Source organism: Lysinibacillus sp. NPDC048646, from assembly GCF_050272295.1.
Taxonomy (GTDB): Bacteria; Bacillota; Bacilli; order Bacillales_A; family Planococcaceae; genus Lysinibacillus.
This window is the reverse complement of record NZ_JBNNLZ010000019.1, coordinates 1-57,671: the sequence shown is the minus strand read 5'-3', so window position 1 is coordinate 57,671 and position 57,671 is coordinate 1. Positions and strand designations below refer to the sequence as shown.

The 57,671-nt window shown below is 39.5% G+C and carries 54 protein-coding genes, 1 other RNA gene and 2 pseudogenes (1 of these 57 running past the window's edge); 12 read left to right on the top strand and 45 right to left on the bottom strand.

Going from position 1 to position 57,671, the window contains the following annotated elements; all coding sequences use genetic code 11:
• Together ACQKII_RS17980 and ACQKII_RS17975 are read right to left on the bottom strand one after the other, a co-directional pair.
• Positions 1-348: the beginning of a sulfurtransferase gene (locus tag ACQKII_RS17980; RefSeq protein WP_427461555.1), read on the bottom strand. The gene continues 462 nt to the left of window position 1, outside the view; only the first 348 of its 810 coding nucleotides appear in the window; the start codon lies at positions 346-348; its stop codon lies beyond the left edge, outside the window.
• A gap of 10 nt (positions 349-358) precedes the next feature.
• Positions 359-3,970, bottom strand: a complete 3,612-nt coding sequence (locus tag ACQKII_RS17975) for a dynamin family protein (RefSeq protein ID WP_427461553.1) — start codon at positions 3,968-3,970, stop codon at positions 359-361.
• A gap of 359 nt (positions 3,971-4,329) precedes the next feature.
• On the opposite strand from ACQKII_RS17975, the gene ACQKII_RS17970 reads away from it, so the two are divergent.
• From ACQKII_RS17970 to ACQKII_RS17945, 6 genes are all read left to right on the top strand, one after another.
• A complete protein-coding gene (locus ACQKII_RS17970; RefSeq protein ID WP_427461551.1) occupies positions 4,330-4,767 on the top strand; it encodes a DUF4183 domain-containing protein in 438 nt (145 codons plus the stop codon).
• A gap of 33 nt (positions 4,768-4,800) precedes the next feature.
• A complete protein-coding gene (locus tag ACQKII_RS17965; protein WP_427461550.1) occupies positions 4,801-5,121 on the top strand; it encodes a DUF4183 domain-containing protein in 321 nt (106 codons plus the stop codon).
• A gap of 574 nt (positions 5,122-5,695) precedes the next feature.
• The gene (locus ACQKII_RS17960) at positions 5,696-6,154 is read left to right on the top strand and encodes a chemotaxis protein CheX (RefSeq protein ID WP_427461549.1); all 459 of its coding nucleotides are present in this window, start codon (positions 5,696-5,698) and stop codon (positions 6,152-6,154) included.
• A 436-nt stretch (positions 6,155-6,590) separates the two neighbouring features.
• Positions 6,591-6,713 (top strand): hypothetical protein, encoded by a 123-nt coding sequence (locus ACQKII_RS17955; protein WP_369435959.1) that lies wholly within the window; start codon positions 6,591-6,593, stop codon positions 6,711-6,713.
• Between the two features lie 87 nt (positions 6,714-6,800).
• Positions 6,801-7,292, top strand: coding sequence for a cytochrome B5 (locus ACQKII_RS17950; protein WP_427461547.1), 492 nt, complete (start codon positions 6,801-6,803; stop codon positions 7,290-7,292).
• Positions 7,279-8,940, top strand: a complete 1,662-nt coding sequence (locus tag ACQKII_RS17945; protein ID WP_427461545.1) for a b(o/a)3-type cytochrome-c oxidase subunit 1 — start codon at positions 7,279-7,281, stop codon at positions 8,938-8,940. Before ACQKII_RS17950 ends, ACQKII_RS17945 begins: the two co-directional genes overlap by 14 nt.
• A 328-nt stretch (positions 8,941-9,268) precedes the next feature.
• On the opposite strand, the gene ACQKII_RS17940 is transcribed toward ACQKII_RS17945, so the two are convergent.
• Positions 9,269-10,765, bottom strand: a complete 1,497-nt coding sequence (locus ACQKII_RS17940; protein WP_427461543.1) for a carboxypeptidase M32 — start codon at positions 10,763-10,765, stop codon at positions 9,269-9,271.
• Positions 10,766-10,879: 114 nt separating this feature from the next.
• Positions 10,880-11,245 (bottom strand): hypothetical protein, encoded by a 366-nt coding sequence (locus ACQKII_RS17935; protein WP_427461541.1) that lies wholly within the window; start codon positions 11,243-11,245, stop codon positions 10,880-10,882.
• Between the two features lie 163 nt (positions 11,246-11,408).
• On the opposite strand from ACQKII_RS17935, the gene ACQKII_RS17930 reads away from it, so the two are divergent.
• The gene (locus tag ACQKII_RS17930) at positions 11,409-12,179 is read left to right on the top strand and encodes an ANT(4')-I family aminoglycoside nucleotidyltransferase (RefSeq protein WP_427461539.1); all 771 of its coding nucleotides are present in this window, start codon (positions 11,409-11,411) and stop codon (positions 12,177-12,179) included.
• 172 nt (positions 12,180-12,351) lie between these two features.
• Here ACQKII_RS17930 and ACQKII_RS17925 read toward each other — a convergent pair whose 3' ends face one another.
• The 26 genes and pseudogenes from ACQKII_RS17925 to ACQKII_RS17800 form a co-directional block, all read right to left on the bottom strand.
• Complete coding sequence (locus ACQKII_RS17925) at positions 12,352-13,479, bottom strand: NAD(P)/FAD-dependent oxidoreductase (RefSeq protein ID WP_427461537.1); 1,128 nt, start codon at positions 13,477-13,479, stop codon at positions 12,352-12,354.
• Between the two features lie 148 nt (positions 13,480-13,627).
• Complete coding sequence (locus ACQKII_RS17920) at positions 13,628-14,650, bottom strand: serine hydrolase domain-containing protein (protein ID WP_427461535.1); 1,023 nt, start codon at positions 14,648-14,650, stop codon at positions 13,628-13,630.
• A gap of 43 nt (positions 14,651-14,693) precedes the next feature.
• Positions 14,694-15,528 (bottom strand): annotated as a pseudogene (locus tag ACQKII_RS17915) (MerR family transcriptional regulator).
• A 512-nt stretch (positions 15,529-16,040) separates the two neighbouring features.
• On the bottom strand, positions 16,041-16,985 hold the full coding sequence (gene mdh / locus ACQKII_RS17910; RefSeq protein ID WP_427461533.1) for a malate dehydrogenase: 945 nt from the start codon (positions 16,983-16,985) through the stop codon (positions 16,041-16,043).
• Positions 16,982-17,338: a BMC domain-containing protein gene (locus ACQKII_RS17905; protein WP_427461531.1), complete on the bottom strand. Its 357-nt coding sequence runs from the start codon at positions 17,336-17,338 to the stop codon at positions 16,982-16,984. Before ACQKII_RS17905 ends, mdh begins: the two co-directional genes overlap by 4 nt.
• On the bottom strand, positions 17,331-17,615 hold the full coding sequence (locus tag ACQKII_RS17900; protein WP_054767543.1) for a EutN/CcmL family microcompartment protein: 285 nt from the start codon (positions 17,613-17,615) through the stop codon (positions 17,331-17,333). The genes ACQKII_RS17905 and ACQKII_RS17900 overlap by 8 nt, the downstream gene beginning before the upstream one ends.
• A gap of 32 nt (positions 17,616-17,647) precedes the next feature.
• Positions 17,648-18,514, bottom strand: coding sequence for a phosphate propanoyltransferase (locus ACQKII_RS17895; RefSeq protein WP_427461529.1), 867 nt, complete (start codon positions 18,512-18,514; stop codon positions 17,648-17,650).
• 12 nt (positions 18,515-18,526) lie between these two features.
• Positions 18,527-19,117 (bottom strand): phosphate propanoyltransferase, encoded by a 591-nt coding sequence (pduL, locus tag ACQKII_RS17890; protein ID WP_427461527.1) that lies wholly within the window; start codon positions 19,115-19,117, stop codon positions 18,527-18,529.
• Between the two features lie 39 nt (positions 19,118-19,156).
• Positions 19,157-19,435: a BMC domain-containing protein gene (locus tag ACQKII_RS17885; RefSeq protein WP_427461525.1), complete on the bottom strand. Its 279-nt coding sequence runs from the start codon at positions 19,433-19,435 to the stop codon at positions 19,157-19,159.
• Between the two features lie 20 nt (positions 19,436-19,455).
• Positions 19,456-20,946: an aldehyde dehydrogenase family protein gene (locus ACQKII_RS17880; protein WP_427461523.1), complete on the bottom strand. Its 1,491-nt coding sequence runs from the start codon at positions 20,944-20,946 to the stop codon at positions 19,456-19,458.
• 15 nt (positions 20,947-20,961) lie between these two features.
• Positions 20,962-21,612, bottom strand: a complete 651-nt coding sequence (gene eutL, locus ACQKII_RS17875; protein ID WP_427461521.1) for an ethanolamine utilization microcompartment protein EutL — start codon at positions 21,610-21,612, stop codon at positions 20,962-20,964.
• Between the two features lie 12 nt (positions 21,613-21,624).
• Positions 21,625-22,644: an ethanolamine ammonia-lyase subunit EutC gene (gene eutC / locus ACQKII_RS17870; protein ID WP_427461519.1), complete on the bottom strand. Its 1,020-nt coding sequence runs from the start codon at positions 22,642-22,644 to the stop codon at positions 21,625-21,627.
• Positions 22,645-22,653: 9 nt separating this feature from the next.
• On the bottom strand, positions 22,654-24,024 hold the full coding sequence (locus tag ACQKII_RS17865) for an ethanolamine ammonia-lyase subunit EutB (protein ID WP_427461517.1): 1,371 nt from the start codon (positions 24,022-24,024) through the stop codon (positions 22,654-22,656).
• Positions 24,025-24,030: 6 nt separating this feature from the next.
• Complete coding sequence (locus ACQKII_RS17860; RefSeq protein WP_427461515.1) at positions 24,031-25,455, bottom strand: ethanolamine ammonia-lyase reactivating factor EutA; 1,425 nt, start codon at positions 25,453-25,455, stop codon at positions 24,031-24,033.
• Positions 25,456-25,478: 23 nt separating this feature from the next.
• Entirely contained in the window at positions 25,479-25,976 is a 498-nt protein-coding gene (locus tag ACQKII_RS17855) for a EutP/PduV family microcompartment system protein (protein WP_427461514.1), read from the bottom strand.
• Positions 25,977-25,986: 10 nt separating this feature from the next.
• Positions 25,987-26,328, bottom strand: a complete 342-nt coding sequence (eutS, locus tag ACQKII_RS17850) for an ethanolamine utilization microcompartment protein EutS (RefSeq protein WP_010858940.1) — start codon at positions 26,326-26,328, stop codon at positions 25,987-25,989.
• 30 nt (positions 26,329-26,358) lie between these two features.
• Positions 26,359-27,606, bottom strand: coding sequence for an ethanolamine utilization protein EutH (gene eutH, locus ACQKII_RS17845; RefSeq protein WP_427461512.1), 1,248 nt, complete (start codon positions 27,604-27,606; stop codon positions 26,359-26,361).
• A gap of 78 nt (positions 27,607-27,684) precedes the next feature.
• Positions 27,685-28,263 carry an ANTAR domain-containing response regulator gene (locus tag ACQKII_RS17840; protein ID WP_427461510.1) on the bottom strand — a complete coding sequence of 193 codons (579 nt, stop codon included), beginning with the start codon at positions 28,261-28,263 and terminating at the stop codon, positions 27,685-27,687.
• Positions 28,256-29,611, bottom strand: coding sequence for a histidine kinase N-terminal domain-containing protein (locus tag ACQKII_RS17835; RefSeq protein WP_427461508.1), 1,356 nt, complete (start codon positions 29,609-29,611; stop codon positions 28,256-28,258). Before ACQKII_RS17835 ends, ACQKII_RS17840 begins: the two co-directional genes overlap by 8 nt.
• Positions 29,612-29,946: 335 nt before the next feature.
• The gene (locus tag ACQKII_RS17830; RefSeq protein ID WP_427461506.1) at positions 29,947-31,854 is read right to left on the bottom strand and encodes an ATP-dependent DNA helicase; all 1,908 of its coding nucleotides are present in this window, start codon (positions 31,852-31,854) and stop codon (positions 29,947-29,949) included.
• Between the two features lie 87 nt (positions 31,855-31,941).
• The gene (locus ACQKII_RS17825) at positions 31,942-33,078 is read right to left on the bottom strand and encodes a THUMP domain-containing class I SAM-dependent RNA methyltransferase (RefSeq protein WP_427461504.1); all 1,137 of its coding nucleotides are present in this window, start codon (positions 33,076-33,078) and stop codon (positions 31,942-31,944) included.
• Positions 33,079-33,081: 3 nt separating this feature from the next.
• Positions 33,082-34,827 carry an EAL domain-containing protein gene (locus ACQKII_RS17820; RefSeq protein WP_427461502.1) on the bottom strand — a complete coding sequence of 582 codons (1,746 nt, stop codon included), beginning with the start codon at positions 34,825-34,827 and terminating at the stop codon, positions 33,082-33,084.
• Between the two features lie 326 nt (positions 34,828-35,153).
• Positions 35,154-35,532, bottom strand: an RNA gene (gene rnpB, locus ACQKII_RS17815) — RNase P RNA component class B.
• 60 nt (positions 35,533-35,592) lie between these two features.
• The gene (gpsB, locus tag ACQKII_RS17810; RefSeq protein WP_427461500.1) at positions 35,593-35,892 is read right to left on the bottom strand and encodes a cell division regulator GpsB; all 300 of its coding nucleotides are present in this window, start codon (positions 35,890-35,892) and stop codon (positions 35,593-35,595) included.
• A 121-nt stretch (positions 35,893-36,013) separates the two neighbouring features.
• Entirely contained in the window at positions 36,014-37,264 is a 1,251-nt protein-coding gene (locus tag ACQKII_RS17805) for a ribonuclease H-like domain-containing protein (RefSeq protein ID WP_427461498.1), read from the bottom strand.
• Positions 37,265-38,401: 1,137 nt separating this feature from the next.
• Complete coding sequence (locus tag ACQKII_RS17800; RefSeq protein WP_427461497.1) at positions 38,402-38,920, bottom strand: hypothetical protein; 519 nt, start codon at positions 38,918-38,920, stop codon at positions 38,402-38,404.
• Positions 38,921-39,126: 206 nt separating this feature from the next.
• Between ACQKII_RS17800 and ACQKII_RS17795 the strand changes: the two genes are divergently transcribed.
• Complete coding sequence (locus ACQKII_RS17795) at positions 39,127-40,557, top strand: PLP-dependent aminotransferase family protein (protein WP_427461495.1); 1,431 nt, start codon at positions 39,127-39,129, stop codon at positions 40,555-40,557.
• 318 nt (positions 40,558-40,875) lie between these two features.
• Here ACQKII_RS17795 and ACQKII_RS17790 read toward each other — a convergent pair whose 3' ends face one another.
• From ACQKII_RS17790 to ACQKII_RS17775, 4 genes are all read right to left on the bottom strand, one after another.
• Positions 40,876-42,099 carry a benzoate/H(+) symporter BenE family transporter gene (locus tag ACQKII_RS17790; protein ID WP_427461493.1) on the bottom strand — a complete coding sequence of 408 codons (1,224 nt, stop codon included), beginning with the start codon at positions 42,097-42,099 and terminating at the stop codon, positions 40,876-40,878.
• A 20-nt stretch (positions 42,100-42,119) separates the two neighbouring features.
• Complete coding sequence (locus tag ACQKII_RS17785) at positions 42,120-42,863, bottom strand: YggS family pyridoxal phosphate-dependent enzyme (protein WP_427461491.1); 744 nt, start codon at positions 42,861-42,863, stop codon at positions 42,120-42,122.
• Between the two features lie 347 nt (positions 42,864-43,210).
• On the bottom strand, positions 43,211-43,516 hold the full coding sequence (locus ACQKII_RS17780; protein WP_427461489.1) for a MazG nucleotide pyrophosphohydrolase domain-containing protein: 306 nt from the start codon (positions 43,514-43,516) through the stop codon (positions 43,211-43,213).
• Positions 43,517-43,864: 348 nt separating this feature from the next.
• Positions 43,865-44,398, bottom strand: a complete 534-nt coding sequence (locus tag ACQKII_RS17775; protein ID WP_427461487.1) for a pyridoxamine 5'-phosphate oxidase family protein — start codon at positions 44,396-44,398, stop codon at positions 43,865-43,867.
• Between the two features lie 271 nt (positions 44,399-44,669).
• On the opposite strand from ACQKII_RS17775, the gene ACQKII_RS17770 reads away from it, so the two are divergent.
• The 4 genes from ACQKII_RS17770 to ACQKII_RS17755 all read left to right on the top strand — a co-directional run bounded on the left by ACQKII_RS17770 (position 44,670) and on the right by ACQKII_RS17755 (position 47,664).
• Positions 44,670-45,110: a PH domain-containing protein gene (locus ACQKII_RS17770; RefSeq protein ID WP_427461485.1), complete on the top strand. Its 441-nt coding sequence runs from the start codon at positions 44,670-44,672 to the stop codon at positions 45,108-45,110.
• Positions 45,111-45,546: 436 nt separating this feature from the next.
• On the top strand, positions 45,547-46,500 hold the full coding sequence (locus tag ACQKII_RS17765; RefSeq protein ID WP_427461483.1) for a helix-turn-helix transcriptional regulator: 954 nt from the start codon (positions 45,547-45,549) through the stop codon (positions 46,498-46,500).
• Between the two features lie 64 nt (positions 46,501-46,564).
• Positions 46,565-47,128, top strand: a complete 564-nt coding sequence (locus ACQKII_RS17760) for a GyrI-like domain-containing protein (RefSeq protein ID WP_427461481.1) — start codon at positions 46,565-46,567, stop codon at positions 47,126-47,128.
• A 116-nt stretch (positions 47,129-47,244) separates the two neighbouring features.
• The gene (locus tag ACQKII_RS17755) at positions 47,245-47,664 is read left to right on the top strand and encodes a DUF1801 domain-containing protein (protein WP_427461479.1); all 420 of its coding nucleotides are present in this window, start codon (positions 47,245-47,247) and stop codon (positions 47,662-47,664) included.
• A 210-nt stretch (positions 47,665-47,874) separates the two neighbouring features.
• Here the strand turns inward: ACQKII_RS17755 and tnpA are convergent, their stop codons facing one another.
• The 11 genes and pseudogenes from tnpA to ACQKII_RS17700 form a co-directional block, all read right to left on the bottom strand.
• Positions 47,875-48,348, bottom strand: coding sequence for an IS200/IS605 family transposase (tnpA, locus tag ACQKII_RS17750; protein ID WP_427461477.1), 474 nt, complete (start codon positions 48,346-48,348; stop codon positions 47,875-47,877).
• Between the two features lie 399 nt (positions 48,349-48,747).
• Positions 48,748-49,146: a cytidine deaminase family protein gene (locus ACQKII_RS17745; RefSeq protein WP_427461475.1), complete on the bottom strand. Its 399-nt coding sequence runs from the start codon at positions 49,144-49,146 to the stop codon at positions 48,748-48,750.
• Between the two features lie 111 nt (positions 49,147-49,257).
• Positions 49,258-50,502, bottom strand: coding sequence for a serine hydrolase domain-containing protein (locus ACQKII_RS17740; RefSeq protein WP_427461473.1), 1,245 nt, complete (start codon positions 50,500-50,502; stop codon positions 49,258-49,260).
• Between the two features lie 297 nt (positions 50,503-50,799).
• The gene (gene pdxH, locus ACQKII_RS17735) at positions 50,800-51,378 is read right to left on the bottom strand and encodes a pyridoxamine 5'-phosphate oxidase (protein ID WP_427461471.1); all 579 of its coding nucleotides are present in this window, start codon (positions 51,376-51,378) and stop codon (positions 50,800-50,802) included.
• 92 nt (positions 51,379-51,470) lie between these two features.
• Positions 51,471-51,662 carry a hypothetical protein gene (locus tag ACQKII_RS17730; protein WP_427461469.1) on the bottom strand — a complete coding sequence of 64 codons (192 nt, stop codon included), beginning with the start codon at positions 51,660-51,662 and terminating at the stop codon, positions 51,471-51,473.
• Between the two features lie 288 nt (positions 51,663-51,950).
• Positions 51,951-52,895, bottom strand: coding sequence for a DMT family transporter (locus tag ACQKII_RS17725; protein ID WP_427461467.1), 945 nt, complete (start codon positions 52,893-52,895; stop codon positions 51,951-51,953).
• Positions 52,896-53,046: 151 nt separating this feature from the next.
• Positions 53,047-53,412: pseudogene (locus tag ACQKII_RS17720) on the bottom strand (Rrf2 family transcriptional regulator); the annotation flags it as partial.
• A 434-nt stretch (positions 53,413-53,846) separates the two neighbouring features.
• Positions 53,847-54,236: a spore coat protein gene (locus ACQKII_RS17715; protein ID WP_427461465.1), complete on the bottom strand. Its 390-nt coding sequence runs from the start codon at positions 54,234-54,236 to the stop codon at positions 53,847-53,849.
• Between the two features lie 479 nt (positions 54,237-54,715).
• Entirely contained in the window at positions 54,716-54,871 is a 156-nt protein-coding gene (locus ACQKII_RS17710; RefSeq protein ID WP_427461463.1) for a hypothetical protein, read from the bottom strand.
• 537 nt (positions 54,872-55,408) lie between these two features.
• On the bottom strand, positions 55,409-56,797 hold the full coding sequence (locus ACQKII_RS17705) for an MFS transporter (RefSeq protein ID WP_427461615.1): 1,389 nt from the start codon (positions 56,795-56,797) through the stop codon (positions 55,409-55,411).
• A 209-nt stretch (positions 56,798-57,006) separates the two neighbouring features.
• The gene (locus ACQKII_RS17700) at positions 57,007-57,432 is read right to left on the bottom strand and encodes a MarR family winged helix-turn-helix transcriptional regulator (RefSeq protein WP_427461461.1); all 426 of its coding nucleotides are present in this window, start codon (positions 57,430-57,432) and stop codon (positions 57,007-57,009) included.
• Positions 57,433-57,671: the final 239 nt, after the last annotated feature.

Here is a 57,671-nt window from a genome sequence, read left to right as displayed (position 1 = left end):
GCCGTTGACAATGACAACATTTGGGAAGCCCGCATACGTTAGCATCCACCAAGCGCGCGGTGCAAATGGCGATGCGCCTTGATCATAGACGACAATGTGGTCTTCATATTGTAAACCTAGCCCTTGAAAAACGGACGCTAGCTTGTCCTTACTTGGCATCGGATGACGACCATTACTACTCTCCATATCCGATAAATCCTGCTCTAAGTCCACAAAAATCGCACCAGGAGCATGCCCTTCTTCAAATAAAAGTTTGCCTGTTTCTTTGTTCTGCAAATCAAAGCGTGTATCCACAAAACGGACGCCATCAAGCTGAATTTCCTCAACTGTTTTGAATACTTTTCCCATTCGAATCACCTCATGCGTATTGTAATTGTGCGTAAATTGATTTCCATGATGCTAAACGGCTTTCCTCTTGGAGTACAAGTCGCTCTGTCGCAATTTGTTCTAATGCCTGATGGTAAATATGCAGTCGTAATCGCTCTGCTTCCTCACCAATATAAGTAATTGCCCATGTCATAAGCGAAACCTTTTGGCCATCTAAATAGTTTTGTGCATCTGGCTTTGTTAATGCTTCCAGCGCTTCACTAAGCTTCATTTTTTCATTCTTCTCAAAGAAAGCTTTTTGATTGCGGAAGTGCGACTTCACGCCTGTATATTTCGCTACTTCTGCAAAAGGTCCTTCAAAGTTGAGTAAATCGGGCTCAGAAGAATCAAAGGCTAAAAACGAGAAGCTACGGTTCATTTCTTTTAGCTCACGTACTTCATCTTTAAAACGTAATTGCATCTTCTTGCTGATAAACTGCGATAAACGGAAGTTCGTCACACGCATTTCCTGTGTAAAGTCAAAACGTAAACTTTGCAGTACTTCTTTTAAAGCATGCTCTAATGCTTGCTGTGCTGGCATCGCCGCAAAGGTTGACGGATTGTAGCCTTCCTTAAAGAATTCTGGGTAACGATAGAATACACGTTGTAAGACGTAATACAGTAATTCATCTAATTCCTGCTTCGTTTCACTTGCCATCATGCTTGTATTCAACGCACTAAATTTCGATTTGATGAGCTGTTCGAGTGTTGTCAACTCGGCTAATCGTTCATCCTTACGCTTTAAGTTATCTTCTGTTTGCGCAATTAAATCCCCTAGACGTTGCTCCGTTTTGTCGACTTCTTCTGCAAGTGCCTGCACGGCCAATGCACTCAGTTCATCATGTAAGAATGTATGGAAGTTCTCCTCAAATGGTGGCATGCCTGATGCAAAATCAGCGCCCTCAACCTTTTCCTTCAAGGCCATTAAGCTTGATACGCCATAGAGACGCGGGAAACGAATGCCAAAGCGTTGTAGCTCTGAACGTACATAGCCTTTTACATCTTCCTGTTCTTCTTCTGTTGTCGCCAAATCAATCGCATTGACGATAAAGAACATCTTATCGAGCTCAAAGGCATCTTTCACACGCCCTAACTGGATTAAAAATTCACGGTCAGCTTTCGCAAAGGCATGATTATAGTACGTAATAAATAGAATGGCATCTGCATTCCGAATATATTCAAAGGCAACGCCTGTATGACGTGCATTAATCGAATCTGCTCCTGGCGTATCGACTAATGTCACACCCATACGTGTTAATGGGCTATCATAATAGAAATCGATATTATCGACAAAGCAAGATTTGTTTTCTTGCGCAACAAATTTCTCAAATTCTTCTCGTTCAACACGTAAGACTTTGCCAAGTTCAGCTTTGAATATTGGATAGCCTTCCTTGTAGGCACGAATAAATGATTTATGCACATTTAGACGTTCATCTGACAGCTGCACGGCAAGTCCTTCATCTGCACGATTAAGCGCTTCATCTAATGAAGATATCGATAAACCAATTGCTGCATAAGAGCTCTGAATATCCTCTAACATTTGTTCGGCTGTTTTTAACTGGACATCTGCCGTTTCATGTGGATGCACTGGTGTCACTGGGCGAATTTTATTGATGGCTGCTGTTGTTGGATTTGGCGATACAGGTAAAACCTTTGCCCCCATCAATGCATTTGAGAACGATGATTTCCCCGCACTAAACGCACCGAATAACGCAATGGTGAAATCCTTTTTCTGTAATCGTTCCACTTTATTTTCTAAATAACTTGCCACTTCCGCAAAGCCCTGTACCTCTTTTACTGCATTCGCTGTATGAAGTGCACGTGTAATAACACCATCAATTGGTAGGCTAGTCGCGCTAACGACTTGCTGTATTTCTTCTTCCTGAACAATCGCATCTTTTGGTTTTAACATGGACTCGTCAAATAATCGAATTTCGGCTAATGCCTGTTCAAAAGCTTTTTCCCAGAAAGCAAGCTGGTTATTCGCTTCCTTACGAATTTCATTGCTTGCCTGATGCATGACGCTCGCACTATATTGTTGGTAGCCTTCAATTTCTAACACCGCGTTGATGGCGTCTACTTTATCTTGCATACTAGCCATTTTTAATTTGGAAGGTGCGGCTGTTTCTGTTGCTTGCGTTTCTAAAGTTGTTGCTTGCGCATCTTTCCATTTATCTGTTTCCTGAATATAATAGCGTCTTGTTGCTTCTGCTACACGATTAGCAAAATTCAACACAGCATCTCCAGTTAAGAGAGCACCGATTTGCACTTGTTGTTCAATAAGCGAGAATGGCAAATCAAACACATAGGCATCTATAGCACCCGCGCGCTCTTCACTTAAGGCCCCAACATCCTTTAACGCCTTTTTCATCAGCCCTTTTAAATGGCCTGTTACTTGCGCTTGTACGACTGTTTGATAGCTGTTAAAGGCATCCTCTTTGCGACGATTACGCTCTTCCTCTGTTTTTTTCTTGGCAGAAAATAAGCCACCTACCTTAAAGCCTTCCTGCTTACTTTCTAGATAAAGGCGTAATTTGTCACGTAAATCAGCAGGCATAATGGCTGCATTCGCAAGTAACTCCTTGCGTGCTTCTTCAAACGTTTCATTCCATGCTTCGATTGAGAATAATTCAACCTGACGATTCAGCTTATTGTATTGCTCTAAAATATCCTGATGATTTGCCCAGTCATCGGCACTTAAAACGTCTTCATCTATTGCTACACGATCTTGTCTTTCTTCTATTAAATAATTGTCATGCTCGCTTTGCAATAAACGCAGCGTATTTGTAGCTGTTTGCACAAGCTGATCCTGCCAATCATTCATACTATCCATTACGATTTTCTTGACCGCTTTAAAATCATTATTTGGATGCTCGGGCTCTCGCAAAGACGTGAAAAATACGCCCTTTGGCTCAACGCCCCATGCAGAAAACGAATGATGGACAGTAGCCTTAAACTCCGCAAAGCTTAATTCATTTTCCTTATGCTTATCAATCATATTGACAATTAAATAAACGTTTGGATTGTATTTCATTAATTGTTTCGTAAACTGAAAGTTCAACTCTGATTGAACGTGATTGTAGTCCATTGTATAAAATACAATATCAGCAATATGAAGGGCTGATTCTGTAGACATACGGTGGGCATCATCTGTCGAGTCAACGCCTGGTGTATCCATCACTGTTACACCAACTGGTAATGTCGAAGTGCTATGGCCAATTTCAATCTGCGAAACCAAATCACCATTCTTACTTAGCTCTTTTACCGTTTTAAAATCATACCCTGCTTCAAATTTTATGGGTTTTTCATTGTGCATATAGACAATCGCAAAATCCTCATCCGATTTATGGACCTTTACGATATTAGCACTCGTTGGAATGGGACTTGAAGCCAGTAAATCTTCGCCGGATAATGCATTAATCATGCTCGATTTACCTGCTGAGAAATGGCCAGCAAAGCCAATCACATATTCCTTCTGCTGCAATTTCCGTGCAAAAAGCGAAGTCTTCTCCATACGTTCTGTATCACCGTTATGCTGATAGATTATGTATTGTAACGAAGCTTGCTTTAAAAGCCCCTCAAGTTGTTGATCAAATTCTTTCATAAAAACAGTAACTCCTTTACCCTTTAATTATTCATATTTAGTATTCTACCTTATTCGACATTTAAAGTATAACACTAATTTACTTTAAAAAGCATATATATCAAGGTTTCAGACGCAATATTCGTCTTTCCTTCCATACAAGATAATGCTTAGAAAAGTACAATTTGGCAGGTAAATCTTTAAAATTTGGATGCACAACCAATTAAAAAAGAGTTTCCAACATATTTTAAGTTAATGCATATTTTTGTTCGATAGATTTATTGGCGCATTCAAGACAGATGATCCCCGCCCTTTCAGGACATCACTTCAAGGAACCAATACTTTGTTGTGCTTTTATATAGAGGGAGGAAGTTCAACCTATGGAAAAACAAAAAAGACAGATGAAAATCGTGCGAGAGTTAGTAGAACATCATTGCGAAGATAGAATGCCATGCATGCAACGTATAAGGGTGAGTTCTACATGCGTGGGCCCCCCTCCTCCTTCGCCAGTGATTCCTGCTGAAGGTGGGATTATCCCAACGATCAATAGATATTTTTATATTCTAGGCGAAGATATTGATTTAACAAATGGCGTAACGATTCCTGCAAATTTATTTTTTGGCGATGATGGCAATCAAGTGACTGCATTTATGATTTTCAGCCCAAATGGATACGTTAACCTTTACATTAACGCCGTCATGCAAGAAGGAGGGATTTACACCGTAACGACAGATTCTTTAACATTAAATCCTTATGCTACAACAATTTTTGCTGGTACGCCGATTATAGTGGAGTCCCTTGGGTTCTCAACTGCATAACTTGCAGCCACTCGCATGAAAGGAGGTGAAAAAATGGCACTTTCCATCATCAATATTAATGTAAACGTGACTGGCTCTTCGACCAGATTTTTCAATATATTGCCAACAACTTTAACAGTCGCTGACGGTACTACGATCCCTGTAGCTGCCTTTCTAGATGACAGTGGGGTTGCTGCAGCTGCTTTTCCAATCGTAACGAATGGTTACTACAATTTTTATGTAAATGGTGTCTTACAAGAGGGGGATTCGTATACAATTTCTGCAACCGCGTTAACCTTTAACACAGTTACAGGCACTATTTCTGCTGGAACACCATTGGTTGTAGAGGCTGTAGAATTAGTGACAACAACTTAACGAAGCTACTTCCTAGAAGGTTAGGCTCGGCATAATGGTACGCACAATGAACAACTCTTTAAACACACCAGTCATTGCCTATGATGAAAAATGGACTTTCCATTCACTCGTCACTTGATATCCCGTCGCAAGCATGAATGAGAAAGTTCGTCCAGCCTTCTGTTTCGTCAGTCTTCCCCATAAATGATGACTACAGGGATACTAGACGATCTGAGTGGAAGATTGCCCTCTTTCACTGCCCTTCATAAAAAAAGGATGCCCTAAAAGTCCTAGGCATCCTTTTTTCTTATTTTATATGTGCAGTCGCTTGTTTCATAACATATTTCCCCACTCCAATATAGATAGCCACCGTTACTCCTATAAATACGAATGTCATTGCTGACCGCTCCTTTTCTTCTATATATTTTAGGTTAAAGCCTTATTTCACATAAATGCTTTCGCTCTATCTTATTGACTTTGAAAATCATTCTCACTAATATAATATAAATTTCATCCTATTTCGTCAAGACATACTTTCATCTTACCCTTTTAACATGGTAAGATGTAGAAAAGTCGGAAAAAGGATGCGGTAATGATGAGTAATTCGAAGTACTTTCAAACTATTTTAAACGGGACAATCCATGCGTTAAAATCAATCCTACCTATGGACATCCAGGTGAAATCACCAAGTATTATTTCTGAACCCTTTCAGCAGCAACAAATGGGCGTATTAATTGGGCTTATTGGCGATTTAAAGGGCCGTGTTATCATTGATTCCACTCCTGAGATCTTTAGTGGCATCGGTAACACTATGTTTGGTATGCCACTTGAAGGAGAAATGTTAGAATCCTTTACAGGTGAATTTGGGAACATGATCGCGGGTAATTTATGTACGGCTGTCGGACAAGAAAATGTCGAGATTGATATTACACCACCAACTGTGATGGTGGGAAACACGAAATTATATGGGTTTGAAAAAGCCTTTGTACTCCCAGTTATAATTCCAGACGTTGGTGCACTGACGGTTCTATTAACAATTGAAGAAGAACAATAAATAACTAGACGCTTGTGTAGCAAACGATACATCTTATGCCTTGGCATCAAGCGTTTATGAATAAACTTCGACATTCGCACAATTAGGAGGGCAGTCCCAAGTGATACATATCTCACTTGGGACTGTCCTCTTATGTTTGTACAAGCTACTGTTGAATAATCACAATGTTGAGCCTACACTATGAATCGTTGAGCTATGCATTGGGTCACATTACCTATAAAGACAACCTTAACTTTACATAGAAAAAATTTGACATGAATGACTACTAAACTGTCTTTCTACCTACTTTAGGAGCGTTTTCTTTTTATTCCCCCTACATTTCACATTTTTTTCACACATTACCCTAGAATGTGTGATTTTTTTCACATCAAAACGACATAAATTTCTATATGATGACATTAAGAAAGTCACTATGAAGGCGTAGGAGGGAGCAACAATGGCAAATAAAAAGAAGTCAGAAGATAATTTAAAAGGTTCACTCTATGCAGTATTTGGAGTCGGCATCGTTATTATTTTACTTTGGGTGTACTGCTTCAATTTATTTATCGACCGTTTTTAACTGAACGCAGTAAACGCTGTGAAGATTTACAAGTGTTTAGCTGCAACGGGATAAATATTTTATTATAGAAAGAAGGGACAGAGATATATGCACTTACATAAGTATGAGAAATATTGGCTAGTGTTTGGCGTCACTACTTTAGTGGCATTCCTCGTTATACTCGGCATTGGTGCATTCCATCAAGGCTCACATCCGAACAACGGTAAAAAAACATTGGATTACGAGAAAGCAAAAGAAATTGCGCCATTCGATAACCCCGGCGTCCATAAAGTAGAGGGCAAGGATTGGGATTATGAAGTTGTTGTTTTAGCTTCTGCGTTCTATTACAATCCCCCTGTAATCGAAGTTCCGCTTGGAGCAAAAGTGAAATTCATCGGTACAAGTGAAGATGTCATGCACGGCTTTGAGGTTGCAGGTACAAATATTAACATGATGCTTGAGCCTGGCTATATTTCCGAATATGTGACAGAAGTAAATAAAGTAGGCGAGTTTTTAATCGTATGTAATGAGTACTGTGGTACAGGGCATACGATGATGCACTCTATGTTAAAGGTGGTGGATCCAAATGAGTCTGAATAATAATTTGACAAAGGTGGATCGTCGTGATGCGAAGCTCGCGATGGCGCATATTTATGTCGCATTTATCGCATTATTATTAGGTGGTCTTGCAGGTTTATTGCAAGTGTTTGTCCGTTCTGGTCAATTCACGTTACCAGCAGGTATTGGTTATTATCAAGTTTTAACAGTACATGGTATCTTACTCGGTCTTATTTTAACAACGTACTTTATTTTCGGTTTCCAAATTGCCAGTGTAAGTCGTACTTCCGGTACATTCTCAGCTACTCAACGTCGCCTTGGTTGGATTGGTTTCTGGCTAATGACGATTGGTACAGCAGCTGCAGCAACAATGGTTTTACTGAATAAAGCAACCGTTCTATATACTTTCTATGCCCCACTCCAAGCACACTGGATTTTCTATTTAGGCTTAACTTTAGTCGTTGTAGGTTCTTGGGTTGGCGGTGCAGGACAAATTTTACGTTATGCACAATGGCGTAAAGAAAATAAAGGTAGCGGTCAACCGGGTCCACTTCTGTCCTTTATGGTGGTTGTCAACAATTTGATGTGGTTTGTTGCAACACTAGGGGTAGCCGTTTCTGTCCTATTCCAGTTACTACCTTGGTCATTAGGTTTCATCGAGCGTGTTGATGTTGCCTTATCTCGTACATTATTCTGGTATTTCGGGCATGCCCTTGTATACTTCTGGTTACTACCAGCTTATATGGTATGGTATACGATGATTCCAAAGATTATTGGCGGGAAAATTTTCTCTGATTCTCTAGCTAGACTTTCATTCATTCTTTTCTTATTATTCTCTGTACCAGTTGGAATTCATCACCAATTAACAGAACCAGGTATTGATGGTACATGGAAATTCATTCAAGTTGTTTTAACATTTGCGGTTATCGTCCCATCCTTAATGACAGCCTTCTCCATGTTCGCAATGTTTGAATTACGCGGTCGTGAATTAGGTGGTAAAGGTCTGTTCGGTTGGTTCAGAAAATTACCGTGGAAAGATGTACGTTTCTTTGTACCATTTATCGGTATGGTATCCTTTATTCCTGGCGGTGCTGGCGGGATCGTTAATGCTTCTTATCAAATGAACCAATTAATCCATAACACCATTTGGGTAACAGGACATTTCCATTTAACAATCGCTACGGCTGTCGTGTTAACTTACTTCGGTGCGGCTTTCTGGTTAATTCCGCATTTAACAGGTCGTACGCTCACAAAATCATTAAACAATCTAGGTAACTTTGCAGGGATATTATGGGCAGTTGGTATGACAATTATGTCTTCTGCTATGCATATCGCAGGTCTGATCGGTGCACCACGTCGTTCAGATTACTCCGAATACGGTGGCGCCCAACAAGCATATGATTGGATTCCTTATCAAATTGCGCAAGCAGTTGGTGGTACAATTCTGTTCATCGCCATTCTAGTAATCATGTATATCGTTGTAAAACTAGCTTGGTTCGCTCCAAAAGGTGAAGAAGAGTTCCCAGTGAGTGAAGTACATGAGCACAGTGGTCATACACCAGCCATTTTAGAAAACTTCAAACTATGGATCGTTATTTTAGTGGCATTAATTTTATTTGCATACACTATTCCACTAATAGATATTATTTCTAACGCACCACCTGGCTCAAAAGGCTATAAGCTTTGGTAACACATGCATCTTCATTTAAAGAAGCGGCTGGGACAATACTTTAAATTTTAAGAAAGAGGAGCATAGGCGTTATTAAATTTTTGCTATCTAAAATGAAGAAAAATTTAGACGTTCTTCCTTTTGGAATAAAAAAAATTTAGAAGAGAGCACTAGTTGATGGCAGCGAAGGCGACTCCTGTGGGATTAGCGTGACGCCTGAGACTACAGGATCAGGCCACGCCCCCGGAAAGCGTCCGCCGTAGCGGACATCAACGCTTACAGCAAAAAAGTGTTAGATCGACAGCAGTCAATCTAACACTTTTTCTCTTTTGTCAAGCCTCTTTTTCTTTTATAGCTGATACAGTTTCGTATACTTGTCTTGTAAATAGTTTGCAAGATAGTTGCCATTCAAGCCTTCCCCTGTCGCCGCTTGCAGTAGCTCGAAAGGCTTTTTCAGTGCGCCATATTGATGCACTTTATCCGTTAGCCATTCACGAATTGGTAGGAGCTCGCCTTTTGCTAGTAGGTCATCAAAGTTTGGCATATCCTTGTCCATTGCATGCTTCCACTGTGCTGCATAAATCAGACCTAAAGCATATGATGGGAAATAACCAAACATGCCACCTGACCAGTGCATATCTTGTAGGACCCCTTGTGCATCTGTCTCAGGTCGAATACCTAAGTATTCCTCGTATTTATCATTCCACACTTGCGGTAAATCTTTCGCTTGTAAGTCGCCATTGAACAAGTCACGCTCAATCTCATAACGAATCATTATATGCAGAGAATACGTTAACTCGTCCGCTTCAATACGTATAAATGATGGTTCCACCATATTAATGGCGCGCAGGAAATCCGCTAATGCTACATCGCCAAATTGTGTCGGAGAATACTTTTGCAGGCGCTCATAATTATGCGCCCAAAAATTTTCGTTTCGGCCGACAAAGTTTTCATAAAACAATGATTGGGATTCGTGTATACCCATTGATGTACCTTGCGCTAATGGTAAACCGTCTAGCTTTTCATCAATATTTTGTTCATACATGGCATGCCCACACTCATGAATTGTACCAAATATCGCCGAACGGAAATCCGCTTCATCATATTTCGTTGTAATACGGTTATCCCCAAGATTTAAACCAATCATAAATGGATGGACACTTTCGTCTAAGCGGCCAGCCTCAAAGTCATAGCCAAGTTGCGCTAAAATTTCGAGCGACAGTGCGCGCTGTTCCTCACGAGGGAAATGTTTAAATAATGCACTTGTATCTGGTTTGTTTGGTGATGCAGAAATCTTTTGTACAAGGGATACAATCGTTTCACGTAACGCCCCAAAAACACGATCTAAAATTTCTGTCGTCATCTCGGGCTCATATTGATCGAGTAATGTATTGTACGAAGAGCCGTTTTTTATGCCCCAATAACCAATAAATTTCTTTTGCCAAGTAATGATTTTTTCTAGATATGGTAGAAATAGCGCAAAATTATTTTGTGCTTTCGCCTCTTCCCATATCGCTTCCGCTTTTGATTGCAAAATAACGAATTCCTTGTACTCATGCGCTGGAATTTTTTTATTATTGTCGTAGTTTTTACGCACTTCCTCGACTAAACGAAGTGTGACATGATCGAGCTCTTCCTTTTGTGCTTCCAGTACTGAAAGAAGCTCCCCTAATTCTTCACTCGTTTGCATGTCAAATAGTGAGGCTGATAGCGTTCCAATCACTTCTGAACGTTGTGTTAGTCCCTTCTTAGGTGCCCCTGTGCGCATATCCCAATAAATCACACCTAGTGCTTCTTCATAGTGTTTCATTTTCTTCACATAGTCTGTAAATCGTTGAACGGCCATGCCATCATCCTCCTTTTCTCGCTACTAGTTTATCATATTTTCGAAAATTTTGGATATTATGGACTTTTTAAGTATTTAGCCGCCGTTACTGAGCTTCGGGGACCCATCCGAGCGTTAGTGAAGCCTACCTGAGCGTTTCTTCCTCTGACCCGAGCGTTGCTGAGGCTTACCTGAGCGTTTCTTCCCCTGACCCGAGCGTTGGTGGGGTCTACCTGAGCGTTTCTTCCCCTGACCCGAGCGTTGGTGGGGTCTACCTGAGCGTTTCTTCCTCTGACCCGAGCGTTGCTGAGGCTTACCTGAGCGTTTCTTCCCCTGACCCGAGCGATGGTGGGGTCTACCTGAGCGCTTCTTCCTCTGACCCGAGCGTTGCTGAGGCTTACCCGAGCGCTTCTTCCTCTGACCCGAGCGATGGTGGGGTCTACCTGAGTGATCCTTCAACCTACTCGAATGCTTGGATTTTTTTACAAAAAAAATTGCCATGTAGTAATGCTTTTGCTAAATTAAATAATAGTTAGGCGCCCTACTACAATGATATGAGGAGGGTTTTCATGCATCCTAAAACAGTCCCTCGTTAATCCCGAGGTCCTCCATTCATGTGTTTGTGAAAATTTACCTCAAAATTAACTAAGGGAGATGTACGCAAATGAACATGAATGGACCTGTAAAAATTTCTCGAAGTGAAAGACTTCAAACCGTCCAAGAAATTGCTGTAAGATTACAAGAGGTATACAAAGAAAGTATCCTGGCCATTGGCGTCTATGGATCTGTTTCTCGAGGTACAGATGGCCCATTTTCAGACATTGAGATGTTTTGTGTACTTGATGAATCAAGAGAAGATGTAGAATTTAGTTATGAATGGTCAGCGGGACCTTGGAAAGCTGAAGTGAATGTACTTAGTACAGACGTACTTTTGAAAACAGCAGCTACCGTGGAAGATGATTGGCCTTTGACACATGGTCCTTTCTTTTCCCCGCTTAGTTTGTATGATCCTAAGGGCTTTTTTCCAACGCTAAAAAAAGCGGCAGAAACACCAACAAAGGAAGATTTCACGCAGGCAATTAACGGAATTATTGTAGGTGAAATGTATGAATTTATTGGAAAACTGAGGAATGTAAGTTTAAACGGCCCTCATACTTATCTACCCTACTTGGCAATGCAGTTTGCCCAATATGGTGCCATGTTGATTGGCTTACACAATCAAAGGTTTTATTCGACGGGTGCCATGGTTTTGCCTGAATCCTTGAAGCTGCCGAATCGACCGGCAGGATTCGATAATGTAGCCAAATTGGTGATGTCTGGAGAGTTGTCAGAACCGTCAAAAATCGTTTTCGTCTGCGAAAATTTCTGGGATGGCCTTACAGCTTGGGCAGCTGAACATCATTACGTGATTCATTCAGAACGAATTCCTTTTTGATTCATGAAATAAAATGAGACCTCTTCTAGATGGGACTCAGATTTTTGAGAAAGCCCTGCTATTAAGCGGGCTTTCTTTGCTTTTTATTTCCTGTTTATCCTTGAAACTCAAAAAGCTATCAGTCTGTATATAATTTCATTTCAACCTCTCTTTTCAATTAAATTTTAAAAGTTCAACTTTCATCCATAGCTTTTCGAATATCATAATCATTTAGATTGATATCCGGAGCTATTCCTAGTGCCATCTTTGCTAGCTGGCTTCCAATATAGGGGCCCATCGTCAATCCGGACGCACCAAGTCCGTTCGCCGTTATTAGACCATCCCAGCTAGGAACAGCCCCTATCACCGGTAGAAAACCAGGTGTAAAAGGACGAAAACCAACTCTTACCTCCTGAAAAATGCTATTTGCTAAATCAGGTGCCAAATATAACCCTTTATTCAGAATTTCTTGTATTCCTCCTGCTGTGACTCTTGTATCGTAGCCTTCTATTTCATTTTCGTGAGTCGCTCCTATAACAATCTTCTGTTTATCAAAAGAAAGCAGATATTGATCAGATGGTGGCATGACTACAGGCCAAGTGGCTGTGTCTTGTCTATCAGGAACTTGTAGATGCATGATTTGTGCTTTTTGAAAGCTAACTTTAAAGTGAATGCCTAAAGGTTTCAGCAGTTGATTGGCCCATGCACCTGCACAAACAACCACCATGTCAGACGAGTAGCTTGTATCACCGACAATTACGCCTGTAATTCGGTTCGACTGATATTGAAGTCTTGCATCCCCGTTTATCAGGACGGCCCCGTTCCTTTGTGCTGATCGGATCAATGCATCGCGCAGCGCACGACCATCTACTCGGGCAGCACCGCTAATATGAACAGAATGATAATCTTCTGTTAACAAAGGAAAACGCTCATGGGTTTCTTTTTCATTAAGCTGGGTAATTTCACCGATTTCCGGTGCATCCACTTTTCGTAGTTGTGCCCGCTCCCCCATCTTTTTTATTTTCTCCAAATCATCATGAATACTAATTGCACCAACTTGAGCATAGCCTGTTTCTGCTTCGCCCTCGCTTTTTAGCTCTTTAATCAACCCCGGGTAAAAACGCGCGCCGGCCTTAGCCAGCTGGTACCAAGCCTGATTGCGTCGCTGTGATAGCCAAGGGCAAATAATGCCAGCAGCGGCATCCGTAGCCTGTCCTTTATCTTTACGATCTACAATTAGAACATCCGCACCCATCTTGGCTAACTGGTATGCTGTCGATGCCCCAAGAATTCCTGATCCAATAACGATGACTTTCTTCATGTTTACATCCCTTTCCTAAATCACTGTATCCATTATAACGAACACCGCTTCATATAAGAAAATGTTAGTTTTAGTTTGGAGGACTTTTTAAACAGGCATATTTTACTTTTTTCTACTCTCATCTTTGCCAAACATGGCGAACATATATTTACTCTAGTATTGCTGGCATAATCTGTTCCTTAATGAGCGTCCATCTATCGCGGGGATTCATGATGAATGTTGATGCAATTACTATCACTAAATCTTTTTCTGGCATGCAACAAATGACATTGCCGCCATCGCCTAACGCTAAATAAGCAGAAACACCGTCCTCTTCTTTTAACCACCATAGATAGCCGTAGTTATTGGGATTCATCGCAGTTGATTCGCTGATCCATGCTGTCGGAATAATTTGCTGATTATCCCACTGACCGCCGTTCAAATAGAGCAAGCCAAAGCGGGCCATATCACGGGCCGTTAGTGTTAGTCCCCATCCACCAGTGGAATTGCCCTTTGAATCTTCCACCCAACCTTTCACATTTTGCCCAAATAAATCTTCAAAGCCAAATGATTTCATGTCATAATCAGGGATTGTTCTCATGCCAATAGGACTGAATAAATGCTCGTTGGCAAACGCTCTGGCATTTTTGCCTGTACTACGAGTAAGGATGGCTGAAAGCAGATGCGCGCCTGAATTGGAATATTTAAACTCACCAATTTCGCCCTGTTCGCCCAACATGTCTAGGGTGTATTTTACCCAGTCTGCTTGTTGACACAATTTGTCTAATGGCTCATGCCAATCCTCAAATGGATAGGGAGCAGTCATCGTCAGAAGATGGCGTATGGTGATTTCTTGTTTCTGTTTGTCAGTAGCATCGGGAATATATTCGGGGAAAAAATCTAGCACCTTGTGATTTGCCCCACTGATATAGCCTGCATGGATGGCAATACCAATGAGCGCCGACACGAAACTTTTCGTTACAGAAGCCACATGGTACGTGTCATCCGGACCATGTCCATGAAAGTATCTTTCATAAGCAATACAGCCGTTTCTCACCACAATGATACCATTGATATTGCTATACTCAGATTTTATTCTCGCATCAAGTGTTGAAAGCTTTTCAGCGTCCATTTTCACATTTGCAGGGTCTACGGTTTGCCAAATTGTAGTTGGCCAGTAATTTTTTTGCATGATACAGTCCTCCTAAAAGTCATTTTTATTTTTGATAGATTCTTTATCTTGTTGCTGTTTTCTTTACAGGAAAGTACACCTCGGTAATCATATCCTCAGGAGTAGCGGCTTCACTGGGGTCGGTAATATATACTTCATATGGTGATTTCACCAACTCATAGCCTTCATTTTCTATCCATGCCATTAAGTTTGCGTATACCGATGTCAATTCTGGATAGGCCCCCTTGAAAATGGACTTCGCACAAAGGCATCCCGGCAAGTCTCTTGTTCCTTTGACAGCCTCTTTTACTGGAATAGCAAACTCTGTATCATTGCCAGTAGGATTGAACTCCACGTTGTGGTAAAAAGTCATTGGCATACCTAGCATGGTAAGGTTTTCGATGGCAATCTTTTCATAAAGCCTGCTGAAATATTTTCCATAGCCCAAATCAAAGTCATCACTACTCAAGATTTGACGCATGTAAAGGATCGTCATTAGCTGCGTTTCCACAAGCTGTACGTCAAACTTGTCAAGGTAAGACATTATAGGAATGCCCTTCTCTAAATTTTCAATATCCGTGCTCATTTTTTTGAGGGTGTATGCTAACGTATTTAGTTCTCTCTCCATTTCTCTTTTTTTGCGATTAAAGGCAGCGTAAATCTTCTCTTCTGCTAGATCAGCTTCCAATTCCACAAGGGCTTTAATTTCTTCCAGAGAAAAATGATAGGATTTCAAACGATTGATAAAGAGCATTTTTTTTGAGTTACTTGATGGAATAATATCGATATCCGTTTTCAGCATTAATGTCATCAGGCGTAATTAAACCAATTTCAGCATAATAGCGCAGCGTCTTAGTTGATACGCCGCATATCTTTGAGAATTCTCCAATCGATAGCAAGAAGCCACCTCCATGTCCCTATTTTTATAAAATCCTTGTTCCCTTCATTTATACACCTTTCCCTAAGGGCAAAGTCAACTTCAAAAATTTTGTTTAATGTAGGCTTGTATATAATTCCTAGATGCTGTATCCACCATACTATTAAGCGGCATTACATGATGGATTTGTGCAGTAACGACAGGCGAAACCTCGTACGAAACGTAAGCAAGAGAGGCTAGCGTTCGCCAACGCAAACGATATATAGTTTTTACTGACCTCTACGGGGATTCGAAGTTTTTGCGTAAATGCAAAAAGCAGTTCCCTTCAACGTTTTCACGCTAGAAGAGAACTGCTGATCTATATTAATTTTTTTGGGGTTTTCAAGCAAGATATTAAAATGGCTTTCAAGCGTAATTTCTATGGGTTTCGCAATCAAAATTACAGCAAAATCTTATATCAGGCTATATATTTGGGGATAAATATATAGCCAAGTGGCTGAGCAAGCGTGCTATTTATAGTGCCTTGCTCTGCGATTATATATTTTGGCAAATTTTCAATACTTGTTGGACCGCCTCTGCTGAATGATGCAAGGCTGCTTTTTCTTCAGTTGTAAGCTGTAATTCGATGACCGATTCGATGCCATTGCCACCTAGAATTGTCGGTACGCCTAAAAATAATTGGTGATAGCCGTACTCGCCTTCTAACAGGGCTATGGAAGGAATAATTTTCCGTTGGTCTTTCATGATGATTTCCACCATTTGGGCACAGGCCGCAGCTGGTGCATAGTAGGCACTTCCGTTGCCTAACAATCCAACAATTTCGCCGCCACCTTTTCGTGTGCGTTCCACTATTTGCTGTAGTCTTTCTTGAGGAATCAGTTTTTCTAATGGAATGCCACCTGCATAAGAATAGCGAATCAGCGGAACCATTTCATCTCCGTGTCCGCCTAATACGAAACCTGAGACATCCTCCGGTGCAATGTGTAACTCTTGTGCGACAAATGTGTTAAATCGTGCCGTATCCAATACACCGGATTGACCGATGATACGATTTTTCGCAAAACCAGTCTCCTTATAGCAAACATAAGTCATGGCATCTACAGGGTTGCTTAGTACGAGCACAATACTCTGTGGCGCATATCTTTTTATTTGAGCGGATACTTGTTTGATGATTTTCGCGTTCGTTGTCACTAAATCATCTCGACTCATGCCTGGTTTACGGGGAATGCCCGCTGTGATCACAACAATCTTGGCACCCGCTATATCCTCATAATTACTTGTTCCTGTGATCGAGACATTAAACTTTTCAATCGGTCCTGTTTGTAGTAAATCAAGTGCCTTTCCCTTAGTAGGATTTTCTACCTCAGGGATGTCCAATAGCACAACGTCGCCTAACTCTTTTTGTGCTAAAAATAAGCTTAACGTTGCTCCTGTATGACCAGCACCAATCACCGCAATTTTACTTTTTTGAAAAGTCATACCGACTCACCTCGACCTTCATCAGCCGCTGTTTCCGTTGTTTTTTTTGCACGTGCTGGTAACGGTTTTTTCTTTGGGCTCTGTGGTCCATTAATCATCTGAAAGACATCATCATCTGGTCTAGGGATGACATGTGCGCCTAGTAATTCACCGACACGCATGGCTGCCGCCTTACCAGCATCTACAGCTGCCTGTACAGAGCCAACATCTCCTTTAACAACGATTGTCACTATGCCACCATCAACAAATTCCTGTTTCACAATGGTCACATCGGAAGACTTTATCATGGCATCGGCTGCTTCTAACGAGCCGATTAATCCCTTTGTTTCAATCATTCCAATTGCGCTACTCATTTACCTCACCTCGCATAACTTCCGTAGAATCAATAATGCCGATAACGACTGCATCAATGGGCAATGGATTCTCTTTCATAATGTAACGTGATGACCCACCACTTGTTATGAGTACATCATCTCCAACACCAGCCCCTATACGGTCTGCTGCTACAATTTCAGTGCGAATCGGCTGTTGATTGGAATCGATAGGTTGAATGATTAATAATTTTAAGCCATTCAATCCTTCTTCCTTCCTCGTTGCCCATACACTGCCTATGACTCTTCCCATCTGCATGAACTCACCCTCTTTAGGCTAGACTTTTTGCTTTACCCTGTGCTAATCGTTATCGTTTTGTTTAACTCCCGTATCTTGTCATAGGCTAATGCTGTGACGATTGTCTTCTTGGAGACAATAATTTCTTGCGCTTCAATTGCAAGAACTTCTCCTTGCGAAAGTAACTTCTTGTCAAAATGATAGATGGATTTTTCCTCAGCTTGCTTAACGACTGGCTGTACTGCTAGAGGTGTCAAGCTTGCTGTAGATGGTGCGTTGACGATTTCAGCCTTGGCACCTTGTTGAATTAAACCGGCATTTGCTTCATCCGTATCAATATGCATTTCCAAGCGATAGCGCTCCGAAACACGAATGATGACATGCGATAAAATGATGGGTCTTATCCCCTCTACCTTGACCTGCACAGCCTGGCCATCCGTAACTTGAAATCGAGTACTATCCACAGGTGACATATGAATATGGGCCTGTGCAATGATGAGTCCCTCTGCTAGTAACACGCTGCCTTTAGGTCCAATCAGTGTAATGGGACTTGAACCTTTAATATCTCCTGAAGTTCGCAAAGGTGGCTTAACGCCTATTTTCATGGCGTCTGTCCAACTAATCTCTACTTGTGATAATGCACGAGCCGGGCCTAAAATACGCACTCTTTCAATAGAGCCCTTTGGACCTGCAATCACGACTGTTTCCTCTGCGGCAAATTGACCGGGCTGTGAAAGTTCAAATTTAGGTGTCAGTTGATAGTTTTCACCAAATAGTAGTTCCACCTCTGCTTGTGCTAGATGTACATGACGTGCTGACACGCCAATAGGGATTTTGCCATCATGTTGAAGGGAAGGTTGACTTTTTAACACTTGTTGCAACACTTCTTCAACTATTTTTTGCACTAAATTTTCTTGCATCAGACCTCCTCCTTACGTCCATGATTTCATAATTTTGCCTTGCGCATGCTGCTCAATAAAACCAGCATTTGCTTCATCCGTATCAATATGCATCTCTAAACTGAATTCCTCTGACACACGAACAACGACACCACGAAAAGTAACAGGGCGTTCACTAGCCACTTCAACAGCTACCAATTCATTATTTTCGACGTTTAATGCCAAAGCATCTTCTGGCGTCATATGAATATGAGCTTGTGCAATAATGACTCCTTGCATTAACGTAACTTCCTTATCTGCAAAATTGATGTGAATGCTAGCAGAGTTTTCAATATCACCAGATTGTCGTAAAGGGGCTGACAATCCTAATTTCACAGCATCTGTTCGACTTACTTCTACCTGTGTTGCTGCTCTTACTGGTCCTAATACACGTACGTTATGAAGAACACCTTTTGGCCCCACAATGGATACTCGTTCTTTTGCTGCAAATTGGCCTGGTTGCGAAAGATCAAAATCCCATGTTAACGTTGCCTCGGGACCAAAAAGTGCCTGTAAATCTTCTTCACTGACATGTATATGACGAGCTGAAACGGCCACAGGGAATGTCTTTACCTCTGTTATCAAGCTAGTCACCTCTATATCTATTAAACTTCTAACTATTTGTTACACTTCTGATTTTGGCAAGATTAACTCTATTTCGTTGTGTGGACGTGGAATTACATGAACGGATAATAATTCTCCTACCCGACCAGCTGCTGCTGCACCTGCATCAGTCGCTGCTTTCACTGCCCCAACATCACCACGTACTAATACTGTGACAATACCGCCACCAACATGTACCTTCCCTACTAAGTTCACGCTTGCAGCCTTTACCATTGCATCTGCCGCTTCAATTGCTCCTACTAATCCTTTTGTTTCTACCATTCCTAAAGCTGTACTCATTTGTCATTCCTCCAAGTAAATTATTTTTTTTGTAAGACAATTTGTTTTAATACTTCATCCACGATTTGCTGAACCACTGCGGTATCCAAAGATGGTTCTTGTGACAAGCTATTTTCTACTACTGCCGTTTTTTCGAATTCTGGTTTCGGTACTTCTACATCTTTAATGCCATATGCCATGCGCTTAATATTCATTAAATGTCTCGCTGTAATGTTATCGGACGTAATATTGCCTCCGAATGTCCCACAGCCTAATGTGAAGGATGGGGCAAGGCCAGTAGTCCCTCCAACAGCACCGATGGATGATAACGTATTGACGACAATTCGTGAAACAGGCAAATCAATGGCAAACTGCTCAGCTAAGGCTTCGTTTTCCGTATGAATGGCGCAAGAATGTCCACGTCCACCAATATTCAGTAAATCAATCATCACCTGTTTAGCCTCAGTACTTCCCTCTACCGTGTACAATGCAAATATTGGTGAGAGTTTTTCAAGTGAGAATGGAATATTTTTGCCAATCATCGTTTCCAGACCGACAAGTACTTTTGTCTCCTCTGGTACGATGATACCAACCGAATCTGCCAAACAAGCCGCCGATTTCCCGACGATTTGTGGGTTCACTTTCCCAGGAATTGGAGAAATCAACTTCTCCATTTTTAACTTCTCTTCATCACTCAAAATATAAGCATGGTTTTTCTTTAGCTCCATCATTACTTGTTGTGCAATACTGCTATCTACAATAATGGCCTGTTCTGTTGCACAAATCGTGCCATTATCAAATGACTTACTTTGAACAAGCTGACGCACGGCTTTTGGAATATTGGCAGATTTCTCGATGTAGGCTGGCACATTGCCTGGGCCTACGCCATATGCTGGCTTGCCCGAGCTATAGGCTGCTTTCACCAACGCACCGCCACCTGTCGCTAATATTAAATGAATGTTGGGATGCTTTAACAATTGCTGCGTTGCCTCCATGGAAGACATCGTTAAGCATTGCAGTAATCCTTCTGGAGCACCTGCCTTTTCAGCAGCTACTCTACAGACATCTAAAGCTTCCTTCGTACAATCAACGGCGTATGGGTGTGGGCTTAGCACAAGTCCATTTCTTGTTTTCAACGAAATCATCGTTTTAAAGATGGCTGTTGACGTCGGATTTGTCGTTGGAACAATGCCTGCAATAACCCCAAATGGACTAGCAATTTCCGTTACTTTTTTTAGGCGATCGACACCAATAACGCCCACCGTCTTTAAATCTTTTATATCTTCATAAACATCTCTAGAAGCAACTTCATTTTTCATTTTTTTATGATTAGGGATGCCCATTCCTGTTTCTTGAACAGCCATTTTCGCTAATCGATCTGCCTCTTTAAAGGCTGCGTCCGCAACCGCCTTGACAATACTATCTACTTGTTGCTGTGAAAATTGCATATAGGCTGCCTGTGCACGATTGGCACGAGTCACAGCGTCTCTCATTTCTTGAATAGCTAATAAATCTTTATCTAATGTGGCCATTACGCCACCTCCTTTCTAAATCACAGGGTTTCTCGCCAAGTTGTCAATCGCTTCCCTAAAAGCATCTGCTGCGGCTTGGCACGACGATTGACTACCACTTAATAAGCCGCCACCAAAATTGGTTTCAGAAGGTGGGCCGAAGAATACCTTAAGCTCTACATCTGCAGCCTTTAATGCTGCATCTAAGCCAACAACGGCTTCGAGTGGTGGTGCAATTAAATAAGCAATAGCTGTTCCAACTCTGACTTTTGCCTGTTCAGCTAGATACGTTCCGCAGCTCGCTACGGTATGAGCAAACAGGGCATGGTTGTCATTGTGGAGAATCGCTTCAAAATACGTATCAAACTGTATTTTTTGCTGAATTGCCTCTAAACCACTGCGTATTTCATCTGGCGAGCTTCCTGCAATAATGCCAATTACTTCGCCAGATAGCGGGCCCGATGCATGCGCGGCACCTGCATAAAAACTTTTTGCATAGACCACATCGACATCTGCTTTTTTCGTTGCTTCATCAAATGCTACATAGCCAACATCATCAATTGTCAGCGTTACGATGCCAACGCTAGTGTGATTTGCTTTTAAAGCTAATTGCTGTGCTAACTCGCTGTTTACTCTCGGGATTATTTGCATGGCTAATATGTCGGCCATTATTTTTTGAGGATTCATGTCGCAGTCCTCCTAACTTTCTTTTGCCACAAGGCCAACACCACTTGCCTTGTACTGCAATATTTTTTCAACAACCGTTCCTAAATAAGCACCTGCTTCTAATGGCGGAATACCACCTTTATGGATGTTCGATACAACCATACGATCTGCTTCCACTGTGCCAAATCTCGGTTGGTAACATATATAGGCACTCATCGACTCAGCCGAGACAAGACCAGGACGCTCGCCAATTAAATAAACGACAACTTCTGCTTGTAAAAGCTCCCCAATTTCATCCATTAGTGCCACGCGCCCTTTATCAATATAAAACGTAGTCCCTATGTCAATATTTAAATTACGTAAGCTTTGCTGTAGGGCTAAATAAACATCTTGGACGTTTGCTTCGATTGCACTGGCACTTAAGCCATTCGACATGATAATCTGGACTTGTGGATTTTTTCGGCATTTTTCTTGAATCAGTGCCTTTGATTCATCCGATAAACGGCGACCTAAATCGGGTCTTGTAATGTATTCCTCTTTGTCTGTTACGCGCGTTGTCACTTGGAAGACATTTAACTGATTCAATAGATCCTCCGTCACTTCTCCATACACCGCATCCACTGCCGCTGCATGATCGAGTCGAAACTTTAGCCATGTTTTCGTCTTCGGTCGGGTCCCTGCTCTTCCGACTCCAATTCTTGCCGGTGTATGTTTTCTTGCCGCCTGTACACTTTCAGAGATATTATCCTCTTCAAATTGAAATGTGGTGATAGCGGCCGTTCTGTCAGTCGGCTCATCATAGCTTGGCACATACGACGGTTGTTGCCTATGCGATGCATTGTTATAAAGTTTAATCAATGAATCGTTAGGTGCTTCTGGTGTGATTAGCGTTTCATCAGGGCGCCGAGTGTCTGCCGTCTCATAAAATTTAATCAGTGTTTCTTTTGGTTTTTCTATTGGAGTAGCTGTTTCTTTAGGAGAATCAGCTGCCGATTCCCCCTCCATCTTTTCCATGACGAGTTGTGTAATCATTGATACTAACTGTTCATTCAAGTTAATCACCTACCTTTCAAACAAAGATAAATCGCCCGCCCTCGCTGAAAGACGACCATTTTCATAGACACCCATTTTTTCTAGCCAGGCTAAATATGCAGGGGTTGGCTTTTTGCCAAACGTTTGCAGCAATGTGGCTACATCGTGGAAGCTCATCGACTGGTAGTTCAGCATGACATCGTCTCCCATTGCTGCGGCAATGATAAAGTTCACACCAGCCGCTGTCAGTAAAACGCTTAAATCCTCAATATCATTTTGGTCTGCTTTTATATGATTCGTATAACAAATATCGACCCCCATTGGAATGCCATGCATTTTGCCCATAAAATGGTCTTCAAGACCAGCACGAATGACTTGCTTATTGTTGTATAAATACTCAGGGCCGATAAAGCCAACAACCGTGTTGACGATAAACGGGTTAAAATGACGGGCAAATCCATAATTGCGGGATTCTAACGTGACTTGGTCAATGCCCATATGAGCCTCTGCAGAAAGTTCAGAACCTTGCCCCGTTTCAAAGTAAAATAAATTTGGCCCTGTTCCCGTTCCTTGCTTTTTCACAAGTTCCTCTGCTTCTCTTATCATGTCAGCGGAAATACCGAACGAGCGATTGGCTATTTCGGTCCCAGCAATACTTTGAAAAATCATATCTGCTGGTGCCCCCTGCTTAATGGCCTTCATCTGTGTTGTAATATGTGCCAATACACAGTTCTGGGTAGGAATCGACCAGTCATTGATAAACTCTTTTGTTGCGTGCAATACTTTTTTAACACTTTCTACTGAATCATCTACGGGGTTAATACCGATGACGGCATCGCCAATACCATAGGACAAGCCTTCTTTTAATGAGGCAATGATGCCGTCAATATTGTCTGTCGGATGGTTCGGCTGTAATCTGGAGGCAATTGTACCCTTTTGCCCGATAGTACTATTACAGGTCGATAAAATTTCTACTTTATTGGCTGCATGAACAAGGTCTAAATTAGACATGAGCTTCGTCACAGCTGCAATAATTTCCGAATTCATGCCCTTACTTAAACGCTTTAACTCCCGATCCCCTGTATCATTCGACAAGATGTATTCTCGAAGTTGCTCGATGCTCCAGTTTTTAATTTCTCCATATATTTGCTCATTGACGTCTTGTTCAATGATGCGCGTTACCTCATCATTTTCTGGAGGGATTAATGGATTTTCTCTAATGTCTTTTACTAATAACTCACTTATTACGGCCTTCGCTGCAATACGCTGTTGTACAGATTCAGCAGCTATCCCAGCTAGCTGGTCACCTGATTTTTCTTCATTGGCCTTGGCCATGACATCTTTTAATGACTCAAAATTATATTTTTCTCCACCAAACATCATCGATAGTTTCACATTCATCCTCCTTTACTTTGAGTGGAAAGCAAGTGTTTTTACAACAACGGGGACAACACCAGATGGTAGTACCTCCCCTATGTCAATATAATCACCTGTTTCTACTTTGATTTGATCGATGCAAATAATTGGTACAGTTCGATGAAGAGCTTGTATTGTTTGCCCTATGACCTTTGCATAATCTGATTGCATAACTATAATAATTGGCATTTCTTTGGAACTTCTTGACGCTAATTGCTGTAAGATGACCTCACACAATTGATGGACATCTTGGAAATTCAAATAAGGTAATTGACTAAAATATAAGGCAAAGGGTGCACGGTTCTCTTGGATTGAAAAAAGTGTGTCTGCTCTTTCTACGGCTGTTTTCACCACTTGGTCGAATTTTTTTAATGGGGTATCCATATGGCAAGTAATAACGGGCACATTTTTTAATGGCAAAACATCGGCATTCACTTGAATCGTTGCACCACTAATTTCAGTTGTTTGTGTACCTGCCCCGGTCACCGTTGCCCGTGATGTTTCCTCCGGTCTTAACCATAAAAATGATTGCAGCTGCTCATGTTGTAACAGCATTTTCGCTAGTTTTTCACCAATATCATCATACTGGCGTTGTGTACAATCATTTTCATAGATACAAGCAGCGACCCCTCCGGAAAACATAATGGCATCTATCGGTTTATCCCAACTGGGCAAATGCCCCAACAATATTGGATGCTGTTCATCCTTTAATTGCCCACTTAACGTCATTGCTAAAGTTTCCACCATCGCATCAATACACTGAGTAACACGAACATCCCCTGCAACATCACCAACGCTTAATGGATTTGACCATTTTTCCATTAGTCTGTTAAGCGGCGATGAAATCGACTGGACAATACCATGATGAAATTCAATGAGTCGTCCACCGATATGTAGTGTGCATGTGCCAATCACTTCGCCAAATTGCATGACGGCAATATTTGCCGTACCTCCACCAATATCAATATTGGCGATGACTTTGGCAGAATTCTTTGACTGCTGTACAGTACCCGCACCTTTTGCTGCAAGTATCCCTTCTAAATCAGGGCCAGCCGTAGCAACCAAAAAATGTCCCGCAGTATCTGCTATAGCATGAACAACCTCACTGGCATTTTGCTTTGTTGCGGATTCACCTGTGATGATAATAGCTCCGGTTGAAATATCTGCTGGTGCAATATCCGCTAATTTATATTGCTGAAAAATAAACTGTTCAATTTTTCCCATATCAATTACATCTTTATTGATAAAGGGTGTTTTAATAATGGGACTTTGATGTAAAATTGTTTTTTCAATAATTTCTATCCGTGGCACTTGCGTCAGCCCAGCAACATTTTTTAACAACAAACGACTGACAACCATCTTGGTTGTACTCGTGCCAATATCAATGCCTGCACTATAAATTTTCTCTGTCTTCAACTCACTCCACCACCTTCCATCCACTACTGGCTATACATGAGATAAGGACTGTCACAATTTTTCACAAATTGTCGAATTTCTTCGTCCGAATTGAGCTGAATCAGTGGTGCAATAAACTCAATACCTTGCTTTTGCCATGCAGAAGTTTTCACGATAGGCCCATGGGTCATGACCTTTTTTAATAATGTGATTGCTCGTTCTACATCTGCAAGGGGGTCATCAATTTTTGTAAGAACACCGATTTGTATTTTCGGAATGCCTAAGCTAAATTGCGGTGGGAAAACACACCTTGATGATGTAGCATCTTGTAAATAAATCACATGTGTCACTTCGAGTGATGTCGCCATTATATTTCTGTAATACATTGGATTTTCTATATATTCTCCTGGTGTATCGACAATCCAGTCCTCATAAACAAGTGCCTGTGTTTTATGGGCCAGTCCATCCTTCCCCAATAATGCATGCATGAGTGTGGATTTCCCTGCCTGAACTCCGCCTATGATCATTACTCGATTTTTCATATGGCACATCCTAAGACTTTGTTATTTTTGCTGGCGTATAACCTAAGCTTTCCGATAAAAAGCGATTTATCTCTAACATCGCCATTTCCACTTCCGACACACTTCCCACAATAACGAGACTGCCAGTAAAACGATCTAAAAATCCTAATCGTACATTCGCGGCCTTTGTCGCTAAATCACCTGCGATAATGACGGTTTCACTCGGTGTACAAGTCATAATACCTAGCGCCCCCGCTTCTTGAATGCCCAGCTTTTGAAACATATCGGGATCAGGATTGGCTATGAGATGACTCAATGTTAGTTGTTTCCCTGGCACAAACTCCTGAATAAAACGTTTCTTTTCTTCACTCACACATCATCACCCTTTCATCATTTGTTCTTCTTATTCGGATTTTCGATCTGGTAAATATTCGTCTGCTTTAATAATGCCAGCTTGTCGATCCTCTTGTTCTAGCCTTAGGGCTGTTGGAACCGATAGTTTATAAGCAAGATAAATGGCTATGATGCCCGCTAATAGTTTTCCTGTAATAACCGGCAAAATAATCGTTGGCTGGAAATTGGCCGTGAACGATAAATGATCCCCTAGCAGGAATGCCGCACAGACACCAAATGCGATATTAATCACCTTATCTTTCGGAGGCATGTCCCGAATAAGTGTGAACATCGCTAAAATATTGGCAATCGTCGCTAAAATACCCGCACTTCCTACTGAAGATAAACCTAATTTTTTACCAGCCGCTTCAAGCGGAACCGAAGCATATTTTCGAATTAAGTACACCATCGGGAACGCACCCGCTAACATAATTCCGATATACCCTGCTGTTTCTAATGCACGGAATTGATCGATTTCATCTGCCATGATAGGGTCAAAGCCCCACGCCCCGAAAATCTTGGTGAAAATGCCTGTGAAAATTTCCACAATGGAGAACACTAACACTAATTTAATGGCCGCATCCATCACACGCCCAAATAACATAAAGCCTGCAATCATGCCATTTGGAATAAGTTTTAAACCAAGTGCGATTAATACAACAAAGATAAACAATGGCAATAAATTAATTAATATTTGTAACACAGAAATGGCAAAAACATAGGTTGGCGCCTCGGTTGTACTAATCACTTCACGAACTTCTGTATTAAAGAGCACAATCATAACCGAAGAAATAAATGCACCAATCGGAATCGTTAATACACCAGCCATAATGCCTAGTGCCATATATTTATGATCACGCTTGTCCAACATAGCGAGCCCCATTGGAATCGAGAACACAATTGTTGCACCTGACATAAAGCCGACAACTAAGGCCATTACCCAACCTTCATAAGACTCTTTTAAAGCATTGGCTAACTGATACCCCCCCATATCAGAAGCTAAAATTGTTGTTGCTGCAATGGCAGGGTCCGCACCAATCCATTCAAAAATTGGGCTTATAAAATGACTAATAAACCACGTTAAGTAAGGTATTGCAGCCATAATCCCTGCTGCTGGCACAAAAATATGACCAACCGTATGGATTCCATTCATAAACTCTTTACCGATTCCATACTCTGCATCCCGAATTGCTCCGATTGCACCTAAAACGGCACAAATCATAATAATATAAACAATTACCGTTCCTATCATTGCCATCCTACTAACCACCCCTCTTGTTTTTTATCTATATAAAAAAGACGCATTAAAGAAAAAATCTCTTTAAGCGTCTTTGCTTTAACTATTTACTTGTAGGGTATTTATAATCCTCTCGGCAATGCGTACCATTTCTTGTTGAGTTTGCATACTCTCATTACGAATTTTCTTGTAGGCCTCGTCCTCACTGAGATCTTCTGCCTGCATCAACAAGCCCTTTGCCCGTTCAATTATTTTTCGTTTCTCTATTTCGGTTTGAATATGCAGTAATTCTCCGTTTAAACGTTTGAATTTCTCAATTTGGTGAAAAGCAACCTCCAACGCTGGAAGTACATTCTTTTCCGAAAATGGTTTCATGACATAGCCAAGGATATTGTCTTGTTTCATGTAGAGTAATAATTCTTTTTCACTGTAGGCTGATATAAAAAGCACCGGTATACCGAGTTGCTGTTCAATGATTTTACTAGCCTTTAATCCATCCAGCTTCGGCATTTTAATGTCCATTAAGATTAAATGTGGCTTATAGGTAAAGGCCAACTCTATCGCGGTCTCTCCATTATTTGCCTGAGCCACCACCTCATAGCCATTATCTTCTAGCATAAATTTCAAATCAATCGCAATAAGTGATTCATCTTCGACAATCATTACTTTCCTAGTCATTTACGATAAATACCTCCTCACTTACAGGAAACTGAATTTGAGTATGTGTACCTCTTTCACTAGGGATAATTGTAAATGTGCCTGCTAAATCATATTCAACGAGCCTTGTGATAATCTCCATTCCAAACGATGCCTTCACTTCATGCATTCCAACGCCGTTGTCAGAAATATGAAGTGAAATCGTTGATTCGTTGTGAAAAAATTGAATGTCGATCATCCCTTCTTCACGACCAATAAACGCATATTTTAATGCATTCTGTAGTAACTCACACATGATGAGCGCAAGCGACACTGCTTTTTTAGAATGGCAAAATAATTGAATATTTTCGTGATGAAAGGCCAATTGAATGGATGGTGTACCCGCCGTTCCAACCATTTTATGCCCAATCTTTTTAGATAATGCGATAACGTCAACTTTTTCTTCGGCATTATCCTCGTTCTCTAAAATAAGTTCATAGACAGATGAAATGCTATAGATTCGATTTAATGCCTCTTGAAACGCCGTGACATTCGAAGCTGACAATTCGTTGCGCATTTGCAAACGCAATAAGCTCGTTACTGTTTGTAGATTATTTTTCACACGATGGTGAATTTCCCGAATAGCAAATGTTTTCATCGTCAGTTCATTTTCTTTCAGCTTAAGCTCTGTAAGGTCTTGAATGATCAGTAGTGTTACTTTGTCATTTTGATTGCGGATCGGAATTTTTTTTACGATAAAAGATTTACGGTCAAAGGTAATTTCTAAAAAAAATACATCATCACCTTCAGCATAGACCTCTTGTAAAAAAGGTAAGATCTTATCTAACGCAATCTGGTCAAAGGATTCTAATCCTGATAGCTCGGATATAAAACGATAGCCTGCAGGATTCGTATAGATCACTTTGTTGTCATGATTTGTTAGAATAATCGATTCCACTAGCAAATCAGAAACAACTGGAATAGGCTGTAGATTTGGTTCTACAATATGCTCAATTAATGCAAATGGCATATTTTGCAAATCATCTTTTGGTTTTGATAGCGCTTCCACTTGTCTTTCTTGAATTAACACAGCAATTACTTGCTGTTGCTCATTAAAGATAGGAATCACATTTTGTTCAACTGTTAACCCTTCCTGCGTAATTGCTCGTGGAATAGACGATGATTTTTCTCTATTTTTAAAAGCAGAAAAAACAGCTGGCTCAAAACTTTCAAAAACAAATTTACCAATAACGGTTTTTTCATATAAACCATGTTGTTTCTTGGGGTAGGCCTCTGCCACAACAATTGCATGTGGTAAATTTTCCATCATGCAATCTATGAACATATAACAATCTGTCAATTCAGCATAGTACGCTAGCGTCGTTTCCATCTCTATTAACTTCTCTATATCAGTTGCCGATAAGTTTGTATATTTTCGACACAATGATTGAATGTTCGACAGGTTTAAAACCCCCTATCACAAAAATAATCAAGACTTAATTTGATTATTGTAAATTTTCTTGTCATCATTATAAACCTTTTGCAAAATTATTTTCAATAAAAATATTATTTCTTTTACTAAAATAGATGCATTACTAAGGACTATAAAGCTTAAAAGAGAAATATTCAACACTTTTTTAAGCAGTCCGTATATTTTTGAAATATTTTATTATTCTAATATAAAAAAAGTGATTCTGCGAAATTCACAAAATCACTTTTTTCATGTTATTTTATTTCTGGTGTTACAGCTAAAATATTTTCAAATGTTTCACGTTGTTTTGCTTCTTCTTCATTCAGCAAAATATGAATATCTCCGTGGTCATTGGAAGTTCGTATTAAACGCCCCATTCCTTGCTGTAATCGCAGTTGCATGAATGGTAATTCGACCTCTTCAAAGGCATTTTCTGCAAAGGTACGCTTGGCATCAAATAATGGATCGTGTGGTGGGAATGGCAAGTCATAAATAATGACGCGTGTTAGTGCTTCTTCCGGCAAGTCTAACCCTTCCCATAAATGATAGGAACATAATGTTTTGACCGTACCTTCTTGGAAATCGCGGACAATTGCAGATAACTCACGATCCCCTTCAAAAGCTACATACATACGCTCCATAATCGGTAATTGTGCTTTAAAATCTAACATTGCCTGCTTAGATTTAAAGAGAATTAACGTCTTTTCACCATCTTTTAAGAGCTGTTGCACGCGTGCTGTTTTCTCTTTCTGAGATAGTTCATGCAGGTAAATTTTCATCACTTCTTCATAATCAAAAGGCGAAGGAACTGAGAATGATTGGTAATTACGAATTCCTAAACTATAGGCAATGTACGAGAAATCTTTATTCACCGATAATGTTGCAGAAGAAAATACGATTGGTAACTTTTTCGAGAATAGCTTTTCTTCTAAAACTTCGGTAATAAGTCGTGGCATAATAACCAGTGTTTCTTCTCCGTCTGTTTCCTCTAGCCAATCAACCGCGTCCCCTTGCGCAGTGAAAATGCGTAGTGACGCTTCGTATTGCTCTAAATACTCTTCTGCCATATTTAACTCATACTCTGGAATCATATACATTTCTGATTCAAAGACTAATTCTTCTAGTAATACTTCTACATCGGCAATCAGCTGCTTGCCGTATGTTAACAGCGTCGCAGATTTATTGATACGTTTACGCTCTTCTTCCGATGCCACGATATCGTCACGTAGCTGGTCGAAAAATAGTTCATGGTCGTCTTGTAATTTCTCCATGGCATATAATGTACGCTCACGCACACCATCAACCATTAAACGTTCCAATAGCTGGACAATTGTCGTCGCCTGCACCTTATATGTCATTGCTTTTTGGGCAGCATACTCCAATAAATGTCCTTCATCCAGCACCATCATGGATACTTCAGGCAGTAATGCTAGCTGTCCTTCACGTTCACGTGATTCCTTTGTAGCCAAGTGCTCCATTAGGAAATCTTGTGAGCAAATGATGAGATCCGTTGATTTACGGTAATGAGCACGGTGAAGCGTTTGACCACAACGATTTCGTAGATCACAGACCGAGCATTGCATAATGGAATTATAATTTACCTTTTGCCAATCCTCGTCACTGACTGTTGAATAATCACTGCGATCCCCATATGGCTGCACAGCAATCATGGAGCCTTGTGCGTACACACCATCTGGAATGGAAAACGCGATATCGTCAATCCACTCGTCCGTTTCCACCTTTTCTGCTTCTTCAAAACGTTTTAAACACAAATATTGGTCACGTGATTTTGCTAAGCGCACATCGATTTCTAACCCTAGTGTTTTTTGTAATTTATATATATCGCCGCCCTCTTTTACAAGCTGGTCGATTAATGTTTCATCAGCACAGGCAATCAGTGCCGGTTTACCTGTATAACGTGCATAGGATACAGCTGGCAACAAATAAGCGATTGTTTTGCCTGTTCCTACTCCTGCTTCTGCAAATAGCACATTTTTCTCTTTTAAGGCCTGCTCGATTTGATAAGCCATGAAAATTTGTTCATCACGGCATTCAAAGCCCTTCTCCGGTAGTTCATCGTAAAGGACGTCTCCCATCCAGTCACCTAGTGACTCGAAAAATGAGCGATCCTTCGTTAATACAAATGGTAAAGATTTACGCAATTGACGTTCCCCCTCTTACAATCTGCTCCTATTATACGCGACGAAACGGAAGATAAGAAAAAATCTCATCTTCCGTTACTTACATAGTCACTCTTTTTTTGACTTTTGTCCCCAGAATTGATAATAATTCGTTTCGATAAAGCCATTGAATAATTTACGTTTCTTCGTCGTTTGACGACCATATAATTCTTCAAAGTTTTTCATTGAGGACAACATGTACACAGACCAAGTTGGGTAGTTTTTCATGACCTGACCTAAATCGCGAATTACCTGTTCCACAACTTCAACATCACCAATACGCTCTCCATATGGAGGATTACCTATCATGACACCATCTGTTAGCTGTGTCGTAAAATCACGTGCTTGCATTTGCTTGAACGTAATAATGTCGCCAAAGCCTGCTTCTAGTGTATTTTCTTGGGCAATGCTCACCATGCGATGGTCAATGTCTGATCCGATAATTTCAAGTGGTTGGTCATAATTCGCTAAGCTATCCGCCTCATCACGTGCCGCATCCCAAATTTTTGCCTTCATCCATGGCCATTCTTCTGAGATGAATTCACGGTTATAGCCTGGTGCAATATTTTGTCCGAACATGGCTGCTTCTAAGGTAATTGTCCCAGAGCCACAGAACGGATCGACAAAAGGACGATTAGGATTCCATTTTGAAATTTGTACAAGGGCAGCCGCTAACGTTTCTTTCAGCGGTGCTTCGCCCTGTACTTGACGGTAGCCACGTTTATGTAAGCCAGCGCCGGAAGTATCAAGTGTCAGTGTAGCCACATCTTTCAAAATTGAAACTTCAATTTTATAAGTCGCACCGGATTCATCTAAAAAGCCAAGACGTTTATAGTGCTGTTTCATGCGTTCAACAATTGCTTTTTTGGTAATGGCTTGACAATCTGGCACACTAAATAATTTTGATTTTACAGATTTCCCCGATACCGGAAAGGCCGCATCCACTGGTAAATACTTTTCCCAAGGTAGCGCTTTTACACTTTCAAACAATTGCTCGAAAGATGTTGCGGGAAATTGTCCTACAACGATTTTCACACGATCCGCTACGCGCAACCATAAGTTTGTTCGTGCAATAGCCGTCTCATCACCTTCAAAATAGACTTTGCCATTGTCAACAGTCGTTTCATATCCTAATGCCTGTACTTCTTGTGCCACAATTGACTCTAGGCCCATTGCTGAAGTTGCTACTAATTTATAATTTGCCATACATTATTTCCTTCCTTGATGTTCAATTTCCCAAAACTCAATAAATTCAAGTAACTCATGAAGTGGTAATGGTTTACAGTAATAATAGCCTTGAATAATATCACAGTTCATTTTACGTAGTATATCCACTTGTTGTGCTTGTTCTACACCTTCTGCCACAACTTTCATTTTTAAGCGATGTGACATTTGAATAATCGCATCCACGACTGCTTGTTTTTCATCGAGTGAGGATATGTGTTGAATAAAGCTACGATCAATTTTTAAACAATCGAGTGGGAATCGAACTAAATAACTTAATGATGAATAGCCTGTACCAAAATCGTCAATTGAGAGTTTAAAACCGAGCTGTTTTAGACGTACAAGCTTGCTGACCGTTTCAGTCGCACTGTTCATCACGGTACGTTCTGTAACCTCAATTTCAAAATTATTGGCTGGCGTGTTATAGCGTTCTAATATTGCTTGAACGGACTCTAAAAAGTTCCGCTGTTTGAAATGAATGCTCGATATATTAATCGAAATCGGAATTTTAATGCCAAATTGCTGCAATTTTATAACTGCCTCACAGGCCTTTTCGATAATGATTTCACTTAACGGAATGATTAAACCCGTTTCCTCTGCGTATGGAATAAATTCTGCAGGAGAGACAAATCCAAGACGCTCATTATTCCAACGCACCAGTGCTTCTAAGCCTTGAATTTGTTCATTTTCCATCTCAATTTTCGGTTGGAAATATAGCTCGAATGCACGTTCATCTATTGCTCTACGTAACTCTGAATCTAACAATAACACACGCTGTGAATCTGTTTGCAATTCATCAAAATAAAACGAATAGCCATTACGTCCATTCTTTTTTGAATACGTCATCGCTTTATCCGCGCAGCGTATAATCTGTTCGGTGGATTCGCCATCAACCGGGTACATGCTAATACCAATGCTCGTGGAGATAAAAATTTTTTGGCCATTGATGTCCATCGGCTGTTCAATCGTTTGAATAATTTGCTCTGCAAACTTTGCCGCTTCTCGCACATTTTTCACATTTGTTAAGGTAATGATGAACTCATCACCACCGTACCTTGCAATGATATCTTTATTTTTCAGCAATGTTTGCAGACGTGTTGCTACTTCTACTAGAATTGTATCGCCCACTGCATGTCCTAATGTATCATTAATTAGTTTGAATCTGTCCAGGTCAAGAAAGTAGACAGCATGCTGTACTGAATGAGAAATAGTAGAAGTCGATTCTAGCAGACTATCCATTCTCTCAATATAAGCAAATCGATTTGATACATCCGTTAATGAGTCCGTTAACAAACGTTTTTCCAGCTCATTTTCTACTATTTTTCTTTCAGACAAATCTGTGAAAATGCCACAGTAATTTGAAATCTCTCCCTCATCATTGGTGACGCCAACAATGGTTAACCATTCAGGATATACGTCCCCAGTTTTACGGCGATTCCATATTTCACCCTGCCAAATTCCTTCTTGTCGTATCTTTTCCCACATATTTAAATAAAAAGGCAGTTCATGTACACCGGACTGTAATACTGCCGGTGTTTTCCCAATTACTTCATCTCGCTTATAACCAGTAACGAATTCAAACGCGGGATTGACCATCTCTATTTTTTTATGTTTATCTGTAATCATGATGCCTTCAGATACATTTTCGAAGATTTTCGTAATTAAGGCAGTAGGATATTTGGAAATCGAATTTAGCTTATTCAGACTATTCCAATTGTTCACTCCGTTCATGTTTCCGCTCCATCCTATCTCTCTATACTACCCTCATTTTTATAAGAAAAGTGCACGTGCATCCACACACGCGTTGTCAAAAAGTCATGTCCAAGCAACAATTCATCCGCGTGAAAGCGGTACAAGAGCAGCAACGGCTTCAGAGATTTTTTTGTGCGACAACGAAGCATCAAAGGCATAGCCAATATCTTAATTAGCCTGTCCTTAAACGGGTGGTGGAAATACCTAAACAGTGATTATAAGTTTATACTTTCTTAATTAGTTCAAAATAAAAGCTCTCCACCAAATTGGAGAGCGCAGGTTATTCGTAGATAAGCATCAAAAAATTCAGTAAGCCATGTTTTGTTCCCGAGTACTCAAACAGCTTGCGCCTCGTACGACCGGGCAGTAATCATCTATCTACAGAGTGTACTCTGTCCCTCTATCCGTTCAATTCCTTCAAGAGAGCGCCCCTACCATAATTTGGGTTTCTCACTCGTGGGGTTTACCTCGTTCCACCTTGCATGTTTCCAAGCAAGCTCCGTCACTGTGGCACTTTCAGGAAGTTTCAACCATATCCTAAAGACTTAGGTCTTCCTTCCGCCGTCAGCCTTAAGCTGCCTTACCTTATTTTTTCAGTAAGCACGAACACTACGGACATCTCAGTACCGTGTGAGCATGGACTTTCCTCTACGACGTCTAGCGTCGCAGCGATTACTCGAATTTCATGATGATACGAAAGATTATACTAGAGTTTTATGATAAATACAATGTAATTGATAAAAATTATTCGTATAACTTGCTACCAAATACATGTTTTTCTAAATTCGAAAGACGTTTTAAAATATCAAAGTTAGTTGTACCTGCTGTTGATGCTACAGGTTGAGGTTGTCTTTTTGGTGTATTTTCAATTTCTTCTTTAAGTTGTCTATTCTCTTCTCTCAATTGGGCCACTACTTTTTCAAACGTTTCATAATCTTGAATAATTTCATCAAGAAATGAATCGACTTCTTCTACATTGTAGCCTTTAAAGTTTTTCTTAAATTCCTTTTCAAGAATCATTTTTGACGTTAATTTAATGTCCATTCACATCGCCCTTCCTCACACTACATACACGAATTCATTATAGCATATTTCATAACATTATATCGTCTGCAAACATCAATTGTAAGGCTAAACTTGTCGTTTCTTGCGCTTACCCGGGAAATTATTTCTTATTTCCTAATCTATGCAATCTATTTTCCCAAGAAATTTCCCATTTTTGCTTCTGTTCTATTCGCCATTCCTCGGTCTTATTAATCAGTTGTATGCCTTCTTGTGTATAAATAAGGGCCTGCTGGTAATCTTTGATTTGATGTTCATAGATTATTGCTAGTTGTTCGAATGCCTGCAATTTTTTCCGTGGCTCAATAAAATGAAGGGCAGCTACAAATGCATCAATCGCTTCATTATAGTTTTTATTTTTTTTATGCTGCATGGCTAAGTAAAATTGAGCATTTCCCGCTTCGAGTGCATCGAATTGTGTGGTTACCTTTTCTAAAGCCTTTACGCTTTGTGTGCTCTCCTTTAAATCCGCGTACCATTTCCCAATATTCGTATAGGTCTTTGCAGATTCCTCGCTCGCCTCTTCAAATAATAAGTTAGTAGAATGAACATATAGGGTTATGAGCGAAAGTAAGTCCCATTCGTTGTGCAGAAGAACTTTCATAAGCGCATCTGGTACGCCGCTTTTCACAGCGTCTAAGTAAATAATCGGCGCTAAGAAGCCGGGAATGTCACCTACACGTAAAAAACCAAGCTTCTCTTCTTCGACTGATTTTAATTTCAGACGCTCCATATCATTTTTCCATAAACGCTTCGAGCTATGCAGCAAATCAATGTGCCGCTGCGTGCGTAATTTCGGTAATTGTTTTTGATTGAGCGTCCAGCGCGTTTCAAGTTGTGGCCAATCAAAGCTCTTGCCATTATAAGTAATCATGGTCGCTGTTTTTTGCCAGAGCTTGGACTCAAATAACATGGCCGCCTCATGGGCAGGGTCAGCTAGAACATATTGCGTCAACACAAAATCCGCGTCTGTTACTTCTAAAAAGCCTAGCAGAAATATTTGTGTGCCCACACCTCTTAAGCCTGTAGTTTCTGTATCAAAAAACAACACCTTCTCATCCATCTCTAAGGCATAGGGATGGTTAAATTCAGCTGTCTGCCACTTTGCTAACGCGTCAAAAAATGCCTGCAATTGATAATGACCATGCTGATAGGTAAATGGATAATGCACCTGTCGTTTAAATACAATGCCATAGTCATTATCTACACGAGTAAGTCCTGCATTTTCCCACTGCGGCGTATAGTTTGGGATCATTGGCTTGTGAAAAGCTGGTTTTTCCTGCACCTGGGCTGGTTTTTGCGTTTTTTTACCGAGCATTTTTTTCATTTGTAAGATTTTATTTTCGTAAGACATCGACTTCACTCATTTTCTGCCTATAAAATTATTGACACTTGTAGTACGGTTTCCTTTGCCTGTTGCAAGCTATCCTGTGCTTCCGATACAGGAAGACACACCTGCCTTACAAGCACAGTTCTCTATATGATACGTTCTTGTGCTGACAACGATAACCAAAGAATAGCTTGTATATATGTCATCCGATGGGTGTTGAATGGACCCGAAGCAATGTTATCGTGTGTGCCCAAACAAATGTGATTGAACCGTATATAAAATACGTGTAACATGCATATCTTCAATTTCGAATAGGCTGTTTTCTTTACCACAATTATAACCCATCCTCCCTACATATTTCGTGCCAATATGATAAAAAAAAATAAAGAGAAACTCCAATCAGTGGGGGTTTTCTTTATCCCCCACTGATTGGTAGTTGAACCAATCGGGCGTTAACGGTCAGTTAACCGTCTTACTGACCGTTAACGCGGGATAAAATTTAGCAATTAAGAAAGGGAATTGAACTCTAAAAAGAAGACATTTAATAAAAAGACTATTCGCTACATTAAACAGCGATTAGAATAACAAAAAAAATTCGCATTTTACAAAATTTTGATCAAAATGCGAGTTCTTTTTATTATCCATAGATATCATATGTAAAATAGATGGAGTATTATTTCGAAGGTGAAGCTTTAATATTCGCCCAGAATCATATCTAAGAAAAATAATACCTCTTTTAAATACTCACCTTATCTATCTCATTTAAAAACCTCTGAGAAAATGATACAAGCTGTCGAAATATATTTCTTTTTTACAATTATCAATATTTTCAAAAACGATTCAGCCACCTAACATCGATTGAACATCGACACCAGATGGCTGCATAATCCTTTTTAAAGTTGTCTACTTGACAGAGATAAGTCCATTTTTTATCTAAAGATTTATAACCTAACATAGTTTATTTATTGGGAAATGTGATGTCCAATTTGACTGTTTGTGTTCCAGTCATTCCAGTTACTTGAACTTTGACGCTAGATCAGGCTCTTGGACTACCATCTCCTCCTCCAAACATATTCCACCCAAATCCAGTAGTATATGAAAAACTATTTGTAGTTGGAACCCCGCCTTCTAAGCGATTGCTTCGGCTACCCGAGCGGCACTTCACCTACCTGAGCGGTAACTTGAGCTACCCGAGCGGTACTCCATCTTACCTGAGCGATAACTTGAGCTACCCGAGCGGTACTTCACCTTACCTGAGCGATAACTTGAGCTACCCGAGCGGTACTCCACCTTACCTGAGCGATTGCTTGAGCTACCCGAGCGGTACTCCATCCTACCTGAGCGATAACTTGAGCTACCCGAGCGGTACTCCACCTTACCTGAGCGGTAACTTGAGCTACCCGAGCGGTACTCCGCCTTACCTGAGCGATTGCTTGAGCTACCCGAGCGGTACTCCGCCTTACCTGAGCGATAACTTGAGCTACCCGAGCGGTACTCCGCCTTACCTGAGCGATAACTTGAGCTACCCGAGCGGTACTCCACCTTACCTGAGCGGTAACTTGAGCTACCCGAGTGGTACTTCACCTTATCTGAGCGATTGCTTGAGCTACCCTGAGATGAAGCATAAACAACTTTTTCAACGATGGTTCTCTTTATTTTCTTGTGAATAAAGACTATCACAAAAGTACGTCTGATCTGCTTTGTAAGGAGCTATTCTTTTTCACTTGCATCCTCATGGCAGAAAGGATCTTCCCTTCATACCGTCATGTTGCATAGACCATTATTTTTATGATAGCATAGCCATTATGGAATGTACTATAATAGCCATTTTTATATAATTTTACAATCCATATTTTAACCACTAAAATCATCTGGAAGTGAATGGAATGCTAAAAGTGAACCGGGACGATAAAAATCCCATATGGCAGCAATTGCTTGACCAAGCTATTCATCATATTACAACAGGGAAATGGCCTCCTGGCGAGTTGCTGCCCCCATCTCGAGAGCTCGCCTTATTAGTCGGTGTTTCCCGTTCAACAATACAAATAGTTTATGAGGAATTATTCAGTCGTGGCTACACCGTTACAAATTGGCGTGGTGGCACAAGGGTCCGTGAATGGGGATATCAAACCAACTCTTCAGAAGAAATTATTCCGCAAGGACCAACCGCACCAGAATTACCTTTATTAAACGCAGCTGTTGATCAGTTGAACAGTTGGTTTAGAGGCAAAGAAAATCTAAACGTAAAATTCGATTTTAGTCCCCATGAGCCGTATTTGGACGAGCATTTCCGAAAAATTTGGCGACAATCTTTTATACAGGCATCAGCCGAAGCAGATCTGGTCAATTGGGGTTACGGCAACGCCTATGGTTTTATACCACTGCGTGAACAGATTCAACGTTACTTGACATTCGAAAGAGGCGTTCATGTAGATATCGACCAAATTATCTTAACTTCAGGTGCACAGCATAGCATAGATCTCATTGCCCAAGCACTTTTACATGAAGGAGAAACGGTTTCTGTTGAAGATCCTGGATTTCCTGCTGCTTGGATGACCATGAACTATCGGCACATGCATGTCGTTCCTGTGCCTGTGGATGAATACGGCTTACAAGTAGATCGCATTCATCCACAATCCAAACTTACGTTTGTTACGCCTTCACATCAATGCGCAGTTGGCGTCATTATGTCTGAACCACGCAGGCAACAATTGCTACAAAAGTCTGCGCAAGATCAATTTTGGATTGTAGAAGACGATTATGATGGTGAGTTTAGATATCGTGGTGGTCCGCTCCCAACTTTGTTTAGCCAGCAACCTCAAAACACATTATATATGATGAGTTTTTCCAAAATGGTTGCTCCTGGCATACGAATTTCGGCAATCGTTGGTCCAAAAGATGCCATTCGCCAACTTGCCCAAGTACAAGAATTAACCTATCGGCATCTTCCAATTATGGAGCAATTAACGCTTGCTCATTTTATTGAACACGGTCATTTTATGCGCCATATGAGGAGAACAAGAAATGTCTATCGACGCAGACACGAAGCTATGACGAAGGCCATCATTGCAACTGGCCTAGCTGAGCGTTTCAAACTTAGCGGTATTGAAACGGGTTTACATATGTTGCTTGAAGCTGAAGAAGCGTTTGATGAAGAAGCAATGACGAACCTAGCGCTGGAAAAAGGAATCCGTGTTTATCCGCTGAGCAAGTATTGTTTGCAAAGTAATCGTAAAGGATGGGTATTGGGATTTGCTAAAATGGATGAGGCAACAATTGAAGAAGGCATCTTTCGTCTTGCGGAGATACTTTTATAATACGAATCACGCCCATTCTGTTTTAACCCAGCCAACTAAAAAAAAAAAAACGGGGCTGCCCCAAAGTCCTTTAAACAATAATAACCGTTTCCTATATGGTAAAAATAGTATGCCCTGAGTAATCCTAGCATACTATTCTTACTTTTGGGACAGCCCCAATTATCGGCTTGTAGAACTTTGAAATACATGCAGAAGTGTTCAATGAATTTGTTCGTTCATAAAAAAAGCAAAACGATAATCTTTTCTAAATACATGGCATCATCGTTTCGCTCTTAAACAATTTATAGTCACTATTCCTGTATTCATTTTTCCTTCTAACTACTTCGGTTTTGTTTGTTGTACGCCATTCATATGTTGTTTTCTAAGCAATTGACCATTCATCACTAAATGGGCCACTAAACCCGCTACGAGTCCCCAAAATGCCCCTCCGACTCCAAGTAATGTAACATTTGCGGCAGTTGCCAAAAAAGTAATAAGTGCTGTTTCGCGTCCATTAGGATTTGTTAGCGCATTGGCAAGGCTACTGCCAATTGTACCGAGCAATGCTAATCCCGCTAATGTCGCAATGAACGTAGCAGGAAGAATTAAAAACAATGCGGCCAATGTCACCCCAAAAATCCCAACAATAATATAAAAAATACCACAGGCAATACCTGCAATATATCGTTTTGTTGAATCCTCATGTGCGTCTTTCCCGGTACAAATCGCGGCTGTAATCGCGGCTATATTAAAAGCATGAGAGCCAAATGGTGCTGTCAGGAGCGAGCCCAATCCTGTTACAATCAAAATCGGATTCGCGCTCGTTTTAAATCCGTCATTTCGTAACACTAACATTCCTGGCATGTATTGTCCCGTCAAGGTAATAATAAAAAGCGGTAAAGCGACGCCCAATAAGGCATGAAGCGAAAATTCAGGCATAACAAATACTGGAGATGCGATGGCCAATTCGATATTACCAAAATCTACCTTCCCCATACTTACCAAATAAAGCAATCCAATTGCTAAAATTCCTACGATAGCATATCGAGATGTAAATCGTCTTAATAGGATATACGCAGCAAATAGGATAATTACAAGTAAAGGGTCAGCTTTCGCACCACCAAAGGCTGAAATGCCAAACTGCAATAGAATACCTGCCAGTAGCCCAGAAGCGATGCCTGGAGGAATAAGCTGAACAAAACGTTCGAACATTCCTGATAAACCCAGAATGACAAATGCTACAGCAGAAATGATATAAGCGCCAATTGCTTCAGCATAGGGCGTAACTGCCAAAGCTGAAACAAGAAATGCCACACCTGGTGTTGACCAAGCTGTAATAATTGGTTCACGGTATCGGTAACTTAGCCAGATACCAGTTACCCCCACACCAATGGAAATCGACCATATCCATGACGCAGTCATTTCAGGACTTAGACCAGCAACCTTGGCCGCCTGAAACACCAGGATAAAAGTACCCCCGTAGTTGACTAGGACGGATATAAAAGCAGCTATAGTGGGCGATAGTAAATCACGACCACGCAGTGAAACTGATGTTGTGTTCATACGCATTTCCTACCTCTCTGCTAATCAACCTGCACCACATTTTCATTCCAGTAATATTCATCTGGTAAATAACGTTGACCAAATACACTTGTCCCTACTCTTATAATAGTAGCGCCTTCTTCAATGGCAGCTTCGAAATCTCCAGACATCCCCATCGAGAGAATGTCCATTTCTACACGCGGAAAATTTTTCGCTATTATTTGTGTTTGAATTTGTTTTAATAATCGGAAGCAATATCTGGTTTCGTCATTTGTGGCATTCAGTTTCCCTATCGTCATTAGTCCTTTGATATGCAACGTGTCGAATTGAGACAATTGTTCAACTAATTCCAGAGCTGATTCCGGTGAGACGCCAAATTTACTGGCTTCACGAGATGTATTGATTTGCACTAAAATATCCATCGTCTTGTTCTCTTTGACAAGCTGTTGATGAAGCGCCTGCCCTAATTTCAAGCGATCCACAGAATGAATGAGTGTAACATGTTTTACAACGTACTTCACTTTGTTCGTTTGCAGATGTCCGATAAAGTGCCATTCCACTTGGTTATATTGCTGCATAAGTGGAAATTTGTCCCGAAGTTCTTGGGCTTTATTTTCACCAAATAAAGTTTCACCCGCTTCAATAGCCATTGTTAATTTTTCAAGTGCTACCGTTTTTGTCGCCAACAGCAATTTCACCTCTTCTTTTTTGCGCCCTGAAGCTTGGCAAGCCAATGCCATCTGCTTCCTCACAGTTGAGAGGTTTTCTTCAACTAAATAGACCATATGATGCCCCCTTTTAATTCGTTGTCAGTTTTATGAATGAACGCTCTAAGCATAACGAATTAAGGATTGAGAAAAAACATCCAAAATAACAATTTCCAGCAGTCCATATTCAACCTTATACAGTTATCATGGACAATCCACTTACTAGAAAACTTTATTTCTCACACCATTGATCGCTTTGCATAAGGGCTCCTCCTGCTGTTCGTTGCTAATAAATGATCTATTTTGCTATGAGCATTAGAAAGGTGACTTTTTCTATTTCTACTATTTAGTTTCTGTTTTAGAATCCACAAAAGCCACTGTCCCTGTGTGACCAGAGTTAGTGGCTTTTAAATAGAAGAGGTTGATCATTCATACCAAATTCTGTGCTTATTCATCTCCATCTTTTTCCGACAGGCATCCTCCACATCAATTTCCAATCGATTGGCGAGATCTAATACATTGAAAATAACATCGTATATCTCCAAGCCTATGTTTTCCTTTGCCAATCGGACTTTTTCCTCTGTTGGATTAAAAGAAATGCTTAAAATTTCTTTGGCCAGTTCGCCAACCTCAGTCACTAAATACAATGTTCTAGTGTGCGTTGTATTAACATGGAATCCTTTTTCTTCACTAAACTGTTTGACATATTTTTGCATGCTTGAAATATCCATACATTACTCCTCAACTTGCTTTCTAATATCATAGAGAATTGATGTTTAATAGCTAAGTCACCGCTTGATCAACTGCAACCCCAAAGACACACCTGCATAAGTACGTGAAATGGAGGGCTTCAATGAACCGTACAACATTGCAATCGAGCGTTGATTTCAGCCATTATTTGCTTGTTCATGACGATTACAACCGTATTTCTATGTTGATACACTCGAACGTCTACTTGTTCCGCAACACACCAAGCGTCACATAATCGGTATGCGCCAACTCCCTTTTTGGCTGTAAATTAACACAGACATTCCTCACCGTAGATATAAAAGTGTGATATCTGTAGCTGTATCACATTTTTAGGAAAGTTCAGGTTTGAACATTCGCCCTTCTTCGATCGAATTTTCCTTCGCAGTAATATGTTGTGGATCAATGCGATAAACTTGCACTGGACCACCGAAAACTGCTGATCGATATTTGTCTACGTGTTGCTGGGATAACGGACGATTATAATAACCAGGCACATACTTATTCATCATTTCTTGCAGCATATGTGTAGCCTCATCCAGATCGACGATGGGTTGAGCCTTACCAAAAACCATGACACTCATATATGCGGTATCCGTCTTCGCTGGTACTGGATTCGTAATCGTTCCATACTCTTCACAAACCGTAAAACAGACCTCCGGATTCTCATCCATCACTTGATTTCGTCTCCCGCCAGAGGCTCCATGAAAATACAGCATCCCATTGGTCCAAACAAAATTAAGCGGCACAACATATGGCAGATGACCATCAACCATGCCAAGATGGCCAATTCGCGCTTGCTGCAAAAATGAATCTACTTTGCTCTGGTCCAACACTTCTCTTACCTTGTAACGTACCTCAACCATTGTTATCACTCCTATATGTAGTATTATGCAAGCTTATCAACCATTGGATTGAATATAAATGTCCATAACTACAGAACTGAGGCAATCCATAACTTCTATTAAGCAACGCTTCTCTACGATGCGAATTAATTTTGTGTTCGCATAAAGCACTAACATTTGGCCTTTTTGAAGTTTGTTGCCCCTAATTTTCGATGTTTTTTATCATAATATCTGTAAAAAATGGTATAGTTTAAGCATTAAACACAGATTACAAGGAAGGTGTGATTAATCAGTGGTTTTTCGTTCAAAAGGAGACATTTTTCTTTTAACACTTATATTTTTAGTGGTTGTAATAATGGGTACTATACCACTGCTTCCCATTTATAAGGAAGCATCATTATCAATTATAATTTCTATATTCGCTATCTTTATTATGTCATTAGGTTTTATAGTGTGGTACGGAACTTCTATTAGCTATGTTTTCTGTGAAGATTATCTATTAATTAAAGGAGGACCATTCAAAAGTAAAATTCCGTATCAAAACATAACAAAGATTGCTACAACGACAGATGGATTCACTGGTTATCGAATTTCTCCGTCTGATAAGGGACTGGTATTATTTTTGAAATCAGAAACCCTCGATCGTATAAAAATTTTACCAAATGATAAAATAAAGTTCATTACCGAGTTAAGAAAACGATGTCCTACTATACAGATACAAAAATCCGAGTAAATGGTGCAAAACAAATTTGATCCTAACAAGGGTCTTTTTTATGCGCTCCTCACCCTAAGGGTTTTTTTCATTGTTGTCCTCGTTTTCAATCCTTTTCCACACGTCTCCATTACTCTAAGTAATGTTTTTTGTGTGAAGTACCATAATATCAACAAACTCAGAAGGCTTTCCATATGAGATACTTTTGCCATACAAAGGCAATTGAAATAGATTTATTAACCAAGTTAATTTACAATATGTAGTATCTATAAGGTTATAGTATTTCTATATTTTAATAGTTATGTTTGTACTTCATCTAAGTGATGTATTTAATTATTAGCATATTAGGGATGGGCGTTATTCTTATAATTCTATCTCATGCTGCTAAGACTCCTTTTATCCAATATTCCCAAAGAAATAGTTTCTTGCTTATTCATAGAAATGGAGGTTACATATTTTGAAACTAGAAAGGCTTTTATCCATCATTATTCTACTGCTGAACCGTCGTATGGTGCAGGCTAAGGAGTTGGCGGAGCGGTTTGAGGTATCCATTCGGACGATATACCGAGATATTGACGCAATTAATGCAGCCGGCATCCCAATCGTCACCTATCAAGGAACAAATGGTGGCATTGGTTTGTCAGAAGGTTACCGCTTGGATCGAAATATACTAACAAATGACGAGCTTGCTGCTATCGTTACCGCCCTCCGCAGTATCTCCACTTCATATGATAAAGAGCAACACCAACGACTAGTAGAAAAAATAAATAGTGTCGTACTGCCAGCACATGAAGAAGAATTTCAACATAAGACAAATCGCGTACTCATCGATTACTCTCCTTGGGGTGGTGGTAAATATCTCCGTCCGAAACTACAACTATTAGACGAATCATTAGATAGCTGTGTATTAGTTAACTTCACCTATTCGAATGCAGAAGGCGAAATTTCCCAGCGAATAGTAGAGCCACATAAGCTCATTTTCAAAGGAAGGCAATGGTATTTACAAGCTTATTGTTTAGAGAAAGAAGAGTTCCGCCTTTTTAAACTAAAAAGAATGAAAGGGCTCGCGATAGATCATGAAAGAACCTTCATTCGTCGAAATCCCGCTACTCAGGAGCATATCGAAGACAAGGAGAAATTCAAGCCATCCAATGTACCAGAAGTTGTCTTTCGATTCCAAGATGAAGCTCGTCATTTAGCAGAAGAATGGTTCGGCATTGAAGAACTTTTGCCAGTTGATGATGGAAGTTGGCTAGTAAAAAAGGCATATCCAGAAAATGAATGGCTCTATGGTTTCATTCTTAGCTTAGGACATCATGTAGAGGTGCTTGAGCCCCCACATTTACGGGAAATCATTGCTAGTCGTGCGGTAAAAATAGCAAAAATTTATAAAAATGACAAAGCAACTTGACAGTCAGTTGTCAGGTTTATTGTTTTATACTGGTTTCATTCTATAATAAGGAGAATGATTAAGGATGAAACAAAACGAACAAAAAAGTATGACTGAATGGAAGCAAGTATCGTCTGAAGAAATAATTACTACAAAACGAATTGAACCTACCCGAATTGAGGAATTACCCTCCTTCACGTTAGCTGGAATTAGTACCGTTACAACAAATGAAACCGAATTTAGTAAAGACGGCAAAATTGGTAAGTTATTTGAACAGTTCCATGCTCAAAATATTAGTAAGAAGCTAGGTGTTAATCTACAAGAAGATGGTCATTATAGCTGTTACTTCAACTACGAACAGGGAGATGCGGGACTTTATGAAATAATGGTCAGCGTACATGTACAGGAAGCATCAAAGCTTCCAAACTTAGATATGATAAATACATTTACTGTTCCTGCTGCAAAATATGCTGTATTCGTCACAGAACGTGGCCCAATTATAGAGATGGTGCAGTGTGCTTGGGCTGATATTTGGCAATGGTCACAGCAGCCAGGCAATAACCGAGCATTCACAGGTGATTTTGAATATTATAGTAAGGATATTAATCCAGAGGACGGACAAGCAGAAATTTATATTTCGATAAAATAGCTTTCATGTTGTACCAGACAACTTTTTTAGAAATTTATTAATCGCTGAATCTGTACGATGGAATACCTAGAAATAATTGTTGACTAGTTTGTTATTCTAAAAAAGGAATGATCAATATGAGTGCAATTGAAAATACTAAGGTGGAGGAAGTATTCGAACAGTATCCTGAACATATTCAGTCGAGACTATTAATTCTTCGTCAGTTAATTTTGGATACGGCAATAGAGATTGAAGGCGTTAATCATGTGGACGAAACGCTAAAATGGGGAGAGCCTAGTTATATCACAAAAAAAGGCAGTACAATTAGAATAGGCTGGAAACAGTCAAGCCCAGATCAATACGCCATGTATTTTAACTGTAATACAAAGCTAGTTGATACGTTTAAAGAGGTTTATAGAGATTTATTCAACTATGAAGGTAATCGAGCGATTGTATTTGCTAAGAATGATGAAATACCAGTAGATGAATTAAAACAGTGCATTGCATTGGCACTCACTTATCATACCCGAAAACATCTACCAATGCTTGGGATATAATAAATAGACGTTAAAACTTTTTTATAAGATCATCTATTTCGGTGAAATATAGTAATGTCTATATTTTTTTAGCTAGACAATCAGAACCACCAGTATAACTGGTGGTTTGCTCTGCGCGTGAAACGCTGGGGTACTGGCCCATGTCTAAAGACATTCTGAAAGGTCCGCCAACCGCACTCCGTTTCCACACAAACCGCTAAAGCGGCTTACTTATTTTTTCTTTCTCTTGATTTCTTCTCCTGTGAACGGGTCAATGAATTCTTTCATTGTCATCTGATCATGTAGGATATCTTCTTGTAATTGGTTCTTGATATACTCTTGAATCATTTTTCGATTTCGACCGACTGTATCCACATAATATCCTCTACACCAAAATTGTCGATTTCCATATCGATACTTTAAATTGGCATGTCGGTCGAAAATCATTAAGCTACTCTTCCCTTTTATATAGCCCATGAACGAAGATACACTTAGTTTCGGCGGTATACTCACCAACATATGTATATGATCTGGACATGCTGTTGCTTCAATAATTTCTACACCTTTTCTTTCACACAACTGACGTAGAATTCTTCCTACATCCGCCTTGATTTGACCATAAATAACTTGTCTTCTATATTTCGGTGCGAAGACGATGTGATACTTACAATTCCATGTTGTATGTGCTAAACTTTTATTATCCATTTTTGGAGGCTCCTTTCGTACGAAGTCGGTTGACCAGACCTGACTTTATTGTACGATTGGAGTTTTTTTATTGTCCATAGCTAAAAGCTTACCGGAACCCCCTGCACAGCAGGGGGTTTTCAAAGCATACAAAAAGGAGTGAGCTGTATCTTAGCTCACTCTCTACTTGTATTAATGCCTTGTTTTTATAGCAAACTATTCTTTTGATACAAATTCTTAGCGTCTCAGCAAATCTTGGTGTAAACCTGATTCCATGACGTTCCCTTGGTTCTTCTAAGAATCAATTTCTTCTAGCTTATAGCCTTCCCATTCAAAACCTTCTAAGACTGCCCTTAAAGTATATTGTACGAAAGTTTCCACTATTATAAAACGGTATATTTATAAATACTTTGTCATCAATTACCACTCTCTGCCTCGATTGGTTTTCCAGTCGTACGGCAAAATCTCTTTCAATAAAACAAGCGTGTCATTTTCAACCTCTACAACAGCTTCTAAATTTTCTTTTGAAAGCTGACTGATCAACTCACGGCACCGTCCACATGGTGGAACAGCATTTCCTTCCGAGTCAACTGCTACAAAAGCTTTTATTTGGTATTCGCCATTTTTCAACATGTCTGCAACCGCTGCATGCTCTGCACAAAAACCCATGGAACAAGCTGTATCTATGCTAATCCCTGTATAGAAATTACCATCTACGGTTTCAATGGCTGCACCAACACTTCCGTACTGAACAAAATCATTTAATTCTGTAGGTGAAGTAACTGCAGCTGCTATCTTTTTTAATTCTTTATGATTCATAAGCGTTAACCTCCTTTTCAAGAAACATGAAATCGATTGGGTAAAAATAATTAAGGCACTGATTTAAACGCTCACTCCGCTGCATTCTTCAAAAAGTTCAATAATCAATCATTACTTTTTTGCACTTTTTCCTAAAACAATTTCTGCTATTTTATTTGCATATATTGTAGGTTCTGATTCTTCATAATTACTGAGTACCACGATAGTCAATCGTTCCCCTGGGAAATGGATAAATTGCGATTGATATGCAGCCCAACCTCCTGAATGTTCTAAGTAATGACTATCAAAATCTTCACCAATAGACAAGCCAAAAGCATAGTCTTCATTATCAATAATGTTCTCCCCAGTTGGAGTAGTTTTTGGACCTATCTCTCCCATTTTTTTCACAAGCTCTTTCCCACCTACAGTACCTGTAACGAAGTTCTGTCCCCATTTTACTAAGTCCTCAACTGTTGTATGGACCGCTCCATCTCCGGTATGTTCCCAAGGACTTTCATATATTCCATATGCACCTTGCTCCATCTTCGAGTAACCACGAGCAACTGGAATATTGGTAGGATAACTATCCACGATTGTTGTGTCATTCATTTTTAAAGGTTCAAAAATACGTTCCTTCGAAAATTCGCGAAGAGATTTTCCACTCACTTTTTCAACTACTAAAGATAATAAAAAATACCCTGTGTTACTATACTCAAATTTTGTTCCGACTGGAAAATCTGCCATTTGATGATTTTCAAGATGTTCTAGAGATTGTTCAGCAGTTAATTTTTCCTTATCTGAAAACCCTTCTTTTTCAGCTAATTCCATATAATCCACTAAACCACCCGTATGATGAATTAAATGTCTTAAAGTCACAGGTTCAGCATATGCACCTAAGGAAGGTACATACTTTACTATTGAATCGTCTAGACTCAGCTTCCCCTCTTGTTCTAATAACAAAATGGCAAATGCTGTGAATTGTTTAGAGACTGAAGCAATATTAAAAATCGTTTTTGTCGTAATCGGCAGGTTTTCCTCTATCGATTCCAAACCAACCGCCCCTTTATAAGTTGCGCCATCGTCGAAGCTCGCAATATAAGCATAACCGGGTTGATCTAGCGATATTTTATTAAATAATTGTTTAATCGCAGCATCCGTTGTTGGATTGTATGTACTATTTTCAGTACCTTTTGGCTGTTGATTCTCATTTTTCGTTGAATTAGAAGAAGAGTGACTTTGTTCAGAATTTTGAACAATCGGCGTTGAATTTGTATCCTCCTGCGTTTTTTTGTCTGCAGAAGGAGAACATGCTGATAAAATTAACGAAGACCCCAACATAAGCGACACGGTAGATGTAAAAATACTTTTTTGGTTCAAAGTGAAAAACTCCCTTTTCAAAATATTATTAATCATTATCCAATTCCACTCTAAAAATAATTGGCTCACCAAACAAAATTAACCAGACGGTCAAATAAATTTTACCTAAAAATGACCAATCGGTCAAGTTCTTTGAATGAACTGGATTGATCGCTAAAGTGAAAACGATGTTGAAGTTCGTCATCTTGTTGTTGATGAAAAGTAATACATATATCCATTAACAGCTACTTTCAGCTACGATAAACCTTGCCATAATACATTTCTTGTTTCATTACACCGAAGGAATTTTCCATTGATTTAAGGCTGCAATAGACTTTTCTTCCATTCATCTCCAAAAGCTGAATATAATTCTCTAATATGCAGACGACTTTCTTTAAAAGTTAGAAATTCAATAGACTTAGGTTTAACGATAAAACCTCCCCAATTTTCGGGTTTTGGTATTTGCATTTCTCCGATATTCCTTTTAGCTTCCTCAAACTGTTTATTTAAATCTTGTTCTGATAAAAGAGGCTGACTCTGTTTACAACTTAATGTGGTTATTTGTGCATCTCTTGGCCTCATTTTCCAGTATTTTTCTGAAATAGTGGATGGAATTTGTGTTGCAAATCCATTAACCCTTACTTGATAACCGATTGCTTCCCACCAGAAAGTTAACCCTACCTTTGGATTTCGCTGGATATCCCTCCCTTTTTGAGAATCAAGATTTGTACAAAAAATAAATCCACTGTCATCAACAGCTTTTAAATCTACAAAGCGACCAGATGGAAAGCCATGCTCGTCAATCGTAGTAACACATACTGCACTGGGATGCTTTAATGTCGAATTACTTTTTGCTTTATCCCAACATGATTTAAACTTAATAATTGGATTACTCATCTTTTTCACCTCTAATGATTTAAATAAAAGTTTTACTAAAAGATTTTTATTCTATCACTTGTTGCATCCCAACTTTTCTTAGCTATTAGTGATTAATCATTTAGTAGATAAAACATAGATAATGTGCAGCTTTCCAAGTCTTCCAACTGCACATTATCCATAATCTCCTTCGCAATCAATCGACTAATAACAGGAGATAACGTGATTGCAGAATGCATAACTGCTAAATAAAGTCCCTTTACCTGATCATGAAAACCGACAATGGGGTAACCGTCTTTAGGCATAGTCCTCATGCCTACTTTCTAACTCTAAATGTTCCCCTTCTTCCAAATCGTTTCGAAGGGACGTCAAGGACATTCAGAGACATTTTTTAACTACGGTAGACAGCTGGACGCTCAGTTACCTGCGCGTTTACCCCATCAGTCTCGACTTGCTCAGTTTATCCGAGAAACAGCTGCTAATCCGTAAATTAAGCGCTGAGCTTTCTTCCATTGGTTTCCGTACAAGTTACTGGACGTAAGCCGCCTGGTCGATATTTCATCTTTGATCACAGACCTAGTCACACAAAAAAATTACAAGAACTTAACAAATATTATTCCAATAATAGTCAATACTAGAGCAGCAATTCTTCTACTATCAATTTTCCTTTTTTGTAAATTAAATATGCCAAACTGATCGATTATTACAGCCATAAACATTTGTCCCAATAGAAAAATCATAGTAGTTAGAACCGATCCAAGTACAGGTAATAAGACCATGTTCCCTGTTACAATAAATATACCAAATATACCTGCCATATATACCCAAATAGGAATACGATTTTTTTGAGTGTCATACAAAGGAATCTCTAAGCGACGTTTAGTAATCAAAATCAAAATTAGCAAGATAATCGCACCAACAAAAAAAGAAATAAAAGTAGCTCCTAAAAGAGAGCCCGTTGCAACGCGAAGTTCTCCATTAATAGCGGTTTGCAAGGGTGGTAAAAATCCAGCTAAAACCCCTAGAATTATCCAAGTGATTTTACTATCCTTTTTCTCTTCTGACGACGCAGTTAAATCTCTTTTCTTTTTAGATTGAACCAATGAAATAGCTAAAATCATAATGATAGTCCCGATTATTCTAGTAGTACTAATAGGATTAGCTGGTACACCAAACCACTCAAAGTGATCGATTAAAATTCCTACAATCATTTGCCCAGTTACAGTTATTATTGTTGTAACTGAAGCACCTAGTTTTAAAAAAAGAATGACATTAGCCACATGAAAGCCAATACCAGCTATTGCTCCACCGATAAAAACATACAATGGATATGAAAAATCAATCCCAACACTGATTCCTGCAGAATCTACTATTAAATTAATAATGAGTAGTATCACTGTTCCCAAAGAAAATGCGATGAACGAAGCTGTTAAAGGTGTTTTTGAATAAGAACCTAAACGAGCACTTATAGATGCCTGAATAGGGAAAAGCATTCCCATAATTATCCCCATAATTAAGTAAAGTATGATGATTTGCATAAATTTACCTCCTTATTTTTAAAATTGATAAAAAATATTTTGCCCAATTAAATTATATTTTTTTATACTAAATTGAAACTATAATTAAAGCTTTTAAAGACTTTTTATATCTTCGATCCACAAAAAAATAAAAGTGGATTATAATTCCACAGATTTTTTTAACAAGATCTGATATTTTCTGATTCTTTAACTCTTCCTCCATTTTCTTCTCTGCCGAAAGCATTATTTTTTTAAAGCACATTCTGAAGGAGACTCTAAACAGCAATCAAATAAAGATGATTTACCTTCAATAGCATGTATTTTTCCAAATTTCGACTAAGCAAATAACCTCCGTTTACACCTGAAGAAGAAATAATCATTCCTTCTTTAGCCAACTTAATCAATATTTTGGATAGGTACGTCGGAGAAACTTTTTGTTTTCTGCTAACTCCTGTACACCAACAAGCTTGTTGGATGTGTGCATTGCAAGAAAAAACATGGTGTGAAGAGCATAATTTGTAGCTTTTGAAAATTTCATATTGTTTGAATCACCTCTAATAAAAGACTTAATGTATCTACAATAACCATAATAGGTTTAATCGTATCATGTTGTCAAATAATTTTTTTGCGTTGGAGATCAACTCGTCTCCTCCTGCTGCAAATTTTCTTTCGACTAATCCTCACAATGGTCAATAAGCGCATTTGGAATTTTAAGTTATGAACGAACATTGAAACTATTCCAAACGTTGTTGTTTAGTTACCATTTTACAAATAGAAATTTAATCTTCTGCTGTGGGATTTTTAGGTAGTCTCTTGCCTGTTGAGTTTTGAAACAAAGGAATCTTTTTTAATGTGGTTGGAATTATTTTATTTGTTCGAGATCAAGGTAAAAAAATAAAAACGAAAAAACAAGCAGCCAATAAAATTGGTCGCTTGTTTTTTGTACCCTTACATTTAAAAGGGCGATAACATTTAGTTAATAAAATTTTGAGGAACACATTCACGAACACCAGAATTTCTTAATGAGTTAAATAAAGCTGCACTGATTCTTAATATAACATTGTTATCAGTACCATTTTCTAAATCATAGATTACAAAGTATGAATTATCGACTGTAAAAATACATTTTCGTTCTAATTTAAATCCAGGTGGTACAGGAGGAAGGTTAAAACGTGGTACAACTACAGGTGTATCTCCTTCATCTCTGATAAAATTGAAAGTTTGTTGGTCAATCTCATAGATATTAACTGGATCAATCTCCACACCGTTATCTGGAATTGTAATTTCATCTTCAACTAATAGGAAAAAGCGTTCGTTTCGAAAATTGAAAAGACTTCTTGCTCCAATCTCAAATGATGCCATTTTATATTCACCTCCTATTCTATATAATATTTTATTCATATCGAATACAGTTGTTTGGACAATAAGGAAGGTAGAGTGAAGAATAATTAAAATAACCATTCATAGTAGTTGTTCCAGCATGACTGCTAAAGAAGCAAACGTTGAATACATGGAAGTTGTTTAATTTCGATAGTAAGAAGATAATCCTTAAAATAGATATTAATAAAGTTGTTTAAAATTGGACTATAAAACCCTTAAGGTTCACCCTTTTTAAACAACTTTATTATGATGAAACCCTTATAGAAATTGAAAACTGGACTTTCCCTCGCTAAGCATAATTCGAAAAGTAAAAGCGATTTCCTATATGCTAAGAAAAATCGGCTTCTTGATTGAATAATAGCTTTTAAGAATTAATAAACTATTATTTTATTTATAGGTTTTCAGTAAAAACGCGAATTTTTTACGTTAAAAAATCTATTGGTTTAGTTATTGATTTAGGATCAGAAGTTCTCCATTGGTTTTAATACAATAATATTTAAATGTAGGGTGTTCAAATCTAAAAATGATTTTTCCTCATATTCATTTATCATTGCTTTAGTTTTTGATAAAATGGTAAAAAGAGAAATGGCAATAATTAATATAAAAACCTTTTTCATAAGAAAACACCTCATATTTCAGTGTTCTCTATAACTGACTGTTTATTCAACTAAACTGCTTCGTTACACAATAAAAACTAGTTTCTCCAATATCAAAGAGAAGCTAGTTTTTTATGTAAAAATCGACCTTCTTCTTAAAAAGTCCTCATCGTTAGCTGTCCAAAAAAATTGAATGTTGAAGCCAGGAACTGCCCTGTTAGCCAACGATGCTACATTTCATAGCACCACAGATAATGAAAGACTTTCGTTCTTTCACGGGAGGTGAAGAAGGGTCACCATAACAATCGTTATAGGAATTAATGTACTAAAAAAGGTTACGTTAAGTAACCTTTTTTAGTACATTAATTTTCTATTTATTTTTGACTTTAAGGGTCTTAATTATTTCTTCCGTTGCCATATGGTTCGCGAAATGACATTGCGATCATTTGGCCATCAAAAGGAGTAAAATAATAGCTCTACAATTCCCTGAGTGCCGAAAGGTTGGGTAGTGGCTGATAAGACTGGAACAGGATCAAATTCCCCCGAATTCAGGACTGATTAATTCCCCTCAGAAACTCTGGTTTGTTTGATGCGGAAGGAAATCATAAAGCTCATGAGTACGAAAAGCAATTGAAGAAACAAAGCCAATTGAATCCCCGTCAACAATCCCAAATTCAGCGACTGACTAACTCCAATGAGAGCTCCGCCAATCCCGATGCTTAAAGCGGGACTAAATGCATCAGTAAACTGAAGGCTGGCGGATATATCTCCCTCTTCACCTGCTTTAGCGTGTTGCAACGCAATCGCTCCAGTGGTAGGATGTGCCAAACCGATGCCGAATCCAGTAAAAAGCTGTGAAATTACTGCAAATATGATTCCTCCCTCTGGAAGACCAACAGCCAGCATTACCGCAGCAACTCCAATGATCATAAACCCAAGACCGACCGATACCCGTTTCTTTCGGCCATTTCCATGGTCTTTAGCATCAAGCTTTGACTGTAGCCAAGCTGCCGTTGACCAGCTTAATGCACCCGCGGCCACAATTAAGCCGGCCAAATCTGCAGGAAGCATTTTCACATCTGTCAAAGCCAAGACAACATAACTTTCGGTCGCATTATAACAAGCAACAAAGAATCCTCTTGAGGCAATCGTAGCAGGCAAACCTCTTCTGGCACTTAAGGTACCTTCCGGCAGAAGCTTTCGCAAAGGCTGAATCATGATAAACAATCCTGCTACCGAAAGTATAATTCCTTTCCAATCGGTTATAAAACTTAACCCAGCCAGCAACATCCCCGTTCCTATAGCCAAGAGTACTGCATAGCCTTCTTTTCGGCTATTCTTGGAAGCAGTATCCCCTCTAACTGTTAATTTGCGGAAGGCGGGAAGCGTCAGCACTACAGCCAAAGCTATGAAAGGGAGCACCAGCCAAAAAACGAATCTCCAGGATAGATACTCTGCTATAAGCCCAGCAATATAAGGACCAATTAATGCAGGCAAAATATATGCGCTGGAAAACAAAGCAAGTATTTTCGTTCTCAGCTTATCAGGATAACCTAAAGTAATACTGTAATACACGCACGTAATGACACCCCCTGCTCCAAACCCTTGAAACACTCTCCCTACAATTAGCGTAATCATGTTCACGGAAGTAGCCGCAATCACGATGCCGATCATAAAAAATAGAATCGATATGCCAAACGATGCAAAAACGCCGTTTTTATTGATTCGCTGACCCGTAATCATCGTTCCGAGAATTTGTGCCAACAAAAAAGCGCTGAATATCCAGCCATATAAATGAAGCCCATTCATTTTTTGAGCCAAACTCGGAGCAATCGTGACAATTGCTAATCCTTCAAACGCAACGGTAGTTACAGCAAGTATTATTCCTATCGTCAATGCTCTATATTTAGCGTCGAAAACCCCAACTTCTTTTTGGGAAATTTCCATCCTGAAACACTCCTTTAAAATAATTTTATAATTGTCTTGTCCATAATTGCCACAGCAAGTATATATCCCAAAAATCTTTACTGTGGCTTCCAATTTTGATTCTCCCCTTTAATGTGAGGAGAATCACTTCAATCGGATACAAAAAACATGTGTCAGAAAGCCTCAGTCCTCAAGGGCTTCTTAAATGTAAAGAAATGCTCTTCTTTTGATTATAAATCTTTTACGTTGTTATACATTACGGTAAGAATTCTTCTAAACGTTTCAACTTCCTCTTCGGATAAACCCTTGATGGTTTTATTATATGCTTCGATGGAAGGAGCAAGAATTTCATCTTTAATATCTCGTCCTTTAGGAGTTATATAAACACGCAAAGACCTTCTATCCGTTTCATGGATCACGCGATAAATAAATCCTTTTTTCTCCAGTTTAAACAGCATTCGTGCAACATTCGTTTGGTCCTTGTGCAGTCTATTGGCAAGTTCTTTTTGAGTAATTCCTTCTTTTTCCCACAGGACGACTAGTATTTCCCACTGATCCACTGTTATATCAAACGGATTCACTACTTTTTGATAGTAGTTATTCAGTTTAAGCGCAGCTCGCTGCACATTAACACCAATATATTTTTCTAGTTCCAATTTCACTCCCCCTTTATAGTAGTCATGATTATAGTTGTCGCAACCATTATAATTTTATTTTTTTTGTTGTCAATCATCAAATTACTAGCAAATCTTAATAATTCTTTTCCTTTTCAACAAAAGTAATTTTCTTCATTATCTTTCTAATTGAGTCAATTTCATAATTTTGAGACCTTACGGCTCTAAGCTTAAAATGACAAGAAAATAGAGCACCTCCCCAAATCCTGTATAATGAGAGT

Excerpts from the sequence above, each read along its gene's own strand:
- ACQKII_RS17975 (WP_427461553.1), bottom strand. The coding sequence starts at position 3,970 with ATGAAAGAATTTGATCAACAACTTGAGGGGCTTTTAAAGCAAGCTTCG.
- ACQKII_RS17970 (WP_427461551.1), top strand. The coding sequence starts at position 4,330 with ATGGAAAAACAAAAAAGACAGATGAAAATCGTGCGAGAGTTAGTAGAA.
- ACQKII_RS17965 (WP_427461550.1), top strand. The coding sequence starts at position 4,801 with ATGGCACTTTCCATCATCAATATTAATGTAAACGTGACTGGCTCTTCG.
- ACQKII_RS17960 (WP_427461549.1), top strand. The coding sequence starts at position 5,696 with ATGAGTAATTCGAAGTACTTTCAAACTATTTTAAACGGGACAATCCAT.
- ACQKII_RS17955 (WP_369435959.1), top strand. The coding sequence starts at position 6,591 with ATGGCAAATAAAAAGAAGTCAGAAGATAATTTAAAAGGTTCACTCTAT.
- ACQKII_RS17950 (WP_427461547.1), top strand. The coding sequence starts at position 6,801 with ATGCACTTACATAAGTATGAGAAATATTGGCTAGTGTTTGGCGTCACT.
- ACQKII_RS17945 (WP_427461545.1), top strand. The coding sequence starts at position 7,279 with ATGAGTCTGAATAATAATTTGACAAAGGTGGATCGTCGTGATGCGAAG.
- ACQKII_RS17940 (WP_427461543.1), bottom strand. The coding sequence starts at position 10,765 with ATGGCCGTTCAACGATTTACAGACTATGTGAAGAAAATGAAACACTAT.
- ACQKII_RS17935 (WP_427461541.1), bottom strand. The coding sequence starts at position 11,245 with ATGGCAATTTTTTTTGTAAAAAAATCCAAGCATTCGAGTAGGTTGAAG.
- ACQKII_RS17930 (WP_427461539.1), top strand. The coding sequence starts at position 11,409 with ATGAACATGAATGGACCTGTAAAAATTTCTCGAAGTGAAAGACTTCAA.
- ACQKII_RS17925 (WP_427461537.1), bottom strand. The coding sequence starts at position 13,479 with ATGAAGAAAGTCATCGTTATTGGATCAGGAATTCTTGGGGCATCGACA.
- ACQKII_RS17920 (WP_427461535.1), bottom strand. The coding sequence starts at position 14,650 with ATGCAAAAAAATTACTGGCCAACTACAATTTGGCAAACCGTAGACCCT.
- mdh (WP_427461533.1), bottom strand. The coding sequence starts at position 16,985 with ATGACTTTTCAAAAAAGTAAAATTGCGGTGATTGGTGCTGGTCATACA.
- ACQKII_RS17905 (WP_427461531.1), bottom strand. The coding sequence starts at position 17,338 with ATGAGTAGCGCAATTGGAATGATTGAAACAAAGGGATTAATCGGCTCG.
- ACQKII_RS17900 (WP_054767543.1), bottom strand. The coding sequence starts at position 17,615 with ATGCAGATGGGAAGAGTCATAGGCAGTGTATGGGCAACGAGGAAGGAA.
- ACQKII_RS17895 (WP_427461529.1), bottom strand. The coding sequence starts at position 18,514 with ATGCAAGAAAATTTAGTGCAAAAAATAGTTGAAGAAGTGTTGCAACAA.
- ACQKII_RS17885 (WP_427461525.1), bottom strand. The coding sequence starts at position 19,435 with ATGAGTACAGCTTTAGGAATGGTAGAAACAAAAGGATTAGTAGGAGCA.
- ACQKII_RS17880 (WP_427461523.1), bottom strand. The coding sequence starts at position 20,946 with ATGGCCACATTAGATAAAGATTTATTAGCTATTCAAGAAATGAGAGAC.
- eutL (WP_427461521.1), bottom strand. The coding sequence starts at position 21,612 with ATGAATCCTCAAAAAATAATGGCCGACATATTAGCCATGCAAATAATC.
- ACQKII_RS17865 (WP_427461517.1), bottom strand. The coding sequence starts at position 24,024 with ATGAATGTGAAACTATCGATGATGTTTGGTGGAGAAAAATATAATTTT.
- ACQKII_RS17855 (WP_427461514.1), bottom strand. The coding sequence starts at position 25,976 with ATGAAAAATCGAGTAATGATCATAGGCGGAGTTCAGGCAGGGAAATCC.
- eutH (WP_427461512.1), bottom strand. The coding sequence starts at position 27,606 with ATGGCAATGATAGGAACGGTAATTGTTTATATTATTATGATTTGTGCC.
- ACQKII_RS17840 (WP_427461510.1), bottom strand. The coding sequence starts at position 28,263 with ATGACTAGGAAAGTAATGATTGTCGAAGATGAATCACTTATTGCGATT.
- ACQKII_RS17835 (WP_427461508.1), bottom strand. The coding sequence starts at position 29,611 with ATGGAAACGACGCTAGCGTACTATGCTGAATTGACAGATTGTTATATG.
- ACQKII_RS17825 (WP_427461504.1), bottom strand. The coding sequence starts at position 33,078 with ATGGCAAATTATAAATTAGTAGCAACTTCAGCAATGGGCCTAGAGTCA.
- ACQKII_RS17820 (WP_427461502.1), bottom strand. The coding sequence starts at position 34,827 with ATGAACGGAGTGAACAATTGGAATAGTCTGAATAAGCTAAATTCGATT.
- gpsB (WP_427461500.1), bottom strand. The coding sequence starts at position 35,892 with ATGGACATTAAATTAACGTCAAAAATGATTCTTGAAAAGGAATTTAAG.
- ACQKII_RS17805 (WP_427461498.1), bottom strand. The coding sequence starts at position 37,264 with ATGTCTTACGAAAATAAAATCTTACAAATGAAAAAAATGCTCGGTAAA.
- ACQKII_RS17795 (WP_427461495.1), top strand. The coding sequence starts at position 39,127 with ATGCTAAAAGTGAACCGGGACGATAAAAATCCCATATGGCAGCAATTG.
- ACQKII_RS17790 (WP_427461493.1), bottom strand. The coding sequence starts at position 42,099 with ATGAACACAACATCAGTTTCACTGCGTGGTCGTGATTTACTATCGCCC.
- ACQKII_RS17785 (WP_427461491.1), bottom strand. The coding sequence starts at position 42,863 with ATGGTCTATTTAGTTGAAGAAAACCTCTCAACTGTGAGGAAGCAGATG.
- ACQKII_RS17780 (WP_427461489.1), bottom strand. The coding sequence starts at position 43,516 with ATGGATATTTCAAGCATGCAAAAATATGTCAAACAGTTTAGTGAAGAA.
- ACQKII_RS17775 (WP_427461487.1), bottom strand. The coding sequence starts at position 44,398 with ATGGTTGAGGTACGTTACAAGGTAAGAGAAGTGTTGGACCAGAGCAAA.
- ACQKII_RS17760 (WP_427461481.1), top strand. The coding sequence starts at position 46,565 with ATGAAACAAAACGAACAAAAAAGTATGACTGAATGGAAGCAAGTATCG.
- ACQKII_RS17755 (WP_427461479.1), top strand. The coding sequence starts at position 47,245 with ATGAGTGCAATTGAAAATACTAAGGTGGAGGAAGTATTCGAACAGTAT.
- tnpA (WP_427461477.1), bottom strand. The coding sequence starts at position 48,348 with ATGGATAATAAAAGTTTAGCACATACAACATGGAATTGTAAGTATCAC.
- ACQKII_RS17745 (WP_427461475.1), bottom strand. The coding sequence starts at position 49,146 with ATGAATCATAAAGAATTAAAAAAGATAGCAGCTGCAGTTACTTCACCT.
- pdxH (WP_427461471.1), bottom strand. The coding sequence starts at position 51,378 with ATGAGTAATCCAATTATTAAGTTTAAATCATGTTGGGATAAAGCAAAA.
- ACQKII_RS17730 (WP_427461469.1), bottom strand. The coding sequence starts at position 51,662 with ATGCCTAAAGACGGTTACCCCATTGTCGGTTTTCATGATCAGGTAAAG.
- ACQKII_RS17725 (WP_427461467.1), bottom strand. The coding sequence starts at position 52,895 with ATGCAAATCATCATACTTTACTTAATTATGGGGATAATTATGGGAATG.
- ACQKII_RS17715 (WP_427461465.1), bottom strand. The coding sequence starts at position 54,236 with ATGGCATCATTTGAGATTGGAGCAAGAAGTCTTTTCAATTTTCGAAAC.
- ACQKII_RS17710 (WP_427461463.1), bottom strand. The coding sequence starts at position 54,871 with ATGAAAAAGGTTTTTATATTAATTATTGCCATTTCTCTTTTTACCATT.
- ACQKII_RS17705 (WP_427461615.1), bottom strand. The coding sequence starts at position 56,797 with ATGGAAATTTCCCAAAAAGAAGTTGGGGTTTTCGACGCTAAATATAGA.